Below are 57671 nucleotides of genomic sequence, written 5' to 3'. Positions count from 1 at the left end.
GCCGCACAAAAAATCCTGCACGGCGGCGTAATTGCTGCGGTGCTGGATGTCGCCGCCGGTCTGGTCTGTGTGACCAGTTCACTGATCCGCCGCGACAAACCTGATCACCCGTTACTGGAAGCCGAAATGCGTCAGCGTTTATCCAAGATGGGCACCATCGATTTACGCGTTGATTACCTGCGTCCGGGCCGTGGCGAGTATTTTATTGCCTCCGCCAGCCTGATCCGTGCCGGGAACAAAGTCTCCGTGGCGCGCGTGGATTTACACAGCGACACGGGCATTCACATCGCGACCACTACGGCGACCTATATGGTGGGCTGAGATCAGGTAAACTCGCTTCTTTCCTTACTCTTTTTTCAGGTACCCACATGGACGCACACCGTACCCGGCAAGGTGTTATTTTTGCCTTTATCGCCTATCTGATCTGGGGGATCGCGCCGGCGTATTTCAAGCTCATCAAACAGGTTCCGGCGGATGAAATTCTGACTCACCGGGTGATCTGGTCTTTCTTCTTTATGTTAGTGCTGCTCTCCGTCAGCCGCAGCTGGGGCGATGTCCGCCGGGTATTGGCACAACCGAAGAAAATCGGCATGTTACTGATTACCGCCCTGCTTGTCGGTGGGAACTGGCTGATTTTTATTTGGGCAATTAATCATAATCACATTCTGGAAGCCAGCCTCGGCTACTTTATCAATCCGCTGGTGAATGTGGTGCTTGGCATGCTGTTTTTGCGTGAACGATTCCGAAGTTTGCAATGGTTCGCCGTGGCGCTGGCTTTCGCCGGGGTGCTGGTGCAGGTGTGGGTATTTGGTTCCGTGCCGGTCATCACCATCGGGCTGTCCCTGACATTCGCCTTCTATGGCCTGCTGCGTAAAAAAATAGGCGTAGATTCGCAAACCGGGATGCTGATTGAAACCCTCTGGTTGCTGCCGGTGGCCGGGATTTATCTGTTCTTTATTGCCCACAGCCAGACCAGCAATCTGGCAGCGAATCCGTGGTCTCTGGATTTATTGCTGATGGCGGCCGGGATTATCACCACCATTCCGCTACTGTTCTTTACCGCCGCCGCTGCCCGGCTGAAGCTCTCCACGCTGGGCTTTTTCCAGTATCTCGGGCCAACGCTGATGTTCCTGCTGGCCGTGGTGTTTTACGGTGAAACCGTCAACACCTCACAACTTATCACCTTCGGCTTTATCTGGGTGGGACTGCTGTGCTTTATCGGCGATGCGCTCTACACGCAGGGGCGTTTACGACGAGGAAGAAGCGGACACAGCACTGCGTGAGATAAAGCGCGCCATCGCGGGGCCGGTTGCCAGGATGGTGATCAGACGCAGCGTCTGCATCGCCATCACAAAACCTAAATCGGCGTGGCTGCCCGCCGCAATAATCGCCACGGTGTCCAGCCCGCCCGGGCTGGTCGCCAGATAAGCCGTCAGCATATCGACGTGCAAAAGTTTGGTCAGCACCCATGCCATGCCCCCGCAAATCAGCATCAGTCCGATAATCGAGGCAATCATCTGAGGCAGCGTGCGTAAGGCCAGTTTGAAAATCGGACGCGTAAAGCGCAGCCCGACACTCCAGCCAATCAGCGTGTACGCCATCGCCAGCAGCCATTCCGGCACTTCTAAGGTCACCGTTCCGGTGGAATGCAAAACCGCGCCGACAATGGCCGGAAGCAGCAGCGCGCCGGAAGGGATACGCAGGCGCGGCCCCAGCCAGACACCGGCTACTGCCAGAAATAGCGTGGCAAAGAAACGCCAGGTGAGCGGCGGGAACCAGACCACTGCCGCCGCCAGCGATGCGCTGTCGCCCATAGCCATACGCGCAACAAATGCGGCAGCCGTGGCAACAAACAACACGCGCAGATACTGCATAAACGCCACCAGACGGACATCCGCACCGAAATCACCGGCCATCGCGACCATGGCGCTGGCACCGCCGGGTGATGAACCCCACGCGCCGGTCGGGCCGGGTAACTGGCTAAAACGTACCAGCAACCAGCCGGAAAGTCCGCTGGCAAGCAGCGTCGCCACCAGCACCATCAGCACCAGCGGCCAGTCATTGAGTAACGGTGGCAGAATCGAGGGCGACAGACTTTGCGCGATCATACAGCCCAAAATGCCCTGCGATATTTTGAAGAACAGCGGATGAATACGCACGCTGGCACCCAATAAACCCATGACGACGCCGACAATCATCGGCCCGAGCAGGAGCGCAGCGGGAACGTGGAAGGTCTGAAAAATAATGCCCAGAATCAGTGAGGAAACGACGAGGATAAACCACTGCCCCGCCGGAACCATCCTTTCCATCAGCATGGTCGGTTATAACCAGTTTTTACGTTTGAAGTACAGGTAAGGCGCCAGCCCGGCGAGGATCATCAGCGCAATCGCGCCCGGATAACCGAATGACCATTTCAGTTCCGGCATGAATTCAAAGTTCATCCCGTAACTGGAAGCCACCAGCGTTGGCGGCAGGAACACCACCGAAACCACCGAGAAAATCTTAATAATGCGGTTCTGTTCGATGTTGATAAAACCCATCGCCGCCTGCATCAGGAAGTTAACTTTCTGGAACAGGGATTCGTTGTGCGGCAACAGGGATTCGATATCGCGTAATACTTCACGTGCCTGCTCAAGCTGACCTGCGGGTAAACGAGCCTTACGCACCAGGAAATTCAGCGCGCGCTGGGTATCCATCAGACATAAACGCACTTTCCAGCCGATATCTTCCAGTTCTGCCAGCGTGGAAAGTGCAGCATCGTATTCGTCGCCCTGATGCCCTTCCATGATCACGCGGCTGAGTTTTTCCAGATCACTGTAGATATTTTCAATTTCATCCGCCAGTTGCTCTATTTTAGTTTCGAACAAATCCAGCAGCAGTTCATAGGCGTTGCCGTCAACCAGCGTCTGGTTGCGGGCACGCATACGGTAGAGACGAAATGCCGGTAATTCGCGCTCACGCAGGGTATACAGACGACCTTCGCGCACGGTAAATGCCACGGTGCTGTTGCCGGCATGATCTTCGGCATCTTCATAGTAAAAGAAGGAGTGAATGTGCAGGCCGTCTTCATCTTCAAAGAAACGTGCAGAAGCTTCGATGTCGTCCAGTTCAGGACGTGTCGCCAGGCTTTGCCCTAATTCACTTTGAACGCGCTCACGCTCCAGCTCGTCAGGTTCGACCAAATCCACCCACAATGAGGTTTTGAGATCGTCTGACTCGTCCAGCTCTAAACGGGATAAGCGGCTGTTTTCTAATTTAAAAGCACTCAGCATGTGCCCGTTCTCCCAAAAATGACAGAAAGTGGACAACGCGTTGAAGCACAGAAAATCACGGGGTGAGAATTGTCACCGGCGTAATTCAGACCAAATTCAGATCTGACTCACAGCGACAGAACGGGGGTCGCTGACAACCACTAAGGCCATCAGCAAAGAGGAGGGCCTTAGAAGTGGTACCTAATGAACAGGTTATTGAGCCAGTATCTACTGGGTGTGTCCAAGGCGAAGTTCCTCATTGATAATAGTGCGCGCATGTTACGCCGGGAATAAAAAGACTGTCAACCGCGAACAAATCTATTCTGGCAACATTTATGCATAAATTTCAGGCTGGCCTGATAACCTTACCGGCTTATCGGAGGGTGCTTTTTTGGCTACACTCAATGCCCTGATCTCCCCTCACTTTTCAGATACCCAAAATGATTAAGCAGATAAACCAAGATACGTTATGCGACCTGATCACCAAGGCGGCGCATTCACCGCGACTGCGTCAAAATCTGAATATGCATCCGGCGCCTGAAGATGACGTTCAGCGTCTGGCCATCGCCATGGAACCCGGCACTTATGTGCGCATTCACCGCCATCCACACACCTGGGAAATGCTGACCGCCCTGCGTGGTCGCTTTCTGGTACTGATTTACGATAACAGCGGCGAAGTCACCGACCGCCTGTGGCTCGGCGCAGAAACCCGTCTGCTGGAAATCCCGGCCAATACCTGGCACAGCGTGCTATCTCTCGACGAAGGCGGCGTGATTTTTGAAGTGAAACACGGTGCGTATCAGCCAGTTCAGGAACAGGATTATCTGCCAGGCACCCCGCCGGAAGGCGAAGAAGGTGTCAAAGAAACGCTGGAATGGTATGCGAAAGCCGAAGTGGGTGAAACATTTAGCCTCTGACCTTTCGGCTCCTCCCCCTGCGAAGGGGGAGGATGGGAGGGGGTTTTACAGACAAAACAGGAGATTAAGCGCGCTTAAACGTTGGTTTTTGACCTTAATACCCCACCCCAACCCTCCCCTTCGCAGGGGAGGGAGTTAAAAATCAGACGGCTTCGAGGCGGGCGTAGGCGGCAACCAGCCACTTAATCCCTTCGCCCGGGAACGCCACTTGTAACCGGCTGTGTTCGCCGCTGCCTTCCATATTGACGATAGTACCTTCGCCGAATTTAGGATGCACAACGCGCTGGCCGAGTTTGAAGCCGGTGTCGCTGACGCTGGTTGGCGTGCCGACGCTGCGGTTGCTCATCGGGCGTGACACACTGGCGCGCATCCTGACTTCTTCGACACAATCTTCCGGCAGTTCGCCGACAAAACGTGACGGGCGATGAGACACTTCTTTGCCGTATAAACGGCGGGTTTCCGCGTAGGTCAGGGTCAATTTTTGCATAGCGCGGGTGACGCCGACATACGCCAGACGGCGTTCTTCTTCCAGACGTCCGCCTTCTTCCAGCGACATCTGGCTCGGGAACATGCCCTCTTCCATGCCGACGATAAACACCTGCGGGAACTCCAGCCCTTTCGCCGAGTGTAGTGTCATTAACTGCGTCGCATCCTGATTGGCATCCGCCTGCCCTTCGCCCGCTTCCAGCGCGGCATGGGACAGAAACGCCTGCAGCGGCATCAGATCTTCGTCTTCATCCTGATAGCTGAACTGGCGTGTTGCTGTCACCAGTTCCTCTAAGTTTTCGATTCGCGCCTGCCCTTTTTCGCCTTTTTCCTGCTCATACATGATGAACAGGCCGGAATCTTTAATCACCCGGTCAGTCTGCACGTGCAGCGGCATATCTGAGGTTTCATGCGCCAGTGCGTCAACCAGTTCGGTGAAGCGTTGCAGTGAAGATGCCGCACGACCTGCCAGCACTTTTTCCTGCAACAGCGCGCAGGTGGCCTGCCACATGGTCATCTGACGATCACGTGCTGTCTGGCGCACCACATCCAGCGTGCGGTCGCCGATGCCGCGCGTCGGTGTGTTCACCACGCGCTCAAAAGCGGCATCGTCATTGCGGTTCGACATCAATCGCAGATACGCCAGCGCATCTTTGATTTCCTGACGGTCGAAGAACCGCTGACCGCCATAAATACGGTATGGCATCGCCATCTGCAATAAGGCTTCTTCCAGCACACGCGACTGGGCGTTGCTGCGGTAAAGAATGGCGCAATCTTTCAGCGCACCGCCGTTGTCCTGCCAGGTTTTGATGCGGTTAACCACAAAGCGCGATTCATCCAGTTCGTTGAACGCGCAATAGAGTGAAATCGGTTCGCCTTCGCCGTCCTCGGTCCACAGGTTTTTACCCATACGGCCATTGTTGTTTTCAATCAGTGAGTTGGCAGCTTTCAGGATGGTGCTGGTTGAACGGTAGTTCTGCTCCAGACGGATGGTTTGTGCATTCGGGAAATCTTTCAGGAAGCGCTGGATGTTTTCAACCTGCGCACCGCGCCAGCCGTAAATCGACTGGTCATCATCACCCACGATCATCACATTATTGTTGTCACCTGCCAGCAGGCGGATCCACGCGTACTGAATGCTGTTGGTGTCCTGGAATTCGTCCACCATCAGGTTGGTAAAACGTTCGCGGTAATGCTGCAAAATATGCGGCTTGTTCAGCCAGAGTTCGTGGGCGCGCAGCAACAGCTCGGCAAAATCCACCAGCCCGGCACGGTCACAAGCTTCCTGATAGGCCTGATAAATGCGTAACCAGGTCGCTTCAACGGGATTGTTGTAGGTTTCGACATGCTGCGGGCGCAGACCTTCGTCTTTTTTGCCGTTGATGTACCACATCGCCTGACGCGGGGGCCATTGTTTATCGTCGATGTTCAGGGCTTTGATCAGGCGTTTGATCAGACGTATCTGGTCATCACTGTCGAGGATCTGGAAATCCTGTGGCAAATTGGCGTCTAAATGGTGTGCACGCAGCAAACGGTGCGCGAGGCCGTGGAAGGTACCAATCCACATGCCGCCCTGACTGGTGCCGATCAGCTGGTCGATACGGTGGCGCATTTCTGCCGCCGCTTTATTGGTAAATGTGACGGCCATAATAGAATACGGCGAGCACTTTTCTACCGCCAGCAACCACGCTATGCGGTGAACCAGCACGCGGGTTTTGCCACTGCCTGCTCCGGCCAGCACCAACAGATTGCTGCGCGGCGCGGCCACGGCTTCACGTTGTTTTTCATTCAGGCTGTCGAGCAGGTCAGAAACGTCCATAGGCACCGTTTGTCAGATGAGAAAAGCACTCACGCGAAAATTATCGCCGCGAATGCATTTCCACTGTGAATTTATACAGAGTAATTTAAGAAGGGATTATAGCAATGCTGTCAGCGATGCCAACTGCGAAATCTCAATATGCGGTAACAGACGGGCATCGTTAATGTGCATCAGGTCGCCTTCGCGCAAATTAATCCAGCATGATTGCATCCCGCAACGCACCGCGCCCGCGACGTCTGTCGTCAGGTCATCGCCCACATGCAGAATGTTTTCCAGCGGGATATCCAGCTTCATCGACGTTTTTTTATACATGTCGGCGTAAGGTTTGGCACGGCCATGATCGCCCGCCCGCAACGTAAACTGGAAATATTGCGCCAGACCACAGGCGTGCGGATCGGCATTGCCGTTAGTGATAGCAACCAGCGGCCAGCGTTCGGCCAGCGCCGCCAGCGCGTCGTGATTTTCCTGCGGAACATAAATCCTGCTGCGCCACTTCGCGAAGGTTTCCATTGTGGCTTTGGTGCCCTGTTCAGCCTCACTGCGACTCAGACCCGCGCGGGTCATCGCCAGCAAAACCGCCTGACGGCGCCATTCGGTGACGTCGTGATAAATCTCCGCGTCCTGCGCCAGTAATTCTGCACGCATCAGGCGGACAGTATCCGGTGCCATATCCGTCAGCGCCGGATGGAAACCCTGCATGAATTTCAGCGTTTCGGTATCGGTACGGCGGATAACGTCGTAATTGTCATACAGCGTGTCGTCTAAATCGAAGGTGATCGCTTCAATGCGTTTCAGCGGACGATAGAACTTCATCAGGATTTTCCTCGTTTTGCGCGGGGATGCGCGGCGTCGTAAACCGTCGCCAAATGTTGAAAGTCGAGGTGGGTATAGATTTGGGTGGTGGACAGATTCGCGTGCCCCAGCAGTTCCTGTACCGCGCGTAGATCCCCGCTGGATTCCAGCACGTGCGTGGCAAAAGAATGTCGTAGTTTATGCGGATGAATATGGCTGTTAACGCCCTGTTTCACGCCCCATTCAGCAAACCGCTTTTGCACGTTACGCGCAGAAATACGGCTGCCTTTGCTCGACAAAAACATCGCGTCATCCTGCGGATTAAAATCAGCGCGGCGTTCCAGCCAGTGTTCGAGCCAGGTGACAGCCGTTCGCCCGATCGGCACTTTGCGCTCTTTGCTGCCTTTACCCAACACGCGCACTTCGCCGGAGGCCATATCGATATGTTTGCAGTCGATACCCACCAGTTCCGAAAGACGCAGCCCGCCGCCATACATCACTTCCAGCATCGCGCGGTCACGCACGGAAAGCGGATCATTGAGATCGATGTCCAGCAGTTTATTCACTTCATCGACATCAAGATTTTTTGGCAAATGCTTGGGTGAACGCGGCGTGGAAATGCCTTTGGCAGGATTGGCGCTTAATACGCCCTGACGCACCAGCCAGTCAAGAAAGCTGCGCAGCGAAGACATGCGCAGCGCCAGACTGGATGGCCCCAAACCGGCGCGTTTACTGCGCGCCAGTAACATGCGGACTTTTGGCGCATCGAGTTGCTGCCAGTTGGAAATACCGATCTCGCCGGAGATGGCGATCAGGGCTTCTAACTGGCGGCTGTAATTGGTGGTGGTAAGCGGGCTGAGCTGGCGTTCAACATGCAGGTAACGCAGAAACGCCTCGACTGCGGGATAGAGAGGCGATTCGGTGTGATTCATACGCGTTCGATCCAGCGTTCCAGCAGGCCAGGTAACATTTTTGCCAGTTGGTTGAGTAGCACCGTGCCCATTCCTGGCTGATAATGCTGGGGATCACGGCTGCTGAAAATCAGCACGCCCAGCTCACCCTGTTCGCCCATCAGCGACAGTGCGACGGAACCCACGGCTTTCGCCTGCGGCAATAACAGCAGTAATTCCGGACCGTTCAGGCCGCCGAGATAATGCGGCGTTTCACCCAGACGCTGGATGCGCATGGATTCAAACGCGCTGCGGCTCACCGCAAGATGAGTGAAATCTGATGGCGCGCCGATGCGCCAGCCTTCACTGAACAAGCGCACATTGGCGCCCGCCAGCCCCAGACTGCGTGCCCAGCGTTGCAGGCGGTTAAGCATATCCTGCAAACTGCTGGCCGCCGCAAGCGTGGCCTGAAGCTCGATCATCCGCCCGAACAACGCTTCGTTGACCGAAGCCTGCTCCATCAGCAAGGTAATTTCTTCTTCAAGCTGGGCAATCTGATGACGCTGACGTCCGAGTTGCCATTCAACCAGCGAAATACTGCCTTTCACCGGATGCGGTACGTGCATCTGCTCGACGCTGCGCGCATTGCGAATAAAGAAATCCGGGTTTTGCAGCAGATATTGCATCACGCTGTCATCGTCGAGAGCTATTACCGGTTCAATCTGGTCATCAAGATTGTTCATAGATGAATAAATCCGTCGTAAACATGAGTGGCAGGTCCGGTCATATAAAGCGGATGACCCGGCCCTTTCCAGCGAATGTCGAGGCTGCCTCCCGGCAGTTCCACCTGAACTTCTTCTGCGAGTAAACCTTGCTGAATGCCAACCGCCACAGCCGCGCAGGCACCACTTCCGCATGCCTGTGTTTCACCGGCACCGCGCTCGTACACGCGCAATTTTACGCTTTCCGGGCTGAGGATCTGCATGAAACCGACGTTCACACGCTCAGGAAAACGGTCATGACTTTCCAGCATCGGTCCGAGAACCTCGACTTCTGCTGTCAGCACATCATCCACCTGTAATACGCAATGCGGGTTTCCCATCGACACCACACCGCAAAATACTGTGCGCTCTTCTGCACGCAGAATATAGGTCTTTTCCGGTTTCGCTGCACGGAAAGGCACCTGTTGCGGCTCGAAAACCGGCTCGCCCATGTTGACCTGCACTTCTTCATCTTCGGTGACAGTCAGCACCATGCGGCCGGTCTGCGTGCTGACGCGGATATCACGTTTGTTTGTCAGACCTTTAATGCGGACAAAGCGGGCAAAACAGCGCGCACCATTACCACACTGCGCGACTTCACTGCCGTCCGCGTTAAAAATACGGTAATGAAAGTCTAATTCGGGATCGTAAGGAGGTTCCACCACCAGTAACTGGTCAAAACCTACGCCACGGTGACGGTCAGACAAACGACGGATCAACTCGGGAGAAAAATAGACATTTTGAGTGACGGCATCAACGACCATAAAATCGTTACCCAGGCCGTGCATTTTGGAGAACTGCATAACTGACTCCGTTTACCGCTGGTCAAATCCAGTCGCGATGATCCTTTAAGAAGAGGGTTCTGCCAGCATGGCACGAAACCCCCGACAATTTGCTGGTCAATCTCTGGAGTTCGTCGTGAGGCTTTCTGGTGATACCCCTTTTTCCTGCGACGAACCATCGTTCGCCGTACCCGGAACATTGCTGGTTTTTTGCGTGGCTGATTTTTCCGGCGGTGGGAAATACAACGGCCCTTTAAGTCCGCAACCGGAGAGAGAAAAGAGTATTGTCGCGGCCAGAGACCAGCGTAAAGCGTTTTTCATTTTATGAATGCCCGTAATTCATGCGACCAAGCTCTCTATAATCGCAGGTGGATCATGAAAAGCAACAGGAATCGACAAAACCCCCGGGCACATTTTCAGGGTTTAAAGCGCAGGAAAGCCGGATAATCTGCCACATGTCCGTGATACGGACACCTTTTCTAATGCAACTGGAATTGCTGCTTCAGCCGCGAAGGTTCGACGTCGCTTTCAGGCAAGGTGGCGCAGGCGGCAGAGAGGGCATTGCTGCGAAAAGGGATCACCTGAATCCGGTCATCGAGCGACACAATTTGATAGAACTGCGGCAGGTTGAAGTTAATAAAGCTTGAGCCGTAGGTAAACCGGTCATGGGAAGATGAGTAGAACCGGCTGACATCGCGCACCAGATCCTCTTTGCTGCCTTCGCAGTGGTGATAGACCTCAACACGGTTGGATTCATCAAGAATGTAGATATTAAAGCCGATGTCATCCGAACTGTCTTCGAAGAAGAACTGAATGATCCCTTCGCTGGCGTAGCCGTCAATCACAGCGGGGAGATGCGCCTGATCGGTCTGCAATTTCACCGACAAACCGTGCAGTTTGTTGTTGGAAATCGCGCCATAGAATTCGATCGCATTCTCCAGCTTTTGCACAGAAACGCTGAGACGTTCAAAGAACAGTCCCCAGGTTTGCCCGGCAACACGCACGGCTTTGAAGCGCCCGGGTTCGAGTCGTTTGCTCGACAGGCGAAGCTCAATACATTCCGACACCAGTTGCTGAATCCGCGTACGGATAAGGCCACGTAAATGCTGACTGTAGCAGAACACTTCTACCGATTCCGGCGGTGCAGCATCCTGATGCATTTTGCCCAGGATAGTTTTCAGCGCTTCAAGCACCGCCTGTTCACCGCTGAAATGCAGCGTACGCACTTCATTCCATGAGTTGCGATAGAGCAGGTCAATACTGCCGACCATGCATTGCTGATTCTGCCCGAAACTGAAAACATCCAGCTTACGGAAATCAAAATGCACCACCTGATTGCGGAAAGCTGCGGTCGGATCGTGTTCCAGATTAACGATAATCGCTAAGTGACGAATTTCGCACGGGCTGTACAACGCTTTTGGCGTCGGTGCCGCCAGGCGCAGCGGGAAGTTGTGCGAAACATCCGCCACCAGTTCGCGCAGTTTGGCGATATCACACAAGCTGCCGCTTTTAATATGCAGGCGTGTCGTGGACGTCAGTAGTCCGTTGAAATAGGCCCACGCCACCAGTTTATTCAGATAGCGGTTATATTCCAGCGGCTGGTGGCTGACGATAGATTCCATCGACGGCGACTGATTATACAGATACCAGCCGGTGCGGTTCGCACGGCCAATCGGCACATGAATAAAGGTTAAATCGCTTTCTGACAGATCAGGTGAAATCTGCGGATTCACCAGCGTGACTTTACCCGGCAGCGCTTCAAACGCGGCGTACAACTTACGGGTCAGCACGCCGATATCCTGCGGGCTGGCACTGACGCTTAAATTGTTGCGACGGGCAAAGCGGATCAGGTTGCGATAGCTTTGCATCATGGCATCGAGCAGTTCGTTATGCGCTTCGCGCACACGCTCGATTTTCCAGTTCGCCCGGTTATCCAGCATAGCCAGACGTTCTTCATCCCATCCCCATTCAGCCACAAGCTGACTGAGAATTTCACGACGCCAGCCGACCGATGCCCGTGCACGGGAGAGTTTTTCGCAGACTTTTAAATAGAAACAACGGCGGACTAAATCAAGGCGGGTGAAATCTTCAATCTGGGTGAGATAACGGGTCACGCGGTCGAGCATCATACAATAGGAATCAAGCCCGAAGCAGACGATCTCACCCTGATGCAGGCGTTGTTTAATATCCATCGCCAGCAATTGCGTTTTAGGGTATTCCCAGGAGTATGTTTCCAGCAGCAACGTTTTGAGCACCGCTTTATAAGGAGAATCGATACTTTTATACAACTGCCACAAACTCGCGCCGAAATACTCCTCCGCTGACAGCGTACTGAGGCCACCGAGATCGAGCCATTCGTTTGGCGTCAGTGCGCCCTGCGCATACAGCGAAAGCACATATTCGTCGTAATGCGCTTCTTCTTCACCCGGCACCATATTCCATAGAATACGCTTACCGGCCAGACGGACGGCGGTACGGTAGAACTCGTCGAGCAATAAGATGTGCTGTGTTGAACCACAGTCTTCACCACCCAGGCTGCCACTTTCATTGTGGCGGAAGCGGTTTTCGTCGATCAGGAAGAAGCTGACTTCTACGCCCAGCGAGGCCGCCCATTTTTCTAACAGGCTGCATTTTTGCTGTAAGCGGTTACGCTCTTCGTTATCGAGCCAGGACTGATGGCAGACCCAGATATCCAGATCAGAGCTTTGACTCTGGCCAATGGAAGAGGTGCTGCCCATGGAATACACGCCAGTGATAGGCAATTCACCTTTCACAAGAGGTTCGAGCGCGCTGCCCCATTTATCTTCAAGGTCAGTCAGGTAGGTTTGCTGGGATTCATCAGGCGTGAAAACACAGATACCATGCGGAACCTTACCTTCAAGGTATCCCGGCATCAGAGGGTGATGTTGATGTAAAAAGACAGGAAGCAGCTGGTAGACCTGTTGAAACGCAGGACCCATTGCTGCCAGTGCGCGATCTACTCGTAACTGATTGATCGCATCCAATCTTTGCTTCAATGTCTCGATGTAGAGGTACAAGACGTTTCGCCTGATTATGTGTCTGGAAAGAACCCCGTTCCAAATCCGTCATTTATCGTGATGCTTATGCTTTGAACAACCGCGATTGTGCAAATAGTTGACGAATAATTGCTGGAAACGTGATCAATTTAACACCTTGCTGTTTGACCGTAAAGAAAGTAACGCACCACAATTACTCTTCCGCTTCTCTGGATTTTACCGTCTGTTCCGAAACGGAACAAATCTCTTCAACACCCGTTAACCTTCTTTTACGAATGGCTTCTTACGCTGACAGCTTTCTATTGTCAGTGGTAGGATGGGCACAGAGACAGTTAAACGGTATCAAACATGTTAGACAAAATCATTCGAATTGCCACCCGCCAGAGCCCGCTGGCTTTGTGGCAGGCACAATATGTTCAAAGCCGGCTGATGGCCTGTCATCCCGGTTTGCAGGTGGAACTGGTTCCAATGGTGACCAAAGGCGATATCATTTTAGATACCCCGCTGGCCAAAGTGGGTGGCAAAGGTTTGTTCGTCAAAGAGCTTGAACTGGCGATGCTCGATGGCCGTGCGGATATCGCCGTGCATTCCATGAAAGACGTGCCGGTAGAGTTTCCGGAAGGCCTGGGACTGGTCACTATTTGTGAACGCGAAGACCCGCGCGATGCTTTCGTCTCCAATCAGTACGCCAGTCTGGCGGATTTGCCACAAGGCAGTATTGTCGGAACATCGAGCCTGCGCCGTCAGTGTCAGTTGCGTCAGAAACGTCCTGATCTGGTGATCCGTGATCTGCGCGGCAATGTGGGCACCCGCTTATCCAAACTCGATAACGGTGAATACGATGCCATTATTCTGGCTGTCGCTGGCCTGAAACGTCTGGGTCTGGAAAACCGCATCACTTACGCACTGACACCGGAAGAGTGTCTGCCCGCTGTAGGACAAGGTGCCGTCGGTATCGAATGCCGCCTTGACGATCAAACTACCCGCGACTTGCTGGCACCACTGGCGCACCGTGAAACCACGTTACGTGTGCAAGCTGAACGGGCAATGAATATGCGTCTTGAAGGGGGATGTCAGGTGCCAATCGGCAGCTATGCCGAGCTGGAAGGTGACGAGCTCTGGCTTCGTGCGTTGGTCGGCGCACCGGATGGCAGTCAGATGGTGTGTGGAGAACGTCGCGGTCCGGCCGCTAACGCGCACCGCATGGGTGTCGACCTGGCAGAAGAGCTGCTCGCCAACGGCGCGCGCGAAATCCTGCATGAGGTCTATCAGGGGAACGTGCCTAAATGACCATTCTGGTCACCCGCCCCTCTCCGGCAGGAGAAGCACTGGTTAGCCGGCTGCGCGCTCTGGGGCGGGTTGCCTTCCATTCCCCGCTGATTGATTTTGCACCGGGGAACCAGCTCGCATCGCTTCCGAACCTGCTATCCTCATTAAATCAGCAAGATCTGGTGTTCGTGCTCTCGCAACATGCCGTCAGTTACGCTGACCGGGCTTTGCGCCAGTCCGCCACAAACTGGCCGGACACCGTGAATTATTTTGCCATTGGTCGCACCACTGGCCTGATTTTCCACCGGGTCAGCAGCCTGCCGGTTCTCTATCCTCAGGATGGCGAAACCAGCGAGACGCTATTGAATCTTCCGGCATTGCAACGCATACAGGGTAAAAAAGCGCTGATATTGCGCGGTAATGGCGGACGGGAGCTGTTAGCCGAAACGCTGACAGAACGCGGTGTCGATGTCACTTACTGCGAATGTTATCAGCGCAGCCCGGTTTACTACGATGCCAGTGAACAGAGTGCACTCTGGCAACGGGCCGGAGTTGATACGCTGGTCGTGACCAGCGGAGAAATGCTGCAACAGTTGTACCAGTTAGTTCCTGATTACTATCGAAATTCATGGTTACTGCGCTGTAATCTGGTGGTGGTCAGTGAACGTTTGGCAGCCCTTGCACGCCAGCTTGGCTGGAGCGCAATTCGGGTTGCTGAGAATGCAGACAATGATGCGCTGATCCGCGCATTACAACTACCTGACTAAGGGATGTGCCAAAATGACGGAACAAAAAAATCCTTCCGCGCCGGATGAGAATGTTGTTGTCTCCCCAGCGGTTGAGAGCCCCCAGCCAGACGCTTCCGACCTGGACAAGACGCTGAAAACGTTGCAGAAAAAGCAACGCACCGCGCCGGTACTGGGTGCTATAGCAATTGTATTGGTGATCGCGCTTGGCGCCGGTCTCTATTATCACGGCCACCAGCAGTCGCTGGCGCAGGTTGCCTCAGATGAAGCGCTTTCTGAACAACTCGATGCGCTGCAAAAAACCCAGCAGCAGGACAAACAACAAATCGCTGATCTGCTCGCTCAGCAGCAAAAAACCCGGCAAGAGGCCGATCGTCAGCAGGCTTCGTTTGGTCGTCAGCTAAATGAGCTACAAGACAAAGTCGCCAGCATTTCCGGCAGCGATGCCAAAACCTGGTTACTGGCGCAGGCCGATTATCTGGTGAAACTCGCTGGCCGCAAATTGTGGAGCGATCAGGATGTCACCACCGCTGCCGCACTGCTGAAAAGCGCAGATGCCAGCCTGGCCGACATGAACGATCCGAGCCTGATTGACGTGCGCCGTGCGCTGAACGAAGACGTGGGCAGCCTTTCTGCCGTTGCGCAGGTCGATTTCGACGGCATCATTCTCAAGCTGAATCAGCTATCGAATCAGGTGGATAACCTGCGCCTGGCCGACAATGACACTGACGATTCCCCGATGGACAATGACAGTTCCAGCTTGTCCAGCTCTCTGACCGAATGGCGTCAGAACCTGACCAAAAGCTGGCACAACTTTATGGATGACTTCATCACCATTCGCCGCCGTGATAGCAGCACAGAACCGCTCCTGGCACCGAATCAGGATGTGTACCTGCGCGAGAATATTCGCTCGCGTCTGCTGATTGCCGCACAAGCCGTTCCGCGTCATCAGGATGAAGTCTACAAACAGTCGCTGGAAAGCGTCTCAACCTGGGTTCGCGCCTACTTTGATACGTCCGATCCTTCGACCAAAGCGTTTCTTGAAGAACTGGACAATCTCAGCCAGCAATCTGTTTCGATGGACGTGCCGGAGGAGCTGAAAAGCCAGCCGATGCTGGAAAAACTGATGCAGACCCGCGTGCGTAACCTGCTTCAGCAGCCCGCCGCCGCCACGCAGGGGGAATAACACATGTTACGAGTTTTCGTGTTGTTCCTGATTGTGTTTGCCGGGATTATTGTCGGCCCGATTCTGGCCGGCCATCAGGGCTATGTCCTGATCCAAACCGACAATTACAATATTGAAACCAGCGTCACCGGTTTAGTCATCATGCTGATCGTGCTGATTGTGGTGCTGTTCTTGATTGAATGGATCCTGCGCCGCGTTTTGCGTACCGGTGCCCGTACCCGCGGCTGGTTTGCCGGGCGCAAAAGCTCTAAAGCGCGTAAGCAAACTCACGCAGCTATGCTCAAGCTGGCGGAAGGCGATCATCGTCAGATGGAGAAATTGCTGGCGCGCAATGCTGATCACGCCGAACAGCCGGTGGTGAACTATTTACTGGCAGCGGAAGCGGCGCAGCAGCGCGGCGACGATATCCGCACCAATCAGTATCTGGAGCGGGCGGCAGAAATCGCGGATATCGACCAGATGCCGGTCGATATCACCCGCGTACGTATCCAGCTGGCCAGAGGTGAAGTTCACGCAGCACGCCACGGCGTTGACCGTTTGCTGGGTCAGTCGCCACGTCATCCGGAAGTTTTACGTCTGGCAGAGCAGGCTTATCTTCTGACCGGCGCTTACGGTTCACTGCTGGAGATTTTACCGTCGATGGCGAAAGCCGATATTCATACCGACGATGAAATTCGTGTGCTTCAGGAGCAGGCTTATATCGGCATGATGAATCAGCTGATGGCTGAAGAAGGCAGCGAAGGCCTGAAGCGCTGGTGGAAAGATCAGAGCCGTAAAACCCGTCATGAAGTGGCCCTGCAGGTCGCAATGGCAACGCATCTGATTGAATGCAACGATCAGGATCTGGCACAGGAAGTGATCCTCGACGGGCTGAAACGCCAGTACGACGATCGGTTGGTCGCGCTGATGCCGAAGCTGCGTTCGGGTAATCCTGAGCAACTGGAAAAAACACTGCGTCAGTTGATCAAACAGAATGGCACAACGCCGCTGCTGAGCAGCACGCTAGGTCAGTTGCTGATGAAACACGGTGAATGGCAACAGGCGAGCGAAGCCTTCCGTGAGGCGCTGAAACAGCGTCCTGACGCGTATGATTACGCCTGGCTGGCTGATGCGCTGGACAAGCTGCATAAACCGGCAGAAGCAGCGGAGATGCGCCGTGAAGGGCTGATGCTAACCCTGAATAATTCGCAGCAACAGTAATAACCTTGCTGTCTGTAAAAGGCTCCTTCGGGAGCCTTTTTTATGTCGGTCGTAAATTTCAGACAAAAAAAACACTTGTCTGGAAGACAAGTGTCTAAAAACAATCAGGTCTAGGACAACAGATTTAGTGCCTCACTCAACGTTTTGCCTTCTGGATGATAGCGCTTGCGCGTTATCGGTCAGGATGACAATAGGCACTGTAAATTGGCTCTGCATCATTCCCAGGTTTATGAAGCCGGAGCAAACATAATAGGTGGAATGAGCATCTACGGCGAGAATATTGCAGGACGCGTGCCAATATGGCAAGAGTCCGTTTAAAATTTTTTATTTAACTGATAATTAACAGCTTTATTTTCACTAACCCTCAGCAGTCAATTTTTGGAAAGCCAGAGACTTCCCGTTAAACCGCCATTCTGTCGCCAGTGAGCGACGTGTGAATGTCAGCTTATGTGAAGCTTTATTTATCAACAAGATAAGTGTCTCCTGCAAGAGACAGGCATACAGCGGAATGTCGCAGATAAACAACAGGGTGAGTTGAGAAACTCCAGACGAAAAAAAACCTGCTTTAAAAAAGCAGGTTTCTTCGAAAGTGGTCGGCGAGAGAGGATTCGAACCTCCGACCCACTGGTCCCAAACCAGTTGCGCTACCAAGCTGCGCTACTCGCCGATGTCGTGCATCTTACTACTTTCTGACGCTAACTGCATCATTTAAATGTATTTTGTGTGTGGTGCGAAGGGAGGGACTCGAACCCTCACATCCGAAGGACACTAACACCTGAAGCTAGCGCGTCTACCAATTCCGCCACCATCGCATGTCACAATCACAAAATCATTTTTAGAGTGGGGTGGCTAATGGGACTCGAACCCACGACAACTGGAATCACAATCCAGGGCTCTACCAACTGAGCTATAGCCACCATATCTCTAACTAACGTGAATTGTCTGACTTCAACATTCCACCGCAACTCTAGCGCATACTAAATGGTGCGCCCGACAGGATTCGAACCTGAGACCTCTGCCTCCGGAGGGCAGCGCTCTATCCAGCTGAGCTACGGGCGCTTAGCGCCGTTGCGGGTGGGGATACTACGGTTTTAACGCTTGGCTGTCTAGTGCTTTTTATCAGAAATATTGCGTTTGATTACGCTTTATCCAATACGCAGTAAAAGTAAGCATCTTGCCTTCCCCACCCGTGACTTACGACGTTATTTTGCTTTTTCTGCCGTCAGCGCAGCGCGCTTATGCATGCCGAGACCGAAGTATATCAGCGAGACTGCCGCGATAAAAATACCGCCGACCAGTAAAGAAACCCGCGTATCCGGATTAATCGCCATACCGACCAGCACACATGCCAGGAAAATCAGCGTCAGGTAGTTGGTATAAGGGAAGAGAACCGATTTAAACGGATGGTTTTTCAGTTTCTCTTTATGTGCATCACGGAAACGTAACTGGCTGATCAGCACCACAAACCACGGCACCATGCCCGGCAGTACGCTGGCACTGTAGACATACACGAACACTTTCTCAGGATTCGGGATGATGTAGTTCAGGCACGAACCGACCAGCAGACACAAAATGGTGATGGCAATACCGTAAACCGGCACACCACTTTTCGAGACATTGCTCAGAAACGCAGGCAACTGCCGATTCTTCGACAGTGCATAAAGCATACGTCCGCAGCTGTACATACCGCTGTTACAGCCGGACAACGCCGCCGTCAGCACCACAAAGTTGATAATGCCAGCCGCCGAAGCAATGCCAATCTTCGCGAATGTCAGGACAAACGGGCTGCCGTGTGTGCCCATTTCGTTCCATGGGAAAATGGTGATGATGACGAAAATCGCACCGACGTAGAAAATCAGGATACGCCACAGGATATTGTTGATAGCGCGTTTGAGCGTAACCTGCGGATTCTTCGCTTCACCGGCGGTAATCCCCACCAGTTCCACGCCCTGATAGGACGCCACAACGATACACAGCGCAAACAGGAAACCTTTCCAGCCGCCTGCGAAGAAACCACCGTGCGCGGTCAGATTGGCAAAACCGACAGCTTCGCCGTGATTGCCAAAGCCGAAGAAGATTACCGCCAGCCCCACCACGATCATCACAATGATGGTAGTGATTTTGATCAGCGCAAACCAGAACTCCATTTCGCCATACAGTTTAACGGCGGCAAGGTTCGCGGCGGCTACAATCGCCACAGCCATCAGCGCGGGGATCCACTGTGGTAAATCCGGGAACCAGTATTGGGCGTATACTCCGATAGCGGTGATTTCAGAAATCCCCACTGCTATCCACATAAACCAGTAACTCCATGCGGTCAGGTAGCCGTAATATGGCCCAAGATATTTATGGGCGTAGACGGCGAACGAACCGGCAACGGGCTCCAGGTGCAGCATCTCGCCCATCGAGCGCATGATAAAGAAGACGAACACACCCGCCAGAATATAGGCCAGCAATACTGACGGCCCGGCCCATTTCAGGGTACTGGCCGCGCCCATAAATAATCCAACCCCGATGGTGCCGCCGAGCGCTATCAGCTCAATATGTCTCGCTTCAAGCCCCCGGTGTAGCCCACCCTTTTCCTCTTGATTCGCCATAGTTCCTCAGTTTCTCTTTAATTGTGTTTGCCTTCCGGAATGACCGAAATGTTATTTTTATTTGTGATGATGCCCATATAGGGCGGAAAAACGGCGCTATGGTTCCGCATTTCAGCATGAGTTGCAAATCACAATTGAGAAAGATCCGCACGGGTAGACATGTCAGGGTGAAAACGACAGTAAACGATGGAGTGAAATGAGAGGTAAAACGCCGCGCTGAAGATCAGCCACGGCGCAAGTATTACAGACGACCGGTGTAGTAATAACGGATAAATTTAAGCAGTTTGAGCTGACGACGTAAACGGCTCGGCTGTAAAATCAACCGGTAGAGCCATTCCAGCCCCAGATTTTGCCAGATTTTAGGCGCACGTTTAACATGTCCGGTAAAGACGTCATAGGTTCCGCCGATGCCCATATAAAGCGCATCAGGATGCACAAGGCGGCAATCGCGCATCAGGATTTCCTGTTTTGGTGAACCCATTGCCACGGTCACGATAGCCGCGCCGCTGCTTTTCACCCTTTCGAACAATGCCTCGCGCTGTTCCGGCACAAAATAACCATTCTGGCTACCGACAATATTGACGTTCCACTTGGCGCGCAGCTTTTCTTCTGTCTGCGCCAGTACTTCCGGCTTACCGCCTATCAGAAAGACCGGTGTTCCTTCACGGCCTGCTCGCTCCATCAGCCCTTCCCAGAGGTCAGCACCCGCGATACGCGAGACGTGTGACTGCGGGTATTTACGCCGTATAGCCCGCACAATGCTGATCCCGTCAGGGTACTTAAATTCCGCGTGCTCGATCAGCGTACGCATTTCAGGATTGCTTTCGACCGTCAGCACTTTCTCTGCATTTATCGCCACCAGCGAACCGTTTTTCACCTGATGACCGGCAAAAAGATAATCGAGAAAATGCGCCATATTGCGAAAGCCCCAAAGGCGGATCCCACGGATGTCGTATTGCGGGATTTTATTCTCCAAATTCATCCATCTTCCTTACTGCCAAAGGCTCCATGAGGTTTTTCCTGACCGGCATTTTGGCACGTATCAGCCCGGCAGCGTCAAACATCCAGTACAACAGTTTTGCGACAATCAGGCAGGCGCCGAATACGACACAGAAAAACACCACCCGCGAGAAAAAGGAATCCACGCCTTCGCGGGCAAGTACGATCATATTGAACACAGCACCAAAGCAAAAACTTTGCAAAATGGCGGCCTTATAAATGTTGGTGCCGGCTTTGCCTTTTTCATAAAGCCAGTCGAACCATTTAATGATCATGCCCACAGCCACTGCGCCAAGCGGGATAAACCAAACGCCGCCCATCACAACCAGTGAGCCAATTAGCGTCGGCGAAATGGCCAGACCGGAATGGTTGTCGAGCACATCCCAGGTGAAATAGTTGGCCGTGTTGAGCACTACGCCCGGACGGTCATGCCACAGCCAGCCGGGGATAAAGACGTAGAAATCACGGACAATAGGCGCCAGCCCCTGAAAACTAATTTTGTCGTAATTTTGCAGCAACAGCCCCAGATTTTCCCATGGCGAGAACGTATCACGCGTCAGATAAAGGAACGTGTAAATCGCCTCAGGGCCGCTGACATTCAATCCGTAGCGTTTAAGTGCCAGCCAGAACATACCAACGATACCCAGTACGCCTGCCGCCGCCAGCATCCACAAACTAATCCAGCCGCGTACAATGCCGATAAACAAAAACAGTGCGAACGCGATGATAATATTCGCGCGCGTCCCGCCGACGATGATGTACGTCAGCAGGCCAAATGCGACGGTACTCACCAGGAAAAACAGCCAGCGCTGCGGATTGGGTTTGAGGAAGAACACCACCAGCATCGCCGGCAGGAAGAAATAGAAGAAGCGTTTAAGCGCAACTCCGGACACATCACTGGAAAAAATCTGGCTGTACGACTTGAGCTTAAACAGCAAAAAGCCGTTATGCGCAAAGAAAATAGAAACCGTCACCACCGCAATCAGCGCCAGCAACATCCAGGTGAGATGGGTTTCGACACGGTTCATCGTAAACAGCGGGCGGGACGGGCCTTCATGTTTCGCCCTGAGCCGCGTTTTATAGCTGACATAATAAATACCGTAAAAACAGGTTGCGGCCAGCATCGCCTGTAACAGGTTTTCAACCGGTACGACGTTGACATCGAACTGGAAAACCAGCAGACAGGTCAGCGGAAAACCAAAATAAAATGTCAGCAGATACAACAGCGAAAACAGGACGTTGAAGTTAAAACGTACGCGGCGGAATTCTTTATAAGTCAGCGTCAGAATGAACAACAGCGAGAACGCATAAACGACAGACAGGCCGCCAAGCTGTGCCATTGTCATGATGTTTCTCCTGCCGCCAGCAGTAATGCCTGTTGCCAGCCCGCGATGTAATTCGGGTTGAAGAAGGCGATATTCTCCCGATCCGTGTTCAGCAACTGACGGCGCGCTTCGGCCACGGTTCTGGCATCCAGCGCATCACCATAAAACAGTACCGGCAGATTTTGCTCCGCCAAATCCTGCCAGAACGGGTTCTGACGGCTGACCACAAACGGCACGCCGAACTGAATCAGCAAACACTGCGTCCCGATACCCTGCTGGCGGTCGAAAATAAAATACCCCAGCGAGCAACGGCGCAGCACATCAAGATAATCAGCAAAAGGCATCGAGCCAGTCATCACTTCAATGTTTTCGGGCGCAAACAGTTTCAACGCTTCACTGTGCACCTGGTCGATGTACGCATGATTATTGGCCGGATACCCCATCGGGATAATCACCCGGATATCCGCACCAAACTGCTGATGCAACGAACGCAGCGCTTCAATATGTCGGTTAGTGCGGTCACCGGAATTGCCGACCAGCACCGTCATCGGCCCTGTCGGTTCAGGCTGACCGGCTGGAAGCGTCAGTGACGGATCCATGCGCGTCGGAAAATACAGTAATGAGGACGGTACACGCGGATGTCGCTGATGGAAATAAATCAGATCGCCGCGGGTAGCGAAAACATGGCCGATACGTCCCTGTGCCAGACGACGCATCAGATAGAACAGACGGAATTTCAGACCACCTGCCGATTCATAAAGATCGGCACCCCAGATGTGCCAGCTGGCCTGTTGCGACTTAATTTTGCCGGTCAGCAGCGCCAGCCAGAGCGTCGGGTTGAACTGACCATGGAAGAAGAAGTGATGTGTGCGATCCTGGGCGCGGGAAATAACCGCATCGGCCAGCGATTTTTTGTCCGGGTAAACACGAATATCCAGACGAGTGAATTCAGCAAATGCTGATGCATCCGCTGCCGCCACCATAAAATGATAAATCAGCTTTTCAGGCGCACATTCGGCCAGAACATCATTAAAAAAGCGCAGCACGGTGACATTATGGTGGGGAATGTCAGATCCCAAAACGTGAATCAGCGTTGTCATGCTCGTCTACGATAAATAACAAATACGGTACAGCACAGGGCGAAATAAACGACATACGTCGCCATATACGCTTGCGCGGCGCCAAGGGAACCCCGTATCGGGATCAACCAATGTGAAAAACCCGTCAGTAACGCAAACTGGCTGATTTCAGTCAGCACGTAAAAGCGCAGAGACGCTCTCGCAATCACCAGATAGCCAAAAACATACGAGCCGACTTTCAGTACGTCACCGACTAACTGCCAGGCAAACAAATCGCGCATTGCGATAAATTGTGTTGAAAACAGCAACCAGATGGCGAAGTCGCGCAGCAGCCAGACAGTAAAACTGACGGCCGCCACGGCGGGCAGAACAAATTTTAGCGACTTAACGATTTCACGCGAGACATCGCGTTTGTCAGTCATGCGCGATAACGTCGGCAATAAATACACGCTGAAAGAAGCGGTGATAAACTGCAAATAGGCATCAGAAATACTGCTGACGCCCTGCCAGATCCCCACATCCTTCCAGCTGTAATGCTCCGCCAGCAGATTTCGCATCATCACATACGCCACGGGCAACGTAACAGACGTGATCAGCGCCATCAGGGTAAATTTCCCCAAATGGCTGGCGATAAAGCGATCCCAGCCCGGTTTTAAGTAGGCCAGCGGAAAGGATTTTCGTCGCCACACCATGCCACCCGCAGGGAGTATTACCAGTGCAGGCACCAGCGCCAGCCCGGCCAGCGCGCCTTCATAGCCACCCAGTTTGAAACACAACAGATAGGCCAGTAAACCAATCAGACTGCCGCCAATCACGGCCAGCGCATTACCCATCGCATCACGATAACCTTTCAGGATGGCCTGAAAGTAGTTGGCGTAAGCAATGCCCATCTGGATAAAGGCCACGGCCCGGACAACGGCCTGATAGCGATCGTGCCCGAACAACCCGACACTGATGGGCCCGGCGGCCAGCAAAAAGATGGTGGCCAGCAGCGTCGAGAAACCCAAAATCAGCGAAGACGACGTGCCGAGTACGGCTTTAAGCCGCTCAGGATCCTGATGATATTCGGCAACGTATTTGGTTATACCATTGAAAATACCTGCACCGGACAGAACGCCAAGTACGGTTACGAGCTGGCGGAAATTGCCTGCCTGCCCCACGCCTTCAGGGCCGAAGGTTACGGCCAGCAATTTCACCACCAGCAACCCGGCACCAATTTTAATCAGCGTAGAACCGGCGGTCCAGACTGATGCTTTTGCCAGCGACATATCAGGCGAAATATTGCAGCATGGCCGCAATCACGACGCGCTGCGTGTCATCGGTCATGTTGTAAAACAACGGTAAACGCACCAGCCGCTCACTCTCTTTTGTCGTGAAACGATCGACACCCGCGAAACGACCAAAATTTTCGCCCGCCGGACAAGCATGCAGCGGGATGTAATGGAATACGGTGAGAATATCGGCCGCTTTCATGTGACGAATAAAGGCATCGCGGTCGTCGATATCGTTCAGGCGCACATAGAACATATGGGCGTTTTGCACACAATCTTGTGGAACCGAAGGCAACTGAATGCGGCCTGCATCGGCCAGATCCTGCAACACCTCATAATACTGATTCCAGATTGCCAGACGGCGCTGATTAATCTTTTCAGCCGCATCCAGATTTCCCCACAGATACGCAGCCTGCAAATCGGACATCAGATAGCTGGAACCAATGTCGCGCCAGGTGTATTTATCCACCTGACCGCGGAAGAACTGGCTGCGGTTGGTGCCTTTTTCACGAATGATTTCAGCACGATCAATCAGGGCCGGATCATTAATCAGCGTGGCACCGCCTTCGCCGCCCGCCGTGTAATTCTTGGTTTCATGGAAACTGAAGCAACCGATATGGCCGATCGTGCCCAGCGCTTTGCCTTTGTAGGTCGACATCACGCCCTGCGCCGCATCTTCCACCACAAACAGATGATGTTTTTCGGCGAGCGCCATAATGGTGTCCATTTCACAGGCCACGCCCGCGTAATGCACCGGGACAATCACTTTCGTTTTCTCCGTGATAGCCGCTTCAATCAGGGTTTCGTCGATATTCATGGTATCCGGGCGGACATCCACAAACACGATCTTCGCACCGCGCAAAACGAACGCATTGGCCGTCGAAACAAACGTGAAGCTCGGCATAATCACTTCGTCGCCGGGCTGAATATCCAGCAGCAACGCGGCCATTTCCAGCGAGGCCGTACAGGACGGCGTGAGCAAAACTTTCGGACAGTTGAAACGCTGTTCAAACCATTTCTGGCAGCGCAGGGTAAACCCGCCGTCACCGCACAGTTTGCCGCTGTTCATTGCCTCGCGCATGAAATCAATTTCAGTACCCGCAATCGGTGGCGCATTAAAAGGGATCATCGTTTCACCTGTACAACCAGTACGCCGTGCGGATAACTTTGCCACCGCTGGCGAGATAAAGATTTAAGGCCGCGATATTGCCGGTTTGCGTGGCCACATACATTCGCGACACGCCCTGTTCAGCACACCATTTTTTCGCAGCCGCCATTAACTTTTTGCCCGCTCCCTGCCCCTGATATTCAGGTCTGACAGCCAGCAGGCCAATTCTTGCTTCGTCTTGCGAAATACGACGCAAGGTGACAAAACCCAGCGCATTGCCCTGCTCGTCATCGGCCCAAAGACAAAGATGGTCGAACGTACCCAGCACCGCCTTTTCCGACCACATCGCATAGAAACGGGCGCTGTCATCAGGCTGATACCAGGGCGCGCGAAAACGGCTGAGATGAAAAGCCTGACGGGCAATCGCGGTCACATCCGCAATATTGTCCGGTACCGCCAGACGCCCGGCCATCAGCGCATTATCTTGCGTCGTCACCGCGACACAAATGTCCGTTTCACCTTCTGCCAGCCGGAAACCCAGCGCAGAAAGTGCGTCCAGCGTGTGCGTTTGTGACGCATCCACTTTCGACTGCACCAGCGCATATTGTTCCAGCCTCTGCGGCGTGATTTCACCGGCAGAGGCCTCTGGCGTCAGACGCGCACTGTTGAGCTGGAAGAAATCACTCTCCCATTCGAGCGGGGCGATATTGCCGTGCAAAGGCAGGTTTATCGCCATACGCCTTTGGTATCCACAATCCATGACTGCCGGACCTGATCAGCAGGGATCGCTTTGAACGGCTTGTGATCGACTAACATCACCAGCAGATCGGCTTCTTCCAGCGCGCGATCAAGGGGATGTAACGTCACTTTGTCCGCCAGAGAAGCAGGAAGCTGATGCACATTAGGCTCAACCGCCCAGGTTTCTCCGGCGTGCCAGTCGGCAATCAGGTGCGTCACTTCCACTGCCGGGCTTTCACGGAGATCGTCAATATTCGGTTTAAACGCCAGACCAAAGCAGGCGATTTTGATGTCGGCTGCACGTTTGCCCGTGGTAGTCAGGCAATCTGCCAGTGCCGCTTTCACGCGCTCCACCACCCAGTGCGGTTTGCTGTCGTTCACTTCACGCGCCGTGCGGATAATTCTTGCCAGCTCAGGGTTTTGCGCAACAATGAACCACGGATCAACCGCAATACAATGCCCGCCCACACCCGGCCCCGGCTGCAAAATATTTACCCGCGGATGGCGGTTCGCCAGGCTGATCAGTTCCCAGACGTTAATGCCCTGCGCATCGCAAATCAGCGACAATTCGTTAGCAAAGGCAATGTTTACGTCACGGAAACTGTTTTCCGTCAGCTTGCACATTTCGGCAGTGCGGGAGTGGGTAATAACACATTCGCCTTCGAGAAAAATGTTATACAAATCGCTGGCACGCCGTGAACAAACTGATGTCATGCCACCAATCACGCGGTCATTTTTAATCAGTTCAACCATCACCTGCCCTGGCAACACGCGCTCCGGGCAATAGGCAATATTGATATCGGATTGCTCACCGGCCTGCTGAGGGAAGCTCAGGTCAGGGCGGACTTCTGCCAGCCAGGCGGCCATTTGCTCTGTCGCACCCACTGGTGACGTGGACTCCAGAATGATCAGATCGCCTTTTTTCAGAACCGGCGCCAAAGAACGTGCCGCAGATTCGACGAATTTCATATCCGGTAAATGATCGCCCTTAAATGGCGTCGGGACAGCGATCAGGAAAGCATCCGCAGGTTCAGGCTGAGTCACTGCCCGCAAAAATCCCGCATCAACCGCCTGTCTGACCAGAAGGTCGAGATCGGGTTCAACAATGTGGATCGCACCGCGGTTAATCGTCTCCACGGCATGCTGATTGATATCAACACCCACCACCTTTTTCTGGCGTGAGGCAAAAGCGGCGGCGGTTGGCAGACCGATGTAGCCCAGTCCGATAACAGAGATAGTGTTAAAACTCATTGTGATACCCAATGATTTTTCAATGCGTCAAGAATGTGGCGGCAGGCATGCCCGTCGCCGTAAGGATTGTGCGCCCGGCTCATGCTGTTGTATTCGTTTTCATCGTTCAGCAGACGGTTCACTTCCTCGACTATTTTAGCGGGATTTGTACCCACCAGCCGGACTGTTCCGGCATCAACCGCTTCCGGACGTTCTGTGGTTTCACGCATCACCAGCACGGGCTTGCCCAGTGAAGGCGCTTCTTCCTGCACACCACCGGAATCGGTCAGGATCAGATAGGCTTTATCCATCAGGTAAACGAATGGCAGGTAGTCCTGAGGGTCGATCAGCACGATATTGTCGATGCTTTGCAGAATGCGGTTCACCGGCTCGCTGACATTGGGGTTGAGATGCACCGGATAAACAATTTGTACGTCAGGGTGCTTGCACGCAATTTCCGCCAGGGCAGAGCAAATCCGCTCGAAGCCTTCGCCAAAACTTTCACGGCGGTGGCCCGTCACTAAAATCAGCTTTTTGTTCACATCAAGAAATGGATAGTTATCAGCCAGTTGCTGTGCCAGCGAGGCATCGCTATTAAAGCGGTCGCGAACCCAGAGCAGTGCATCAATCACCGTATTTCCAGTGACAAAAATATTCTCTCCGGCAATATTTTCCCGCTGCAAATTGGCACTGGCATTCTCGGTGGGCGCAAAGTGCCATTTCGCCAGATGGCCTGTTAACAGGCGATTACCTTCTTCCGGCCACGGAGAAGACAGATCTCCGGTACGCAGGCCTGCTTCAACGTGCCCGACGGGGATCTGGTGATAAAACGCCGCAAGGCTGGCGGATAACGTCGTGGTGGTATCACCATGAACCAGCACAATGTCAGGCCTGAACTCATCCAGAACAGGCTTAAGCCCGGTCAGGATCCGGCTGGTAATTTCTGTCAGACCCTGCCCTGGTTTCATGATGTTGAGATCATAATCCGGAGTAATTTCAAAGAGGCGCAATACTTGATCGAGCATTTCACGGTGTTGAGCCGTCACACAAACTTTAGATTCAAAAGCCGCATCCTGCGACAAAGCAAGCACCAGCGGGGCCATTTTGATGGCCTCCGGACGAGTGCCGAAAATCGTCAACACTTTCACAATGTGTTTCTCTTATTTTTACGGCGAGTCAGGGCAACACCAGCCCCGATTAAACCACCGACAATGCCCCACATAATCATCAGTAATGCCCGGCGCGGGCTGTCACGTTTTACAGGTTCTTCAGGCGTTCTCAAATAACGATAAGTCTGGAATTTTGCCGTAAGCGTTGGCCCGACGTTGAGGGTCGACAGCATCGCACGGTTCTGATCGTAGTCCAGATCATACCCCGGACCGGATGCTTGCAGTAATTCAAGACGGGCCTTGAGCATGGGCACACCCAGCAGGAACATATCGGAATCCGGTAATTCTTCAGCGGGCGTGTCAGTCACACTTTTATGAATGTTTTGCTGCTGAGCAATCTTCAGTGCCTGCTCAGTATTATGCGTGGTGCGCTTGAAAATAGTCTGAGCAACTTCTTTCTGACGTTTGACCTGCGCTTTCATTGACTGCGTTCGTGCCGCCCACGCACCTTCCAGTTCATCATACAGATGCTGTGCAGCACGCTGGCTGGCAAAATCGACATACTGGCGCAAAAGCTTATTAGCATCAGCCGCGTTTTCCGCAGTGAGTTTCACAATATCGTTCGGCACTTTCGGTACATCACGGGCAGTAAACTGAATGTCATTGATCATTTCATCCAGCAGAACGGCATCAGCACGCGCATCATTTTCCTGACGTTGCTTGTAATAAGGGCTATGCAGCCAGAAATCCCGGCGGGTGTCATAAGCCGCGAGTTGCATGACAAACTCGTTGTAGGCTTCATCAGAAATGGGTGGCCTGCTGGCGTCTGACTGCGGCGCGTTATGCACATCCAAATTACGCAGAAACTGTGCCTGCGAGAAATAGGACGAAAGATTATTGACCGTAGGTCGATCCGTGATCGCCGTGGAACTCCACTCCTGTTTCATCAGGTAAGACGAGCCCAGGGCGATTAAGGCAAAGAGTATCGCCAGACCTGCAATCCAGAATTTTCCGTTCCATAAAGTGCAGCACAACCCACGGATATCAAGCTCGTTCTCAATGGCGTGTTCGTTCTGGTTTCTCATCATTTCTGGTTTATCCACAGCCAGTATGCCCTTGCTTAAAAGAGTGATTATTGATTAGAGGAACGGCGCAAACGTCTTTTAACCCGTTTAATAAACCGCGCCACGCGCCAGGCGTGCTTGATGCAAATGCCGTACACCAGGAAGGCAACGAAGAATAAAGCCAGCATTATCCATTCGGGAACAAAACTCAGATGTTCGCCCACCACGCCAATCCCCGCCAGAATGGCGGCAGCGACGGTAATTAAGACGAAAGCCTGGCGAGAAGTAAAACCTGCACGCATGATCAAATGATGAATGTGCTGACGATCCGCTGAGAACGGGCTCATTCCTTTGCGAAGGCGTCGGTACATGATGGCAACCATGTCCATCAGGGGAATAGCGATAAGCCAAAGTGCCGTCACCGGATTCATCGGATGAGATTCACCTTGCGTACTTTGCAGGAGGATCCAGATGACAGTAAACCCTATCAGCGTGCTGCCAGCGTCACCCATAAAGACTTTGTAACGGGGCCCTAAAACACCCAGATTGAGTAAAATATAGGGGATGATCGCGGCAATCATCGCGAAGCACCAAAACGCGAGTTCCATGTGTCCGCTGTCGTACATGATAATGCCTAACGAGCCAAAGCTGACACAAGACAAGCCACCCAGTAAGCCATCAATACCGTCGACCATGTTGAAGGCATTAATAGCAGCCCAAACGGCAAACAGGGTGACAAGATAGCCAAACGGGCCTAATACCATTTCCCAGGGACCAATCAGATGTCCGAGGCTGCGAAGGGTGAGGTTAGCAAAACTCATCATCGCAACAGCGACCACAGCCTGAACCATCGCCCGGGTTTTGACACTGATATCGAAACGGTCATCCAGACCACCGACTAATACCAGTAGTCCGGCGCAGGCAAGGTAAAGATAGCCATGGGGGATGGTATAACTGGTGATCAGAAAGGCAAAGCAAACGCCAGCAAATACAGAGATCCCACCCACCAGTGGGATCAGTCCCTGGTGACGCTTACGAAAATTTGGCTTATCAACAAGTCCGATTTTATTCGCTACCTTCCGGGCAACGAATAAAAAGAGGAATGAAAATACGAAAACAACAGCTAGCTCAGTACTCATATTGAGTAAATTCACAGTTAAGAATTCTCTTCTGCAAAAATAAGGTGTGTGGAGTCGAAAGCATCATAAACCTCACAGCCTTAAATCATATCCTATGGTGGCAGTTATGGTTTTGTCTCGGGCAAGACCTTATCTGCTGCCATTTCTTGGGCAATCAACCGACAAAGTAAAGAAAGGGCACGTGGAAAACCATCAGCTATTATCCGAATAGTCTGACAATCTTCCCAAAGTAGCATTATGGTAGCCACCAAAAGCAAAAAACGCCACGACTGTGCGTGGCGTTGATCTGACGTTACACCAAATTACGAACGTTTCATCATGTCGAAGAAGTCGTCATTTGTCTTAGTCATTGCAAGCTTGTTGATGAGGAATTCCATCGCATCAATCTCACCCATCGGATGAATGATTTTACGCAGGATCCACATTTTTTGCAGTTCTTCAGAAGTGGTCAACAGCTCTTCTTTACGGGTACCAGAGCGGTTGTAGTCGATGGCAGGGAATACACGTTTTTCAGCGATTTTACGCGCCAGATGTAATTCCATGTTACCGGTACCTTTAAATTCTTCATAGATAACTTCATCCATTTTAGAACCGGTATCGACCAGCGCAGTAGCGATGATGGTCAGGCTGCCGCCCTCTTCCACGTTACGCGCAGCACCGAAGAAACGTTTTGGACGGTGCAAGGCGTTGGCGTCCACACCACCGGTCAGTACCTTGCCTGAAGCCGGTACCACGGTATTGTAAGCACGTGCCAGGCGGGTAATGGAGTCCAGCAGAATGATCACATCTTTCTTATGCTCAACCAGACGCTTCGCCTTCTCGATCACCATTTCGGCGACCTGAACGTGTCGGGATGCCGGTTCGTCAAAGGTGGAAGCGATAACTTCGCCTTTCACCAGACGCTGCATCTCGGTCACTTCTTCCGGACGTTCGTCAATCAGCAGAACCATCAGTACGCAATCAGGGTGGTTATACGCAATGCTGGTCGCGATGTTTTGCAGCAGCATGGTTTTACCGGCTTTCGGCGGCGCAACAATCAGACCACGTTGGCCACGGCCAATTGGAGACGCTAAGTCCAGTACGCGAGCGGTCAAATCTTCTGTTGAACCGTTACCCCGTTCCATACGCAGACGTGAATTTGCATGCAGAGGGGTTAAGTTTTCAAACAGGATTTTGCTGCGGGCGTTTTCTGGTTTGTCGTAGTTAACTTCGTTAACTTTCAACAGGGCAAAATAACGTTCACCTTCTTTAGGTGGGCGGATTTTACCGGAAATGGTGTCGCCAGTACGAAGGTTGAAGCGGCGGATTTGGCTTGGAGATACGTAGATGTCGTCGGGGCCTGCGAGGTAGGAACTGTCTCCGGAGCGGAGGAAACCAAATCCATCCTGCAATATCTCCAGTACGCCATCACCGAAGATGTCTTCTCCGCTTTTCGCATGCTGCTTCAATATTGAAAAGATAATGTCTTGCTTGCGCATGCGGGCCTGGTTTTCCAGTCCCATATTTTCGCCGAGTGCAATCAGGTCAGAGACCGGCGTATTCTTTAATTCGGTAAGATTCATAATGGTGGGTTCTTAAACTCGGGGTATGTCTCGAACATCTGTCGTGAATGGGTATGGCAGGGTCATCCATGCCTGTTTATTGTATGACACTTAAATAACAGCCCGGAAATCCAGCCGCAGGTAGTCGCTCGCGGGCGATTCTTGAGGGATAGTGCTGATATTGAAGGTGTCTTAAAGCCGATTTTGTCAAAACCGTTAGATGGTCAAGCACAGTGCCAGTTCAATTTAATTATTATTCAAAGAAACTTTATAGGCAGATGTTTTTGACACAACAGAGTAAAACGTAAGAATCAAACTACAGGTAAGCTCTATTTGCAGTAAGCGTAAACTTAGCACGCTTCTTGACAGGCGTCTAGCGGACAATGTGAAAAACACGACAGCCCGCTAAACACCTGGCTTGGGTCATCCCGACCGATTACAGATTAGCTGTTAAGAACTCTTTCAGCTGACCTTTCGACAGTGCGCCAACTTTAGTTGCTGCGACTTCGCCGCCTTTAAATAACAGCAGGGTAGGAATACCACGGATGCCGTATTTAGGTGCAGTACCTGGGTTTTCGTCGATATTCAGTTTCGCGATGGTCAGCTTGCCTTCGAACTCAGTGGCAATTTCATCCAGAATTGGAGCGATCATCTTACATGGTCCGCACCACTCTGCCCAAAAATCGACCAGCACCAGCCCTTCGGCTTTCAATACGTCGTTGTCGAAACTGTCATCGGTCAGGTGAATAATTTTATCGCTCATGTTTACTCCAAAGGATTATCTTTACCTTGTTGATGTAGCATTAACCAACATCAGGTTGACTTTATTTCACCGGATACGCTTTCGTAAAGCAATAGTTAGCTGATATTCTACCACACTATGAGCAAAACACACTTGACCGAACAGAAGTTTTCCGACTTCGCCCTGCACCCGCTGGCAGTAGAAGCCCTTGAAAAGAAAGGGTTCCATTACTGTACTCCTATTCAGGCATTGGCATTGCCAATCACGCTCGCTGGGCGTGATGTTGCAGGTCAGGCGCAAACCGGTACCGGCAAGACGCTGGCTTTTTTAGCGTCTACTTTCCATTATCTGCTTTCTCACCCTGCTGCGGAAGGTCGTCAGACTAACCAGCCGCGTGCCTTGATCATGGCACCTACGCGTGAACTCGCGGTGCAGATTCACTCCGACGCCGAAGCATTATCTGAATCTACCGGGCTGAAATTAGGTCTGGCGTATGGCGGCGACGGTTACGACAAACAGCTTAAAGTGCTGGAAAGCGGCGTGGACATCCTGATCGGAACCACCGGCCGTTTAATCGATTACACTAAACAGAACCACATCGACCTGGGCGCGATCCAGGTGGTGGTACTGGATGAAGCAGACCGTATGTTCGATCTGGGCTTCATCAAAGATATCCGCTGGTTGTTCCGCCGGATGCCTCCTGCTAATCAACGCCTGAACATGCTGTTCTCAGCAACGCTTTCCTATCGTGTGAAAGAACTGGCGTTCGAAAACATGAATAATGCCGAGTCGATTGAGATCGAACCGGAACAAAAAACGGGCCACCGTATTCAGGAAGAGCTGTTCTATCCTTCAAATGAAGAAAAAATGCGCCTGTTACAGACGCTGATTGAAGAGGAATGGCCGGATCGTTGCATTATTTTTGCAAACACCAAACACCGTTGTGAAGATGTCTGGGGCCATCTGGCTGCCGACGGACACCGCGTCGGTTTGCTGACCGGTGACGTCCCGCAGAAAAAACGCCTTCGCGTTCTGGAAGACTTCACTAAAGGCACGCTGGATATTCTGGTTGCGACCGACGTTGCTGCCCGTGGTTTGCACATTCCTGCCGTGACACACGTCTTTAACTATGACTTGCCTGACGACTGTGAAGACTACGTGCATCGCATTGGCCGTACCGGCCGTGCGGGTCTGAGTGGTCATTCCATCAGCCTGGCGTGTGAAGAATATGCCCTGAATCTGCCAGCGATAGAAACCTATACCGGCCACAGCATTCCGGTGAGTAAATACAACAGCGATGCGCTGTTAACTGATTTGCCTCCTGCAAAACGTCTTGCCCGCTCGCGCACCGGTAACGGCCCGCGCCGCAACAGTAATTCGTCTTCACGTCGCAGCAGTGCACCACGTAGCAACCGTAAACGTCCGGGCTGATAACCTATGTTAAGTTCCACCTCACTGTATGCAGCGATTGATCTGGGCTCTAACAGCTTTCACATGCTGGTTGTTCGTGAGGTGGCAGGCAGTATCCAGACCCTCGCCAGAATTAAGCGCAAAGTGCGTCTGGCAGCCGGTCTGGATAAACAAAACCTGCTTTCTCAGGAAGCGATGCAGCGTGGCTGGCAATGCCTGAAACTATTTTCTGAAAGATTGCAGGATATCCCGCGCGACCAAATTCGTGTGGTTGCCACCGCAACGCTGCGTCTTGCCAGCAATGCCGATGAGTTTCTGGGTAAAGCTCAGGCAATTCTCGGTTGCCCGATTCAGGTCATTACCGGTGAAGAAGAAGCACGTCTGATTTATCACGGCGTTGCTCACACCACGGGCGGGCCAGATAAACGTCTGGTGGTCGATATTGGTGGTGGCAGCACCGAACTGGTGACCGGCATTGGGGCTCAGGCCACCACGCTTTATAGCCTTTCGATGGGCTGCGTCACCTGGCTGGAGCAGTATTTTGCAGATCGAAATCTGGCAAAAGAAAACTTTGATCAGGCTGAACAGGCTGCGACCGACATGATCCTTCCTGTGGCACCTGAGCTGATTGCCAATGGCTGGCAGATTTGTGTCGGCGCTTCAGGTACCGTGCAAGCCTTGCAGGAAATCATGGTCGCTCAGGGCATGGATGAACGCATCACACTGCCTAAACTTCAGCAGCTCAAACAGCGCGCCATTCAGTGCGGCAAGCTGGAAGAACTGGAGATTGAAGGTCTGACCCTTGAACGTGCGCTGGTTTTCCCGAGCGGACTGTCTATTCTGATCGCCATTTTCAAAACGCTGAACATCGAGATGATGACACTGGCGGGTGGTGCACTGCGTGAAGGTCTGGTTTACGGCATGCTGCATTTGCCGATCGAGCAGGATATCCGTCAGCGTACGCTGCGTAATCTGCAACGCCGTTATCTGCTGGATAACGAGCAGGCCGAGCGTGTGGCGCAACTGGCCGAGAACTTTTCGCTGCAGGTGGCTCAGGAATGGAAGCTGGATGCCCGTGCCCGTGAACTGCTCAACAGTGCCTGCCTGATCCACGAAATTGGGCTGAGTGTCGATTTCAAGAAAGCACCGCATCACGCAGCCTATCTGATCCGTCATCTGGATTTACCGGGTTTCACGCCAGCACAGAAAAAACTGCTGGCGACGTTACTGCAAAACCAGAACAACATGCTCGATTTACCGTTGCTCAATGAGCAAAACGCCGTGCCGCCGCGTCAGGCACAACGTCTTTGTCGTATTCTGCGCCTGGCGATCATATTTGCCAGCCGTCGTCGCGACGACACACTGCCGGCTGTGCGTTTACGTGCTAATGATGATGAACTGAGTGTGATTGTGCCGCAGGGCTGGCTGGAACAGCATCCTTTGCGCGCTGAAGAATTAGAGCAGGAAAGCCACTGGCAAAGTTATGTCCACTGGCCGCTGTTTGTCGAAGAACAGTGATGAGCAGTTGTAAAACGTTAGAAAAGCAGAGACCTGATTCATCAGCCTCTGCTTTTTTAATGGCTCATGCTTAATGGCTAATTGCCGCCTTTCGCTTTCGCCAGTTGCTCGCGAATTTTCTCCAGATGGCTTTGCCCTTTCACCATGCGTTCCTGCGCACTTACCACTTTGCGTTCGCTTTCCCAGGCCAGGTCATCCTGCGGTAACTCCAGCAGGAAGCGGCTCGGTTCCGGACGGATCAGCTCGCCGTACTGACGGCGTTCGCGACAGAGTGTAAACGTCAGCTCTTTTTGTGCCCGGGTAATCCCCACATAAGCCAGACGCCGTTCTTCATCCACGTTGTCTTCATCGATACTGCTCTGATGCGGCAGCAAACCTTCTTCCATACCGACCAGATACACATACGGGAACTCCAGCCCTTTCGAAGCATGCAGCGTCATCAGCTGAACCTGGTCCAGCTCTTCGTCGTTCTCACCGCGTTCCATCATGTCACGCAGCGTGAAGCGGGTGACCACCTGCGTGAGCGTCATTGGCTCATCCAGATCGGTACCCTCAAGCATTTCCGTCATCCAGCTGAACAGCTGATTAACGTTTTTCATGCGCATTTCAGCCGCTTTCGGGCTTGGCGAGGTTTCAAACAGCCAGCTTTCATAGTCAACGCCGTGGATCAAATCCCGGACAGCCGCAACCGGCTCACGTTCGGCCAGCTCAGAGATATTGCCCATCCAGTGCGTGAAACGTTGCAGGGATTCCAGCCCGCGTCCGGTCAGAGACTGGCTCAGCCCCATATCAAAACTGGCTTTGAACAGCCCTTTGTTGCGCTGATTGGCCCACTCCCCCAGTTTCTGCAGGGTGGCCGCGCCGATTTCACGACGTGGCGTGTTAACGATGCGCAGGAATGCGCTGTCGTCGTCCGGATTGGTCAGCACACGCAAATAGGCCAGCAGATCTTTAATCTCCGGTCGGGAGAAGAAGGACGTGCCGCCGGAAATCCGGTACGGGATGCGGTTTTGCATCAGCATTTTTTCAAACAAACGCGACTGGTGGTTACCACGGTACAAAATCGCGTAATCGCCATAAGCGGTTTTGTTGATGAAATGATGAGCAATTAGCTCACCGACCACCCGCTCGGATTCATGATCTTCATTATTCGCCGTCACGACCTTCAGCGTTTCGCCATAAGCCAGTTCAGAGAACAAGCGCTTCTCGAACACATGCGGATTATTGGCAATCAGAATGTTGGCGGCTTTCAGAATGCGCTGGGTGGAACGGTAATTTTGCTCAAGTTTGATGACCTGTAACTGCGGGAAGTCTTCTTTCAGCAGCACCAGGTTTTGCGGTCGAGCACCGCGCCAGGAGTAAATCGACTGGTCATCGTCACCAACAACGGTGAAACGTGCGCGGTTGCCAACCAGCAATTTCACCATCATGTACTGGCTGGTGTTAGTGTCCTGATATTCATCGACCAGCAGATAACGCAACTTGTTCTGCCAGCGTTCACGCACTTCTTCATTACTTTGCAGCAGTAACGTAGGCAACAGGATCAGGTCATCGAAGTCGAGAATATTACACGCGCGCATATGATCGTGATAAAGGCTGTAGCAGTGCGCAAAGATTTGATCACGTTCAGATCGCGCCAGCCCGGCGGCATGCGAAGGATCAACCAGATCGTTTTTCCAGTTGGAGATCGTGGAAACCAGCTGCTGCAATAATGTTTTATCGTTCTCCAGCCATTTTTCGCTCAGCTCTTTCAGCAGCGCCAGCTGGTCCTGATCATCAAATAAAGAGAAGTTAGATTTCATCCCCAGGGCAGCAAATTCGCGTTTGATGATTTCCAGCCCGAGCGTGTGGAACGTTGCAATAAGCAAGCCCCGCGCTTCTTTGCGACCGAGGGTTTGTGCAACACGCTCTTTCATTTCACGCGCGGCTTTATTGGTAAAGGTGACAGCCGCAATGTGACGTGCCTGATAGCCACATTCACGGATCAGGTGTGCGATTTTATTGGTAATTACACGGGTTTTACCGGAGCCAGCCCCCGCCAGAACCAGGCAGGGTCCGGTGACGAATTCGACGGCGTGTTGTTGGCTGGGGTTTAATCGCATGGCGTATTTTTGCTCACCTGATAGACAAGGACGGCGATTGTAGCAGAAACATCGCCTGAGATTGACAGGCTTTAAGGCGCAATTTGTGATGTATGGAATGCAGGCCGGATTCCCCCCGCAGTGTTTCAGATGTTACATTACGCCTCTGGAAACACTCTCGCAAAAAGGTCTTATCATGGCAAAAACTGCCGCAGCAATGCATATCCTGGTAAAGGAAGAAGCACAGGCACTTGATCTTCTGGAACAACTGAAGAACGGTGGCGATTTTGAGAAACTGGCTAAAAAACATTCCACCTGTCCGTCAGGCAAGAAAGGCGGCCATTTAGGTGAATTCAAGCAAGGCGCAATGGTGCCAGCTTTCGATAAAGTGGTTTTCTCTGCGCCGCTGATCGAGCCACAGGGCCCGCTGCACACTCAGTTCGGTTACCACATCATTAAGATTTTGTACCGCAACTAAGTTCTGCCTCAGACAGAACCAAAAGAAAGGGCACCGCATTTTCATGCAGTGCCCTTTTTATTTCTATTTCATACCTGAGGGTTAATGAATTAACTCGCTACAGCAATGCGTTTCATGTCGGTCATATAGCCACGCAGGGTGCGGCCGATGGACTCAATCGGGTGATTGCGAATCGCTTCGTTAACATCGCGCAGCTGCGCGTTATCAACCTGAGTTTCGGCAACTGATTTGCCCAAATCGCCTGCCTGCAGAGTGGTCATGAACTCTTTCAGCAACGGTACGGCAGCGTTAGCGAACAGGTAGTTACCGTATTCAGCCGTATCGGAGATTACCACGTTCATTTCGTACAGACGCTTACGTGCAACGGTGTTGGCGATCAGCGGCAGTTCGTGCAGTGATTCGTAGTAAGCAGATTCTTCGATGATGCCGGAAGCTACCATGGTTTCGAAAGCCAGCTCAACACCTGCTTTCACCATCGCAATCATCACAACACCGTGGTCGAAGTATTCCTGCTCGGAGATTTTACCTTCGAACTGTGGCGCGTTTTCGAATGCGGTTGCGCCCGTCTCTTCACGCCACGTCAGCAGTTTCTTATCGTCGTTCGCCCAGTCAGCCATCATGCCGCTGGAGAATTCGCCAGAGATGATGTCGTCCATATGTTTCTGGAACAGCGGCGCCATGATCTCTTTCAGTTGTTCGGACAGCGCATAAGCACGCAACTTCGCCGGGTTAGACAGACGGTCCATCATCAGCGTGATGCCGCCTTGTTTCAGCGCTTCGGTGATGGTTTCCCAGCCGAACTGCAGCAGTTTTTCTGCGTAAGCTTCATCAACGCCGTCAGCAACCAGTTTGTCGAAGCACAGCAGAGAACCCGCCTGCAACATGCCGCACAGGATAGTCTGCTCGCCCATCAGGTCAGATTTCACTTCGGCAACGAAGGAAGATTGCAGAACACCTGCACGATGACCGCCGGTTGCAGCTGCCCAGGCTTTAGCGATCGCCATGCCTTCGCCTTTCGGGTCGTTTTCCGGGTGAACGGCGATCAGTGTTGGTACACCGAAACCACGTTTGTATTCTTCACGCACTTCGGTACCCGGGCATTTCGGCGCAACCATCACCACGGTGATGTCTTTACGGATTTGCTCGCCCACTTCAACGATGTTGAAGCCGTGGGAATAGCCCAGTGTTGCACCGTCTTTCATCAGAGGCTGAACCGCTTTCACTACCGCGCTGTGCTGTTTGTCTGGTGTCAGGTTAATAACCAGATCTGCCTGCGGGATCAGTTCTTCGTAAGTACCGACTTTAAAGCCGTTTTCGGTCGCTTTACGCCATGAAGCACGCTTCTCAGCAATCGCTTCTGCACGCAGGGTGTAGGACACATCCAGACCGGAATCACGCATGTTCAGCCCCTGGTTCAGGCCCTGTGCGCCACAGCCTACAATCACCACTTTTTTACCTTTGAGGTAGCTGGCTTCGTCCGCGAATTCATCGCGACCCATAAAGCGGCATTTGCCCAGTTGTGCCAGCTGCTGACGCAGGTTCAGTGTGTTGAAATAGTTAGCCATGTCTTGCTCCGTTCTATCGAGGTAAGTGCTGTTATTTTTTGTTTCACCGGTGAGCCGGTGAACGCCGTGAATTCACTATATGTCATGTGACACATTGCTTAAATTGATATATTACGAAGATGACGTTGCAAATTATGCAATATACTTAGCCTGTCATCTGTGAAACCAAAGAGCCGGATATTCTTTATGGACTTACGTGATCTGAAACTGTTTTTACATCTGGCGGAAAGCCGCCATTTTGGCCGTTCGTCGAAGGCGATGCATGTCAGCCCGTCCACGTTGTCACGCCAGATCCAGCGGCTGGAAGAAGAACTCGGCCAGCCGTTATTTCAGCGTGATAACCGCACCGTGCAACTGACCAGTGCCGGTGAACAACTCAAAAACTTTGCCCAGCAAACGCTTCTGCATTACCAGCAACTGCGCAGCGGGCTGGATCAGCATGGCCCGACGCTGAGCGGCGAACTGCACCTGTTCTGCTCGGTGACGGCCGCCTACAGCCATTTGCCGCCAATCCTTGACCGCTTCCGTGCGCAGCATCCGCTGGTCGAAATCAAACTCACCACCGGCGACGCTGCGGATGCGGTTGAAAAAGTCCAGTCCACCGAAGCGGATCTGGCGATTGCCGGACGTCCGGAAAGTTTGCCGGGCAGCGTCGATTTCACGCAGATCGGCGAAATCCCGATGATCCTGATTTCTCCTTCCCTGCCCTGCGCCGTCCGCACCCAGGTCAGTGAGCCGCATCCGGACTGGTCACAAATTCCCTTCATCCTGCCGGAACATGGCCCGGCGCGAAAACGCATTGACGTCTGGTTCAAACGCAACCGCCTGAGCAATCCGCTGATTTATGCCACGGTATCCGGCCACGAAGCCATTGTATCGATGGTCGCGCTCGGCTGCGGCATCGCGCTGATCCCGTCCGTAGTGGTCGATAACAGCCCGGAACCGGTGCGCAACCGTATTTCCATTCTGGATAACATCACGCTCGGCGCGCCGCTGGAACTGGGCGTCTGCGTGCAAAGAAAACGCCTTAGCGAGCCACTGATCGACGCGTTCTGGCAGTTGCTCTGAACGTTTACAGAATAAAAAAGGGGCACTTTTCAGATGCCCCGTTTAGTTTTAGCCCGCCAGGAAGAAGCGGAACGCCGGATTATCACTTTCGTTGTGACAGTCATAACCCAGCGCCGACAGGTTCTGCTCGAACTCCGGCTCTTCCTCGTTCAGCTCAAACGCGGCCAGCACACGACCGAAATCGGTACCGTGACTGCGGTAATGGAACAGCGAAATATTCCAGTGCGTGCCCAGCGTATGCAGGAATTTCAGCAAAGCCCCCGGAGATTCCGGGAATTCAAAGCTGTAAAGCCGCTCGCGCAGAGGTTTGGTCGGACGCCCGCCCACCATGTAACGCACATGAAGTTTCGCCATTTCATCGTCGGACAGATCCACAACCTGATAACCGTCGTGATTCAGTTCGTCGATAATTTCCTGACGCTCAGCGTGACCGCGCGTCAGACGCACGCCCACAAAAATGCAGGCGTTGTCGGCATCGGCATAACGGTAGTTGAACTCTGTCACCGAACGGCCACCCAGCAACTGGCAAAACTTCAGGAAACTGCCTTTGCGCTCAGGAATGGTCACCGCCAGCAGCGCTTCGCGTTGCTCGCCCAGCTCACAGCGTTCCGACACATAACGCAGACCGTGGAAATTCACGTTCGCGCCGGAAAGCACATGCGCCAGTCGTTCGCCCTGAATATTGTGCTGCTGCACGTATTTCTTCAGTCCTGCCAGCGCCAGCGCACCGGAAGGTTCAGCAATCGCACGCACGTCTTCGAACAAGTCTTTCACCGCGGCACAAATTGAATCGCTGTCGACGGTGATGACGTCATCAAGATATTCGCGACACAGGCGGAACGTTTCGTTGCCGATACGTTTCACCGCCACGCCTTCTGCGAACAAACCCACACGCGCCAGGTCGACCGGTTCACCGGCGTCCATTGCCGCGCGCAGACAGGCAGAATCTTCGGCTTCAACACCGATGACCTGAATCTGCGGCATCAGTTGTTTAATCAGCACGGCGACACCAGCGGCCAGACCGCCACCGCCGACAGGCACGAATACGCGGTCGAGATGCGCATCCTGTTGCAGCAACTCCATGGCCAGCGTGCCCTGCCCGGCAATCACCGCCGGATGATCAAATGGCGGCACAAAAGTCATGCCCTGTTCCTGCGACAGCGTGATCGCTTTGGCTTTCGCCTCATCGAAATTCGCGCCATGCAGCAACACTTCACCGCCAAAGTTACGCACGGCATCCACTTTGATATCCGCTGTGGCAACCGGCATCACAATCAGAGATTTGATGCCTTTTTTGGTCGCCGACAATGCAACGCCCTGCGCGTGATTTCCCGCGGACGCAGTGATAACACCACGCGCAGCCTGTTCTTCCGTCAGGCTGGCGATCATCGAATAGGCACCGCGCAGTTTAAAACTGTGGACGGCCTGACGATCCTCCCTCTTCACCAGAATGGTGTTACCCAACCGGGAAGAAATCTTTTCCATGACCTGCAAAGGCGTAACCTGTGCGACTTCATAAACCGGCGCACGCAGCACGGCACGCAGGTATTCTGCGCCGCACGGCTGGTCGGGTAGAGGTTGTGATACCGCCATGACTGTCAGCCTCCCAGCTTAGACTTGTCGCGCACTGCGCCTTTATCGGCACTGGTCGCCAGCAATGCGTAAGCACGCAGCGCAAGTGAAACCACACGTTCGCGGTTTTTCGGCGTCCAGGCTTTGTCGCCACGTGCCAGTTCAGCTTCGTGACGCGCCGCCAGTTCTGCCGCAGGCACATCCAGCACCATGCTACGGTTCGGAATGTCGATATCGATGATGTCGCCATCTTCCACCAACGCAATCAGGCCGCCGCTGCCCGCTTCCGGAGAAACGTGGCCGATAGACAGACCGGATGTGCCGCCGGAGAAACGACCATCGGTAATCAGCGCGCACTCTTTGCCGAGACCCATGGATTTCAGGTAAGTGGTCGGATACAGCATTTCCTGCATGCCCGGCCCGCCTTTCGGCCCTTCGTAACGAATCACAACAACGTCGCCGGAAACCACTTTGCCGCCAAGAATCGCTTCAACTGCGCTGTCCTGGCTTTCGTACACTTTTGCCGGACCACGGAAAGTCAGGTTGGATTTATCCACACCCGCCGTTTTAACGATACTGCCCGCTTCGGCGATGTTGCCGTAAAGCACGGCCAGACCACCGTCTTTGCTGAACGCATGCTCAAGCGAACGGATACAGCCATCGGCGCGGTCGTCATCCAATGTGTCCCAGCGGCAGTCTTGCGAGAACGCCTGCGTGGTGCGGATACCGGCCGGGCCCGCGCGGAACATTTTTTTCACGGCTTCGTCTTTGGTCAGCATGATGTCGTACTGATCCAGCGTCTGGTTCAGGGTCAGGCCGAGAATGTTTTTCACGTCGCGGTTCAGGAGATTGGCGCGATCCAGTTCACCCAGAATCGCCAGCACGCCACCGGCACGGTGAACGTCTTCCATGTGGTATTTCTGAGTGCTTGGCGCGACTTTACACAGGTGCGGGACTTTGCGTGACAAACGGTCGATGTCGGTCATGTCGAAGTCGATTTCGCCTTCCTGCGCGGCAGCCAGCAGGTGAAGAACGGTGTTAGTCGAGCCGCCCATCGCGATATCCAGGATCATGGCATTTTCGAATGCCGCTTTGCTGGCGATGTTGCGCGGCAATGCGCTTTCATCGTCTTTTTCGTAATAACGTTTGGTCAGCTCAACGATGCGGCGACCGGCGTTAAGGAACAAATCGCGGCGATCGGCGTGCGTTGCCAGCAATGAACCGTTACCCGGCTGAGACAGACCCAGCGCTTCGGTCAGACAGTTCATGGAGTTCGCCGTGAACATACCGGAACAGGAGCCGCAGGTCGGACAGGCAGAACGTTCGATTTGTTCGCTGTCGGCATCGCTGACGTTCGGGTTTGCGCCCTGAATCATCGCATCGACCAGGTCGAGTTTGATGATTTTGTCAGACAGTTTGGTTTTACCGGCTTCCATCGGACCACCGGAAACGAAGATCACCGGAATATTCAGGCGCAGTGACGCCATCAGCATTCCCGGGGTGATTTTGTCGCAGTTGGAAATACACACCATGGCATCAGCGCAGTGCGCGTTAACCATGTATTCCACCGAGTCAGCAATCAGTTCGCGTGAAGGCAATGAATACAGCATGCCGCCATGCCCCATGGCAATCCCGTCATCCACAGCGATAGTGTTGAATTCTTTCGCCACGCCGCCAGACGCTTCGATTTGCTCGGCAACCAGCTTACCCAGATCGCGCAGATGCACGTGGCCCGGCACGAACTGGGTGAATGAGTTGACGACGGCAATAATGGGCTTACCAAAATCGTTATCCGTCATGCCGGTAGCGCGCCATAATGCGCGGGCGCCAGCCATGTTGCGGCCGTGTGTCGTGGTGTGGGAACGGTACTTAGGCATGCTCTGTTCACTCCAAATCATTTCTGTTTAGCAGGCAGCGAAATCGCTACCTGCTGAATTTCTTATTTACCCTGAATCATTCGGGTTGCACCAGGCAGCGAACGCGGAGGCGGCCTGAAGGATGACGGGTAAAATTATTGTGGGTTGATAGGATCCAGCCAACCCCATTTATCTTCGGTTTTGCCGGTGAACAGGCCGAAGAATGCATCCTGAATTTGTTTGGTCACCGGACCACGTTTACCGATACCGACCTGAATGCCGTCAACGCTGCGCACCGGGGTGATTTCTGCAGCGGTACCGGACATGAAGACTTCGTCTGCCAGATACAGGGATTCACGGGACAGAACTTGCTCACGCACTTCAAGACCCAGGTCTTTTGCCAGTTTAATAATAGCGTCACGGGTGATACCTGGCAGGGCAGAAGAGGTAAATGGCGGTGTGAACAGAATGCCTTCTTTCACTTCAAACAGGTTTTCGCCAGCGCCTTCAGACACATAGCCGTGAATGTCCAGCGCGATACCTTCCTGATAACCGTGACGACGTGCTTCGCTGCCGACCAGCAGGGAGGACAGGTAGTTACCACCGGCTTTCGCAGCGGTTGGAATGGTGTTTGCAGCAACGCGGTTCCATGAAGACACCATCGCGTCGATACCCTGCTCCAGCGCTTCTTCACCCAGATACGCGCCCCACGGGAAGGCGGCGATGATCACATCAGTTTTGTAGCCGTCCGGCGGATTAACGCCCATACCCACATCGCCGACAAACACCAGCGGACGGATATACGCGCTGACCAGATTGTTTTTGCGCAGGGTTTCGCGGCAAGCTTCCATCAGCTCATCGACGCTCTGGGAAACAGGCATACGGTAAATTTTTGCGGAATCGCGCAGACGCTGCATATGTTCACGGTGACGGAATACGACCGGGCCTTTATGGGAGTCGTAGCAACGCACGCCTTCGAAAACGGAAGTGCCGTAATGCAGTGCGTGTGACATGACATGGACTTTAGCTTCTGCCCACGGAACCATCTCGCCGTTGAACCAAATGTAATCAGCTTTCTTCGTCATTCTCTCGTTCCTTTACTCACGCATTCGCGCGTATTTGTTGTGATGTATGTTGCTGGATCTCGACACAAGCGACATCCATAAGTTTGCGTAACTGTGAAGACAGTAAATCTACGGGCCGCTGACTGGCAACGGTCAATTCGATATTTATGTTTTCCGCATTGACCATCGGCGTCATGTTCATTGCGCACACCTGAAAACCACGGTGACGGACGACGCGTAATACGCGCTCTAACATTTCGGGGCGGAAGCGGGCCTGAATTGAGACGTTATGTTGCATCATGACATTTTCTCCAGCATGGTTTCGTTGCCTGCGCCCGGTGGAACCAGCGGCCAGACATTCTCATTTTCGTCGATGGAAACCTGGAGCAAATACGGACCTTCACTGTTGAAGAAAGCGTCCAGAGCGGCATCGACTTGATCTTTACGGTGGATACGCTGGCCGGGGATGTTGAATGCGCTGGCCAGCGTGACAAAATCGGGGTTATCGGAGAGGTTGGTTTCACTGAAGCGTCCGTCGAAGAACAATTCCTGCCACTGTCGAACCATCCCTAATCGCTGGTTATCCAGCAACAGGATTTTGACGGGCAACTGTTTTCGCTTGATGGTGCCCAGCTCCTGAACATTCATCATGAATGAACCGTCACCGGAAACGCAGATCACCATATCGTCGGGGCGGGCAACCTGTGCGCCGACGGCGGCAGGAACGCCGAAACCCATCGTGCCCAGACCGCTGGAGGTGATGAAGTTTTCCGGGCGAGTGAACTGCATATGTTGCGCGGTCCACATCTGATGCTGGCCGACGTCGGTGGTCACCACGGTATTGGCCGATTTACGGTCAGAGATTTGTTTCAGTAACAACGGCGCATAAATCGCTTCACCCGGATGATCGTAGCGCCATTCGCCCTGCGCTTTCAGCGTCATCACTTCATCACGCCAGGCGTTGATGTTCAGGGGTTGTTGCAGCGCCGGTAACAGCGCATTCAGAGCACCCTGCAACGCCACATGCGCCCGGCGCAATTTGTTCAGCTCGGCCGGGTCGATATCCATGTGGATAACCGCGGCGTCTGGCGCAAAAGTATTCAGCTTGCCGGTCACGCGGTCGTCGAAACGCGCACCGACGGCAATCAGCAAATCGCAGGACTGAACAGCCAGATTCGCCGCTTTGGTACCGTGCATGCCCAGCATACCCAGATAACATGGGTCGCTGGCATCCGGCGCCCCCAGACCTTTCAACGTTGCTACCGCAGGAATGCCTGTCGCAGTAATGAATTCGCGTAATGCCGGAACGGCCTGCGCGATACCGACACCGCCACCGACGTAAACCATCGGTTTTTGCGCGGCAGCGATCATGGCGCGGGCTTGTTGTAATTCAGCCGCAGGGTGCGGAAAAGTTTCTTCAACCGCCACCAGATGCGGCGGTAATTCACCCACGGCCAGCTGGATATCTTTCGGAATGTCGATCAGAACCGGGCCCGGACGACCGGAGCTGGCGATGGCAAAGGCTTCCGCCATGATTTCCGGCAGCGCTTCCAGAGATTCAACCAGGAAACTGTGTTTGGTGCAGGCCAGGGACAACCCTAAAACGTCGATTTCCTGGAAGGCATCGGTGCCGATGAAGGCAGAACCAACCTGCCCGGTGATGGCCACCAGCGGAACGGAGTCTAACAGCGCGTCGGCCAGACCGGTGATCAGGTTGGTCGCGCCAGGACCGGAAGTGGCGATACAGACGCCAACTTTTCCGGTAGAACGGGCATAGCCGATGGCGGCCATTGCAGCACCCTGCTCATGCCGGCACAACAGGTGTTCCACGCCGCCGTCATACAATGCATCGTATACCGGCATGATTGCCCCGCCAGGATAACCAAATACTGTATTTACACCCTGCGCACGCAACGCTTGTACTACCCATTGTGCTCCGTTCATCTTTATTCTCCTGCCTTTTTGCGACAAGTGCAGAATATTATGCTGTTGCTCATTTTCCGACCCCGCTTCTCTGTTCTCTGAAATTCCTGACCCAAAAAAAAACCCCGGACCTTTCGGTGCGGGGTTTCTTTTCAGGTTCAGGCTTGTTTAATAAGCCTTTCTTCGTCCAAGTGCAGCCCCGCACGGTGGGATAATAATCACCACCACGCTAATCACGACTAGGCTAACTACGAGGAGAAGGGCTTTCATTTTTAGGTTTCTAAAATTCATATTGCGAACGATTGCCTACAGAGTTATCACAGTAAGATGATTAATGACAACATTTTTCTTGCGTTATTATTTGCAGTCCGTTGCAGAAACCATGAAAAATCATCTGAAAAATCAAAACTTAGCGTGATGATTTGCCGTTTGATTATTTATTGCTCCAGCAATCGCTTTTCCCCGGGTATCCCGGCCAAATGCCACCAGAACAGAAATCAGGATGGCGACGGTACCGGCCACAATTGCCATCGCCAGTCCGTAGTTGTGTCCGTGGCTTTCGGCAATGTAAGCCTGAAGCGTCGCATTAACCGAAGCAATCAGATTACCGAGCTGGTAAACAAACCCCGGTAGGACCGCGCGCGTGTTAGCAGGCACCAGTTCGGTCAGATAAGTCGGCACGACGCCCCATGCGCCCTGCACCATAAACTGCATCAGGAACGCGCCCAGCCCCAGCATCCATGAACCGCCGGAGAAGGCCCATAATGGAATGACCGGCAGTGAAAGCAACGCGGCGATAATAATCGCTTTCTTACGACCAATTTTCTCAGACAGCGAACCAAAGAAGATCCCACCGATAATTGACGCAATGTTGTAGCTTATGGCGATTAAACTGACGGTATGTGCGTCAAAACCGTGCTGAACTTTCAGGAACGTCGGATAGAGATCTTGCGTACCGTGGCTGAAGAAATTAAAACCCGCCATCAGCACAACCAGATAAATACATAGCTTCCAGTTTTTCTTCAGCACCGGCATCAGTGCCGTGCTTTCGTTGCGTTCCCGCGCCGCCAGCCAGACCGGCGATTCCTGTACTTTGAACCAGATGAAAGGCAGCAGGAAAACCGGCACAGCACCAATCACAAACATGCCGCGCCAGCCGACCACATTAAACAGCAAACCATATACCACCGCCGCCAGCAGATAACCAAACGGATAACCCGCCTGAAAAATCCCCGACATCACGCCACGGGAACGGTCAGGTATGGTTTCCATCGCCAGAGAAGAAGCTACGCCCCAGACACCGCCCATCGCAATGCCGTAAATCACGCGAAGGATCAGGAAAACGGTCAGGGAAGGTGCCGCCGCAGTACACAGCTCGAAGAAAGAAAATAGCGCGATATTGACCATCAGCACCGGCTTGCGCCCGTACTTTTCCGCCGCACGCCCGAACAGCAACGCCCCAATCGGTCGCACGGCCAGCGTCAGCAGTATTGCCAGCGTGACCTGTTTGATATCTACCTGAAATGCCGATGCGATATCGCTGAGCAGGAAGACCAAAATGAAGAAATCGAAAGCGTCGAGAGTCCAGCTCAGAAAGCTGGCGATGGCAACGTTACGCTGCCGAGAAGTCCAACCAAACATGGGTGAGTCCCTATTTCGGAATAGCTGCAGGTAGTGCACTCACCGGGGCATTGCGGAAAATCCCTGGTCAGGCAGAGAGATGTTAATCAGTGTTCTGTATTTGTTTATTTATTGTTAAATACAGCAAGATTAAACACCCCTGCCGGTATTTGCGGCAACTTAATTAGTCCGCTAATTTGTTTCCAGAAACCTTAAACTGTTAAGGAGTATTGCTGTCGTTGCGAAGCAGTTCGCATCCCTTCATGTTAAGTCGGTGACTTGCAGATTATTTTCCCATCGCATTACGCATTGCAGCAAACTTCTTCCCGAAAGCGTTTCCAGCTCAGGCATGCTGCCGTCAGCAGAGCTCATAGCAAAGGAAAAAGCATGTCATTAGCCGTGGTATATACCCGCGCATCGCTGGGGGTTCAGGCACCCGGTGTCTCGATCGAGGTCCATATCAGCAACGGATTACCGGCCCTGACACTGGTCGGTTTACCGGAAACCACCGTCAAGGAAGCCAGAGATCGGGTTCGCAGCGCCATCATCAACTGCGGGTTTACCTTTCCGGCCAAACGCATCACCGTCAATCTTGCACCCGCTGATTTACCCAAAGAAGGCGGCCGGTATGATTTGTCCATCGCGCTGGCGATTCTGGTGGCCTCAGAGCAGCTTCAGGGCGATAAGCTTGAGGAGTACGAGTTTCTGGGTGAGCTGGGCCTTTCCGGTGCGCTGCGCAGCGTAAATGGCGCGATTCCGGCGGCACTTGAGGCGCAAAAAGAAGGCCGGGTGTTGATCCTGCCGCAAAGTAATCAGACGGAAATGACGCTTCTTGATCCCGGTGTAGCGCAGGTGGCCGGGCACTTATTGCAGGTCTGCGCATTCCTTCAGGGCGAGGACAATTTGCCACCGATTGAATTTCCGGCGACGGCGCCTCCGCCCGAGTATCAACCTGACATTGCCGATATCATCGGACAGGAGCAATCAAAGCGCGCGCTCGAAGTGGCGGCAGCGGGAGGGCATAATTTATTGTTGATTGGGCCTCCCGGCACCGGAAAAACCATGCTGGCTAGCCGGTTGCCCGGTTTACTGCCGCCCATGAGTAACGAGGAAAAGCTGGAAACGGCCGCCATTGCCAGCCTGGTGTATAACCCCGAAGATGACGGCGAGTTTTCACGCATCCGCCCCTTTCGTGCACCGCATCACAGCACATCCATGAGCGCGCTGGTGGGAGGCGGCTCGTTACCCAGACCGGGAGAAATATCACTGGCACATAACGGCGTATTGTTTCTTGACGAACTGCCAGAATTTCAGCGCCAGGTTCTTGATGCTCTGCGCCAGCCAATGGAATCCGGCGAAATCACCATTTCCCGTGCACGGGCGAAAGTCCGCTATCCGGCAAGAGCGCAACTGATTGCAGCGATGAATCCCAGCCCGACCGGACACTATCAGGGCATTCATAACCGCACACCGCCACAGCAGGTTTTACGCTACCTGAGCCGGCTTTCCGGGCCATTTCTCGACAGATTCGATCTGTCGATTGAAGTCCCGCTCCTGCCGCCCGGCATTTTGAGCCAGCAAAACCATACGCCTGTGCTCAGGGAAAATAGTGTACAAGTACGGGAACGGGTACTGACCGCCAGAGAAATTCAGTTAAAACGCGCGGGAAAAGTCAACGCGCATCTGAGCAGTAGCGAAGTGGAGACGTACTGTGTGTTAACCAAAGCAGATGCTGAATTTCTGGAAGAAGTCCTGCACAAACTGGGATTATCGGTCAGAGCCTGGCATCGCATTCTGAAAGTCGCGAGAACATTGGCTGATTTGGGTGGCGAGGAATCGATTGAACGAAGACATATTGCTGAAGCACTGAGCTATCGCAGCATGGATAGGCTATTGTTAACTCTACATAAGAGCCTGGCATAAAAAAACGGGGCATCGCCCCGTTTCATTAGTCATCGCTTTCCGTGTAGTCTTCTACAGCGTCAGCCTGCGGTTTACCGCCAGACAACGTGTGGAATTTCTTCGGACGACGAGTGCGGACAATGTATTTGTTCCACACTTTTTCTGCATCCGTTACCGGTTCGCGCGTACCACGGCAAACCTCCAGGAACAGTTTTTCTTCGTCGGTAACGGGCTCACGTTTTCCCAGATCCAGCTCGTTAAAAGCAAAGCCGTAACGTTCTAGCATTTGCGCTTCTTTAATGGTGAAATCGCCATGCCGGGAGAACCCGCGAGGGTAATGTTTATTATCAAAAAAACGACTTGTCGTGGTGAAGCTTTCCGCCATCTGACACGCTCCTAATTCTCTCATGGTCGTGCTGTTATGGCGCGGAGTATTAGTTAGGCTTGACATTGTGTAAAACAAAACATTTAAATCTTAACGACAAAAAATATTGGAGATAGTTTTGGACACGGAATTACTGAAAACCTTTTTGGAGGTCAGTAGAACTCGCCACTTTGGTCGGGCGGCGGAATCCCTTTACCTGACTCAATCCGCTGTCAGCTTTCGTATCCGGCAACTGGAAACCCAACTTGGCGCCAATTTATTCACACGGCATCGCAATAACATCCGCTTAACGCCCGCAGGAGAACGTCTGCTGCCTTATGCAGAGAATCTTATGTCAACGTGGCAAATGGCGAAAAAAGAGGTTGTACGCTCGTTACAGCACACAGAATTGTCGATTGGTGCGACGGCGTCGCTCTGGGAAGCCTATCTGACCCCGTGGCTGCAGTCTCTTTACACCCAGCGTGGCACGCTTAGGCTTGAGGCGCGCATTGCACTGCGTCAGTCGCTGGTCAAACAATTGCATGAAAGACAACTGGATTTGCTGATCACCACCGAGCCACCAAAGATGGACGAGCTCTCAAGTCAGTTACTAGGTAATTTCTCGTTACGACTATTCTCATCGCAGAAAACGGTCAGAAGCGAACAATCACCGTATGTGAAGCTGGAATGGGGCGCTGATTTTCCTCAGCAGGAAAAACTGCAAAACAGCGATCAGGAACCGGTGTTAACCACAACCTCTGCACATCTGACGCGTCAGTTGCTGGAAAATACCGGCGGTTGTGCGTTCCTGCCTGCGCACTGGGCCAAAGAATATCCGCAACTGGCCGCACATGAAGATGTTCCGCCGGTGATCCGCCCGCTTTACGCCGTCTGGCTGCAAACCAGCGACCAGCAAGTGTTGATCCGTCAGTTACTCAAAACACCGCTGATCACTAATTTCTGATACCGTCCTGTTTCAGGACGGTTCTGGTCGCGGATGGCGCGCTCTTCTGGCTGTCCAGAAGCTGCCCATCCCTTTTTGCAATCCGATGAAGATAAACAACAAAACGCCCATCACGATTTTGGTCCACCACGAACTAAGCGTACCATCGAAAGTGATGTAGGTTTGGATCAGCCCCTGAATAAGCACACCAAACAAGCTGCCTAAAACCGTGCCTACGCCGCCACTCAGTAACGTCCCGCCAATCACAACAGAGGCGATAGCATCCAGTTCTACACCACTCGCCGCGAGTGCATAACCCGCAGAAGTGTAGAGCGAGAAAATGATGCCCGATAAGACCGCCAGCGTACTGGACAGCATGTAGATATAAATCGTGGTACGCCTTACCGGCACCCCCATCAGCGCAGCCGACACATTGCTGCCGCCAACGGCATAGACGTTGTTACCGAATCGCGTACGGTGAGCCAGAATAATCCCGCCAAGCACCACCAGCAGCATAACCAGAGCCAGCAATGTGAAACGACCACCACCGGGCATTTTCCAGGCATAATTGGCGAGGAATTCATAAACCGGATGGTTAATCGGCAACGATTCTTCCGAAACAATAAAACTCATACCGCGCACAAAAAACATGCCCGCCAGCGTGATGATGAAAGCAGGCAGTTTCAACGTATCAATGATCCATCCCATCAGCGCACCAAACGTGGTGCCCATCAACAGCACGATGACAAAGGCATAGCCAGGCGCGATGCCATAAGCACCGATGAGTTTCGCCAGCAAAACACCGGTGAAAGCGATAACAGAACCCACTGACAGATCGATGCCGCCGGATAAGATGACAAATGTCATCCCGACGGCCACGATGCCGAGAAACGCGTTATCCGTCAGCAAATCAAAAAACACGCGTGTGGATGCAAAACCGGGGAACTGAGTGAAGCAATAGGCGTATCCGGCCAGGAAAACCACGATCGTAATCAGCAGGGGCAGATTTCTTTTGAGCATTATCCTTTCCTCCGGAACAGATTACTGAAAGAGACGCGGGGAGACTGAACTACCAGTACAGCGAGCACCACCAGAGCTTTCAGCACCAGGTTGAATTCCGGTTTGAAGCCGGAGAGCAGAATGCCGGTATTCATTCCCTGAATGATCAGTGCACCGACAACCGAAAGAAGCAGGTTAAAACGTCCACCCAGTAACGAGCCGCCGCCGATGACGACGGCAAGAATGGCATCAAGTTCCAGCCATAGTCCGGCATTATTGGCGTCCGCTCCGCGAATATCAGCCGTTATGATAACGCCCGCAACGGCCGCGCAAATCCCACAAATGACGTAAGTGGAGATCAGCACTAAACGGGCATTTACGCCGGCGTTATAAGCAGAACGGATATTGATGCCGACTGATTCGATGAACAGGCCAAGCGCTGTTTTCCGCGTCAGCGCCCAGACAAGAACCAGCATGGCGACGGCAATGATCACCGGCATTGGCAGATAGAACAAAGAACCACTGCCAAACTGCGATAGACCATTGTGTTCAAACGTGACGATTTGCCCTTCCGTAATCAGCTGTGCGATGCCACGTCCGGCGACCATCAGCATCAGCGTGGCAACAATCGGCTGAATTTGCAGAACAGCGACCAAAAAGCCATTCCACAAACCGCATATTGCCCCCACCCCGACCGAGGCCAGCAGCACGATCATCAGCGGATATCCTTGCACCGTCATGGTCGCGGCTGTTGCACCGGCAATCGCCATGACCGCACCGACGGAAAGGTCGATGCCGCCGGTCGCAATAACCAGCGTCATCCCGAGAGCCAGCAAAGCGACAGGGGCACCACGGTTGAAAATATCCACCAGGCTGCCAAACAAGCGGCCATCCTGAATATGGATAGAGAAAAAGCCCGGGGCGACCAGGCTGTCTATGATTAATATTGCGACGAAAGCACCGATTTGCGTGGTGCCTTTTGGAAATACCCATCTTACTTTGCGCGGTTTTCCCGTCATTGGCAGGCTCCTGTTATTCATCACTATCTCCCCTCATTGCGCCGCAATGGCTTTCATAATGGCTGGCACGGAGATATCAGCCTGCTCAATTTCGGCAATATGACGACGGTCTCGTAAGACAACAATACGATCGGCATAACCCGCCAGTTCTTCCAGCTCAGAGGAAATGACCAGTAACGCCAGGCCTTCGTCACAAAGTTTTTCAATCAGACGGATGATTTCTGCATGGGCACCGACGTCAATCCCACGGGTAGGTTCATCGAGAATGAGGAAACGAGGATTGGTTGCAAGCCAGCGGGACAGCAACACTTTTTGCTGGTTACCACCGGAAAGATACTGAATTTCCTGCTCAGTGCCGGGTGTACGGATGCCAAGGAGTTTGATAAATTTTTCGGCGATCTGATGCTGCTCTTTCATGGGTAAAGGACGCAACCAGCCGCGCTGCGCCTGTAAGGCAAGGATGATATTTTCACGCACTGTAGCCGCGCCGATAATGCCATCGGTTTTACGATCTTCCGGGCAGTAACCAAATCCCAGTTTAGCCGCTTTTCTGGGCGTGCTGATGGCGACTTCTTTGCCATCGACACGTGCATTGCCGCTGTCATGCCCTTTAATGCCAAAAATCAGCTGAGCGGTTTCCGTCCGTCCTGATCCCAGTAAACCCGCCAGTCCGACGATTTCACCCCGACGTACTTTCAGGTCAAAATGTTCGACCACACCTCGACGCCCATAGCCTTTGAAATCCACTAATGGCTCGCCCGTTACATTTCTATGTTCGGTGCGTTTGAGCAGGTTTTCATCAAAACTGTGTCCCAGCATCATCGGCACGAGATCGATACGCGGTAAATCCACCGTTCGTTCAGACCCCACACGCTTACCGTTTCGCAAAACGGTAATCCGGTCGCTGATCCGATAAACCTGATCGAGGAAATGGGTGACGAAAATCATCCCCACCCCTTTATTACGCAGTTGAACCAGAATATCGAGCAACATACTGACTTCTTTGGCATCAAGGCTGGCGGTGGGTTCATCAAGAATTAAAACCTGTGCAGACAGGTCAACAGCGCGGGCAATTGCCACGATTTGCTGAATCGCAATGGAGTAGGTTGAGAGTGGCTGGCTGACATCCAGATGCAGCCCATAGCCTTCCAGAAGGGCGTCGGCCTGTTGTTCCATCTTGCGCTGATTGACCAGACCGAAACGGGTTGGCTCGCGCCCGATGAACAAGTTGGCAGCAACAGAGATATTTGGCAGGAGATTTACTTCCTGATATACCGTACCAATCCCCAGCGACTGGGCATCAGCAGTACTGATTGGCTCGATCGGTTTTCCGTTAAGAAAGACCTGGCCAGCAGAACGTTTATAGACACCGGTGAGGGCCTTAATCATTGTGGACTTACCGGCGCCGTTCTCACCCAAAAGGGCAACAATTTCACCGCGTTCGAGGGTAAAGTCGACATTTTCCAGCGCTTTTACGCCGGGGAATTCAACTGATAAACCGCGTACTTCAAGCAGCGTTTCTGAACCAGGATTATCCGTCACGTCACTACTCCTGCTGCATTCGCTATAAGCGAAAAGGGAATAATTGTTACCGGCTTGCCCGTGAGACAAGCCGGTAAACCGGCTTAATAACCCATGTTTTTCTTCATGTCATACTCTTTCTGAGCCATGTCCGGCAGGATCAACGCGGATTGAGTCTGAATGAATTTCTTCGGTTGCGTACCATCCTTTTTCATCGCAATCAGCGCATCAAATGCCGGGCCAGCCATGTTTGGTGTCAGCTCAACAGAAGCATTCGCTTCACCCGCCAGCATAGCTTTGTAGATATCAGGAACACCGTCGATAGAGACGATTTTGATCTGCGAACCCGGTTTCAGGCCAGCTTCTTTGATAGCCTGAATTGCACCGATCGCCATATCGTCGTTATGGGCGTAAACAGCACAAATGTTCTTACCGTTTTGCTCAGCCTTGATGAAGCTTTCCATGACTTCTTTGCCTTTACTGCGGGTGAAATCGCCGGACTGTGAGCGGATAATTTTGACGTTTGGTGCAGCTTTCAACGCATCTGCAAAGCCTTGTTTACGATTTAACGCCACACTGGCACCGACCGTACCCTGCAATTCGACAACATTACATGGTTTGCCAGCAGCGTCCTTCACCAGCCAGTCACCCGCCACTTTGCCCTCATACACGCTGTCAGAAGCGACTGCAGCAGTGTAAAGAGACGGATCACTGACCTCGATCGTACGGTCTAACAGGAACACAGGGATCTTAGCTTCTTTAGCTTCGGTCAGAACCGGAGCCCAGCCAGTAGCAACAACAGGAGCGATGAAAATGGCATCAACACCCTGTGCGATGAATGAACGTATTGCTTTGATTTGGTTCTCTTGTTTTTGCTGAGCATCAGATATTTTCAGTGTAATACCACGTTTTTCCGCTTCTGATTTAGAGACTTTGGTTTCCGCAGAACGCCACCCAGACTCAGAGCCGATCTGCGAAAAACCAACAACCAGCGGAGCCGCCTGAACTGCGCCACAAAATGCTGTTGCTACTGCTGCTGCCACAAATAAGCGTTTGTACATGTTTCTTTCCTCGCGTGTAGTCTGAGCTACTTTTTGTTATGACTCGTAGGGTACGTCCAGGACGTTTACCCGACATACGCATTCAGCCGCTACGACAGTTTTGTCGGAAAAAGGATAAAAGAATGCTGTCAGGGTCTGATAGTCGTCATAAGACGATGATTAGGTTTAGTACATAGGGAAAATGGGAGCATGAGCGAGGTCACATACGGGGAGAACAATCAATTCGTGCATGTATTCAGCCAAAACATGACAAAAAACAACTGGCAAAAGCGAAGATTTTGAGCCCATTGGTGCAAATAATCCCCAGAATAGTGGGGCTAAGGGGAAGAGGTTAAAAAATAGAGAGGAGTTTCAGGAAATTGAGACGAAAAAAAACCCCTCGCTTTCGCGAAGGGTTTAAATATGGCAGGGGCGGAGAGACTCGAACTCGCGACACCCGGTTTTGGAGACCGGTGCTCTACCAACTGAGCTACGCCCCTAAATTACGCTTACTATTATGCCTGCTAATTTAGCAGGCATAATTTTTAATAATTGGCGGAACGGACGGGGCTCGAACCCGCGACCCCCTGCGTGACAGGCAGGTATTCTAACCAACTGAACTACCGCTCCACCGGTTCTTTCACACGTATCAGCAATCGTCTGATACCTG

The 57671-nt window shown here is 52.9% G+C and carries 49 protein-coding genes and 6 tRNA genes (1 of these 55 running past the window's edge); 13 read left to right on the top strand and 42 right to left on the bottom strand.

Going from position 1 to position 57671, the window contains the following annotated elements:
• Both GW591_RS22870 and rarD read left to right on the top strand, forming a co-directional pair.
• A protein-coding gene (locus GW591_RS22870) for a thioesterase family protein (protein WP_013577509.1) crosses the window boundary here: on the top strand, nt 1-321 show its 3' portion. Its footprint begins 162 nt before the window's first position; the window shows 321 of its 483 coding nt (coding positions 163-483); its start codon lies off the left edge, out of view; it ends in the stop codon at nt 319-321.
• Nucleotides 322-368: 47 nt separating this feature from the next.
• A complete protein-coding gene (gene rarD / locus GW591_RS22865; protein ID WP_166861400.1) occupies nt 369-1283 on the top strand; it encodes an EamA family transporter RarD in 915 nt (304 codons plus the stop codon).
• Here rarD and GW591_RS22860 read toward each other — a convergent pair.
• The gene (locus GW591_RS22860; RefSeq protein ID WP_013577511.1) at nt 1248-2315 is read right to left on the bottom strand and encodes an AbrB family transcriptional regulator; all 1068 of its coding nucleotides are present in this window, start codon (nt 2313-2315) and stop codon (nt 1248-1250) included. The two genes, rarD and GW591_RS22860, sit on opposite strands and share 36 nt — an antisense overlap.
• A gap of 6 nt (nt 2316-2321) precedes the next feature.
• On the bottom strand, nt 2322-3272 hold the full coding sequence (gene corA / locus GW591_RS22855; protein WP_013577512.1) for a magnesium/cobalt transporter CorA: 951 nt from the start codon (nt 3270-3272) through the stop codon (nt 2322-2324).
• Between the two features lie 419 nt (nt 3273-3691).
• On the opposite strand from corA, the gene GW591_RS22850 reads away from it, so the two are divergent.
• Nucleotides 3692-4168: a WbuC family cupin fold metalloprotein gene (locus GW591_RS22850; protein WP_013577513.1), complete on the top strand. Its 477-nt coding sequence runs from the start codon at nt 3692-3694 to the stop codon at nt 4166-4168.
• A gap of 142 nt (nt 4169-4310) precedes the next feature.
• Here the strand turns inward: GW591_RS22850 and uvrD are convergent, their stop codons facing one another.
• The 7 genes from uvrD to GW591_RS22815 all read right to left on the bottom strand — a co-directional run bounded on the left by uvrD (nt 4311) and on the right by GW591_RS22815 (nt 12736).
• Nucleotides 4311-6473 carry a DNA helicase II gene (gene uvrD / locus GW591_RS22845; RefSeq protein WP_166861398.1) on the bottom strand — a complete coding sequence of 721 codons (2163 nt, stop codon included), beginning with the start codon at nt 6471-6473 and terminating at the stop codon, nt 4311-4313.
• Nucleotides 6474-6569: 96 nt separating this feature from the next.
• Nucleotides 6570-7286, bottom strand: a complete 717-nt coding sequence (gene yigB, locus GW591_RS22840) for a 5-amino-6-(5-phospho-D-ribitylamino)uracil phosphatase YigB (protein WP_037035464.1) — start codon at nt 7284-7286, stop codon at nt 6570-6572.
• Nucleotides 7286-8197, bottom strand: a complete 912-nt coding sequence (gene xerC, locus GW591_RS22835) for a tyrosine recombinase XerC (protein WP_119262182.1) — start codon at nt 8195-8197, stop codon at nt 7286-7288. The genes yigB and xerC overlap by 1 nt, the downstream gene beginning before the upstream one ends.
• Entirely contained in the window at nt 8194-8898 is a 705-nt protein-coding gene (locus GW591_RS22830; protein ID WP_013577517.1) for a DUF484 domain-containing protein, read from the bottom strand. The genes xerC and GW591_RS22830 overlap by 4 nt, the downstream gene beginning before the upstream one ends.
• Complete coding sequence (gene dapF / locus GW591_RS22825; RefSeq protein WP_013577518.1) at nt 8895-9719, bottom strand: diaminopimelate epimerase; 825 nt, start codon at nt 9717-9719, stop codon at nt 8895-8897. Before dapF ends, GW591_RS22830 begins: the two co-directional genes overlap by 4 nt.
• A 96-nt stretch (nt 9720-9815) precedes the next feature.
• Nucleotides 9816-10019, bottom strand: coding sequence for an LPS translocon maturation chaperone LptM (lptM, locus tag GW591_RS22820; RefSeq protein ID WP_013577519.1), 204 nt, complete (start codon nt 10017-10019; stop codon nt 9816-9818).
• A 158-nt stretch (nt 10020-10177) separates the two neighbouring features.
• A complete protein-coding gene (locus GW591_RS22815; RefSeq protein WP_013577520.1) occupies nt 10178-12736 on the bottom strand; it encodes a class I adenylate cyclase in 2559 nt (852 codons plus the stop codon).
• Between the two features lie 327 nt (nt 12737-13063).
• Between GW591_RS22815 and hemC the strand changes: the two genes are divergently transcribed.
• Genes hemC through hemY form a run of 4 tightly spaced genes read left to right on the top strand, consistent with a single transcriptional unit; the run spans nt 13064 to nt 17116 of the window.
• On the top strand, nt 13064-14005 hold the full coding sequence (gene hemC, locus GW591_RS22810) for a hydroxymethylbilane synthase (protein ID WP_119262183.1): 942 nt from the start codon (nt 13064-13066) through the stop codon (nt 14003-14005).
• Complete coding sequence (gene hemD, locus GW591_RS22805; RefSeq protein ID WP_037035461.1) at nt 14002-14751, top strand: uroporphyrinogen-III synthase; 750 nt, start codon at nt 14002-14004, stop codon at nt 14749-14751. The genes hemC and hemD overlap by 4 nt, the downstream gene beginning before the upstream one ends.
• Before the next feature lie 13 nt (nt 14752-14764).
• Complete coding sequence (hemX, locus tag GW591_RS22800) at nt 14765-15916, top strand: uroporphyrinogen-III C-methyltransferase (RefSeq protein WP_166861396.1); 1152 nt, start codon at nt 14765-14767, stop codon at nt 15914-15916.
• Between the two features lie 3 nt (nt 15917-15919).
• Nucleotides 15920-17116, top strand: coding sequence for a protoheme IX biogenesis protein HemY (hemY, locus tag GW591_RS22795; protein ID WP_013577524.1), 1197 nt, complete (start codon nt 15920-15922; stop codon nt 17114-17116).
• Nucleotides 17117-17706: 590 nt separating this feature from the next.
• Here hemY and GW591_RS22790 read toward each other — a convergent pair.
• The 17 genes from GW591_RS22790 to trxA form a co-directional block, all read right to left on the bottom strand.
• Nucleotides 17707-17783, bottom strand: a tRNA-Pro gene (locus GW591_RS22790).
• Nucleotides 17784-17842: 59 nt separating this feature from the next.
• A tRNA-Leu gene (locus tag GW591_RS22785) sits at nt 17843-17928 on the bottom strand.
• Nucleotides 17929-17957: 29 nt separating this feature from the next.
• Nucleotides 17958-18033 (bottom strand) — tRNA-His (locus tag GW591_RS22780).
• Between the two features lie 65 nt (nt 18034-18098).
• Nucleotides 18099-18175: transfer RNA gene (locus GW591_RS22775), tRNA-Arg, on the bottom strand.
• A 143-nt stretch (nt 18176-18318) separates the two neighbouring features.
• Complete coding sequence (thrP, locus tag GW591_RS22770; protein ID WP_013577525.1) at nt 18319-19713, bottom strand: bifunctional threonine/serine APC transporter ThrP; 1395 nt, start codon at nt 19711-19713, stop codon at nt 18319-18321.
• Nucleotides 19714-19954: 241 nt separating this feature from the next.
• Nucleotides 19955-20695: a lipopolysaccharide N-acetylmannosaminouronosyltransferase gene (wecG, locus tag GW591_RS22765; RefSeq protein ID WP_013577526.1), complete on the bottom strand. Its 741-nt coding sequence runs from the start codon at nt 20693-20695 to the stop codon at nt 19955-19957.
• The gene (gene wzyE, locus GW591_RS22760) at nt 20679-22058 is read right to left on the bottom strand and encodes an ECA oligosaccharide polymerase (protein ID WP_166861394.1); all 1380 of its coding nucleotides are present in this window, start codon (nt 22056-22058) and stop codon (nt 20679-20681) included. Before wzyE ends, wecG begins: the two co-directional genes overlap by 17 nt.
• Nucleotides 22055-23137 carry a TDP-N-acetylfucosamine:lipid II N-acetylfucosaminyltransferase gene (locus GW591_RS22755; protein ID WP_112198179.1) on the bottom strand — a complete coding sequence of 361 codons (1083 nt, stop codon included), beginning with the start codon at nt 23135-23137 and terminating at the stop codon, nt 22055-22057. The genes wzyE and GW591_RS22755 overlap by 4 nt, the downstream gene beginning before the upstream one ends.
• Nucleotides 23134-24384, bottom strand: a complete 1251-nt coding sequence (wzxE, locus tag GW591_RS22750) for a lipid III flippase WzxE (RefSeq protein WP_013577529.1) — start codon at nt 24382-24384, stop codon at nt 23134-23136. Before wzxE ends, GW591_RS22755 begins: the two co-directional genes overlap by 4 nt.
• A gap of 1 nt (nt 24385) precedes the next feature.
• Nucleotides 24386-25516, bottom strand: a complete 1131-nt coding sequence (gene rffA, locus GW591_RS22745) for a dTDP-4-amino-4,6-dideoxygalactose transaminase (protein ID WP_013577530.1) — start codon at nt 25514-25516, stop codon at nt 24386-24388.
• Between the two features lie 4 nt (nt 25517-25520).
• Nucleotides 25521-26255, bottom strand: coding sequence for a dTDP-4-amino-4,6-dideoxy-D-galactose acyltransferase (rffC, locus tag GW591_RS22740; RefSeq protein ID WP_153376631.1), 735 nt, complete (start codon nt 26253-26255; stop codon nt 25521-25523).
• Nucleotides 26222-27484 (bottom strand): UDP-N-acetyl-D-mannosamine dehydrogenase, encoded by a 1263-nt coding sequence (gene wecC, locus GW591_RS22735; RefSeq protein WP_112152381.1) that lies wholly within the window; start codon nt 27482-27484, stop codon nt 26222-26224. The genes rffC and wecC overlap by 34 nt, the downstream gene beginning before the upstream one ends.
• On the bottom strand, nt 27481-28611 hold the full coding sequence (gene wecB / locus GW591_RS22730) for a non-hydrolyzing UDP-N-acetylglucosamine 2-epimerase (RefSeq protein WP_037035449.1): 1131 nt from the start codon (nt 28609-28611) through the stop codon (nt 27481-27483). The genes wecC and wecB overlap by 4 nt, the downstream gene beginning before the upstream one ends.
• On the bottom strand, nt 28608-29660 hold the full coding sequence (wzzE, locus tag GW591_RS22725; protein WP_166861392.1) for an ECA polysaccharide chain length modulation protein: 1053 nt from the start codon (nt 29658-29660) through the stop codon (nt 28608-28610). Before wzzE ends, wecB begins: the two co-directional genes overlap by 4 nt.
• A 44-nt stretch (nt 29661-29704) precedes the next feature.
• On the bottom strand, nt 29705-30790 hold the full coding sequence (gene wecA / locus GW591_RS22720; protein ID WP_015690588.1) for a UDP-N-acetylglucosamine--undecaprenyl-phosphate N-acetylglucosaminephosphotransferase: 1086 nt from the start codon (nt 30788-30790) through the stop codon (nt 29705-29707).
• A 287-nt stretch (nt 30791-31077) separates the two neighbouring features.
• Entirely contained in the window at nt 31078-32337 is a 1260-nt protein-coding gene (rho, locus tag GW591_RS22715; RefSeq protein WP_013577536.1) for a transcription termination factor Rho, read from the bottom strand.
• A 415-nt stretch (nt 32338-32752) separates the two neighbouring features.
• Complete coding sequence (trxA, locus tag GW591_RS22710; protein WP_013577537.1) at nt 32753-33079, bottom strand: thioredoxin TrxA; 327 nt, start codon at nt 33077-33079, stop codon at nt 32753-32755.
• Between the two features lie 117 nt (nt 33080-33196).
• On the opposite strand from trxA, the gene rhlB reads away from it, so the two are divergent.
• A complete protein-coding gene (rhlB, locus tag GW591_RS22705) occupies nt 33197-34489 on the top strand; it encodes an ATP-dependent RNA helicase RhlB (protein ID WP_013577538.1) in 1293 nt (430 codons plus the stop codon).
• Between the two features lie 6 nt (nt 34490-34495).
• Nucleotides 34496-35986: a guanosine-5'-triphosphate,3'-diphosphate diphosphatase gene (gene gppA / locus GW591_RS22700; RefSeq protein ID WP_013577539.1), complete on the top strand. Its 1491-nt coding sequence runs from the start codon at nt 34496-34498 to the stop codon at nt 35984-35986.
• Nucleotides 35987-36063: 77 nt separating this feature from the next.
• Here the strand turns inward: gppA and rep are convergent, their stop codons facing one another.
• Entirely contained in the window at nt 36064-38088 is a 2025-nt protein-coding gene (rep, locus tag GW591_RS22695) for a DNA helicase Rep (RefSeq protein ID WP_013577540.1), read from the bottom strand.
• Between the two features lie 175 nt (nt 38089-38263).
• Between rep and ppiC the strand changes: the two genes are divergently transcribed.
• Complete coding sequence (gene ppiC / locus GW591_RS22690) at nt 38264-38545, top strand: peptidylprolyl isomerase PpiC (RefSeq protein ID WP_015690589.1); 282 nt, start codon at nt 38264-38266, stop codon at nt 38543-38545.
• Between the two features lie 89 nt (nt 38546-38634).
• On the opposite strand, the gene ilvC is transcribed toward ppiC, so the two are convergent.
• Nucleotides 38635-40110, bottom strand: a complete 1476-nt coding sequence (ilvC, locus tag GW591_RS22685) for a ketol-acid reductoisomerase (RefSeq protein ID WP_013577542.1) — start codon at nt 40108-40110, stop codon at nt 38635-38637.
• A gap of 186 nt (nt 40111-40296) precedes the next feature.
• On the opposite strand from ilvC, the gene ilvY reads away from it, so the two are divergent.
• Entirely contained in the window at nt 40297-41178 is an 882-nt protein-coding gene (gene ilvY, locus GW591_RS22680) for an HTH-type transcriptional activator IlvY (RefSeq protein ID WP_013577543.1), read from the top strand.
• A gap of 48 nt (nt 41179-41226) precedes the next feature.
• On the opposite strand, the gene ilvA is transcribed toward ilvY, so the two are convergent.
• From ilvA to GW591_RS22645, 7 genes are all read right to left on the bottom strand, one after another.
• Entirely contained in the window at nt 41227-42771 is a 1545-nt protein-coding gene (ilvA, locus tag GW591_RS22675; protein WP_013577544.1) for a threonine ammonia-lyase, biosynthetic, read from the bottom strand.
• Between the two features lie 5 nt (nt 42772-42776).
• Nucleotides 42777-44627, bottom strand: a complete 1851-nt coding sequence (gene ilvD, locus GW591_RS22670; RefSeq protein ID WP_013577545.1) for a dihydroxy-acid dehydratase — start codon at nt 44625-44627, stop codon at nt 42777-42779.
• 134 nt (nt 44628-44761) lie between these two features.
• Entirely contained in the window at nt 44762-45691 is a 930-nt protein-coding gene (locus GW591_RS22665) for a branched-chain amino acid transaminase (RefSeq protein ID WP_013577546.1), read from the bottom strand.
• 16 nt (nt 45692-45707) lie between these two features.
• Nucleotides 45708-45971 (bottom strand): acetolactate synthase 2 small subunit, encoded by a 264-nt coding sequence (gene ilvM / locus GW591_RS22660; RefSeq protein WP_013577547.1) that lies wholly within the window; start codon nt 45969-45971, stop codon nt 45708-45710.
• The gene (gene ilvG / locus GW591_RS22655; protein ID WP_112198183.1) at nt 45968-47614 is read right to left on the bottom strand and encodes an acetolactate synthase 2 catalytic subunit; all 1647 of its coding nucleotides are present in this window, start codon (nt 47612-47614) and stop codon (nt 45968-45970) included. Before ilvG ends, ilvM begins: the two co-directional genes overlap by 4 nt.
• 147 nt (nt 47615-47761) lie before the next feature.
• On the bottom strand, nt 47762-47863 hold the full coding sequence (gene ilvL / locus GW591_RS22650) for an ilv operon leader peptide (RefSeq protein WP_015699153.1): 102 nt from the start codon (nt 47861-47863) through the stop codon (nt 47762-47764).
• A gap of 132 nt (nt 47864-47995) precedes the next feature.
• The gene (locus tag GW591_RS22645; RefSeq protein ID WP_013577549.1) at nt 47996-49234 is read right to left on the bottom strand and encodes an MFS transporter; all 1239 of its coding nucleotides are present in this window, start codon (nt 49232-49234) and stop codon (nt 47996-47998) included.
• A 366-nt stretch (nt 49235-49600) separates the two neighbouring features.
• Here GW591_RS22645 and GW591_RS22640 point away from each other — a divergent pair, with 366 nt between their 5' ends.
• Nucleotides 49601-51136, top strand: coding sequence for a YifB family Mg chelatase-like AAA ATPase (locus tag GW591_RS22640; RefSeq protein ID WP_121020201.1), 1536 nt, complete (start codon nt 49601-49603; stop codon nt 51134-51136).
• A 25-nt stretch (nt 51137-51161) separates the two neighbouring features.
• On the opposite strand, the gene GW591_RS22635 is transcribed toward GW591_RS22640, so the two are convergent.
• Nucleotides 51162-51500 (bottom strand): DUF413 domain-containing protein, encoded by a 339-nt coding sequence (locus tag GW591_RS22635; protein WP_013577551.1) that lies wholly within the window; start codon nt 51498-51500, stop codon nt 51162-51164.
• A gap of 118 nt (nt 51501-51618) precedes the next feature.
• Here GW591_RS22635 and hdfR point away from each other — a divergent pair, with 118 nt between their 5' ends.
• The gene (hdfR, locus tag GW591_RS22630) at nt 51619-52443 is read left to right on the top strand and encodes an HTH-type transcriptional regulator HdfR (protein WP_013577552.1); all 825 of its coding nucleotides are present in this window, start codon (nt 51619-51621) and stop codon (nt 52441-52443) included.
• Nucleotides 52444-52455: 12 nt separating this feature from the next.
• Here hdfR and yjfF read toward each other — a convergent pair whose 3' ends face one another.
• From yjfF to GW591_RS22600, 6 genes are all read right to left on the bottom strand, one after another.
• Entirely contained in the window at nt 52456-53442 is a 987-nt protein-coding gene (gene yjfF, locus GW591_RS22625) for a galactofuranose ABC transporter, permease protein YjfF (RefSeq protein ID WP_013577553.1), read from the bottom strand.
• Nucleotides 53442-54461, bottom strand: a complete 1020-nt coding sequence (gene ytfT / locus GW591_RS22620; RefSeq protein WP_015690591.1) for a galactofuranose ABC transporter, ATP-binding protein YtfT — start codon at nt 54459-54461, stop codon at nt 53442-53444. The genes yjfF and ytfT overlap by 1 nt, the downstream gene beginning before the upstream one ends.
• 12 nt (nt 54462-54473) lie before the next feature.
• Nucleotides 54474-55955 carry a galactofuranose ABC transporter, ATP-binding protein YtfR gene (ytfR, locus tag GW591_RS22615; protein ID WP_183065415.1) on the bottom strand — a complete coding sequence of 494 codons (1482 nt, stop codon included), beginning with the start codon at nt 55953-55955 and terminating at the stop codon, nt 54474-54476.
• A 110-nt stretch (nt 55956-56065) separates the two neighbouring features.
• Nucleotides 56066-57022 carry a galactofuranose ABC transporter, galactofuranose-binding protein YtfQ gene (gene ytfQ, locus GW591_RS22610; RefSeq protein ID WP_013577556.1) on the bottom strand — a complete coding sequence of 319 codons (957 nt, stop codon included), beginning with the start codon at nt 57020-57022 and terminating at the stop codon, nt 56066-56068.
• Between the two features lie 403 nt (nt 57023-57425).
• Nucleotides 57426-57501: transfer RNA gene (locus GW591_RS22605), tRNA-Trp, on the bottom strand.
• A gap of 53 nt (nt 57502-57554) precedes the next feature.
• Nucleotides 57555-57631: transfer RNA gene (locus GW591_RS22600), tRNA-Asp, on the bottom strand.
• Nucleotides 57632-57671: the final 40 nt, after the last annotated feature.

The sequence above is a fragment of the Rahnella aceris genome (assembly GCF_011684115.1).
Taxonomy (GTDB): Bacteria; Pseudomonadota; Gammaproteobacteria; order Enterobacterales; family Enterobacteriaceae; genus Rahnella; species Rahnella aceris.
Note: the sequence above shows the minus strand (reverse complement) of the source record. Positions and strands in the feature narration are given on the sequence as shown.

Excerpts from the sequence above, each read along its gene's own strand:
- ilvC (WP_013577542.1), bottom strand. The coding sequence starts at position 40,110 with ATGGCTAACTATTTCAACACACTGAACCTGCGTCAGCAGCTGGCACAA.
- rep (WP_013577540.1), bottom strand. The coding sequence starts at position 38,088 with ATGCGATTAAACCCCAGCCAACAACACGCCGTCGAATTCGTCACCGGA.
- wzyE (WP_166861394.1), bottom strand. The coding sequence starts at position 22,058 with ATGACAATGGCACAGCTTGGCGGCCTGTCTGTCGTTTATGCGTTCTCG.
- thrP (WP_013577525.1), bottom strand. The coding sequence starts at position 19,713 with ATGGCGAATCAAGAGGAAAAGGGTGGGCTACACCGGGGGCTTGAAGCG.
- rffC (WP_153376631.1), bottom strand. The coding sequence starts at position 26,255 with ATGGATTGTGGATACCAAAGGCGTATGGCGATAAACCTGCCTTTGCAC.
- GW591_RS22755 (WP_112198179.1), bottom strand. The coding sequence starts at position 23,137 with ATGACAACGCTGATTCACGTTTTGGGATCTGACATTCCCCACCATAAT.
- ilvA (WP_013577544.1), bottom strand. The coding sequence starts at position 42,771 with ATGGCGGTATCACAACCTCTACCCGACCAGCCGTGCGGCGCAGAATAC.
- wzzE (WP_166861392.1), bottom strand. The coding sequence starts at position 29,660 with ATGATGAGAAACCAGAACGAACACGCCATTGAGAACGAGCTTGATATC.
- corA (WP_013577512.1), bottom strand. The coding sequence starts at position 3,272 with ATGCTGAGTGCTTTTAAATTAGAAAACAGCCGCTTATCCCGTTTAGAG.
- gppA (WP_013577539.1), top strand. The coding sequence starts at position 34,496 with ATGTTAAGTTCCACCTCACTGTATGCAGCGATTGATCTGGGCTCTAAC.
- rhlB (WP_013577538.1), top strand. The coding sequence starts at position 33,197 with ATGAGCAAAACACACTTGACCGAACAGAAGTTTTCCGACTTCGCCCTG.
- GW591_RS22645 (WP_013577549.1), bottom strand. The coding sequence starts at position 49,234 with ATGTTTGGTTGGACTTCTCGGCAGCGTAACGTTGCCATCGCCAGCTTT.
- ilvL (WP_015699153.1), bottom strand. The coding sequence starts at position 47,863 with ATGAAAGCCCTTCTCCTCGTAGTTAGCCTAGTCGTGATTAGCGTGGTG.
- uvrD (WP_166861398.1), bottom strand. The coding sequence starts at position 6,473 with ATGGACGTTTCTGACCTGCTCGACAGCCTGAATGAAAAACAACGTGAA.
- GW591_RS22640 (WP_121020201.1), top strand. The coding sequence starts at position 49,601 with ATGTCATTAGCCGTGGTATATACCCGCGCATCGCTGGGGGTTCAGGCA.
- GW591_RS22635 (WP_013577551.1), bottom strand. The coding sequence starts at position 51,500 with ATGGCGGAAAGCTTCACCACGACAAGTCGTTTTTTTGATAATAAACAT.
- ilvD (WP_013577545.1), bottom strand. The coding sequence starts at position 44,627 with ATGCCTAAGTACCGTTCCCACACCACGACACACGGCCGCAACATGGCT.
- wzxE (WP_013577529.1), bottom strand. The coding sequence starts at position 24,384 with ATGTCGCTGGCAAAAGCATCAGTCTGGACCGCCGGTTCTACGCTGATT.
- ilvY (WP_013577543.1), top strand. The coding sequence starts at position 40,297 with ATGGACTTACGTGATCTGAAACTGTTTTTACATCTGGCGGAAAGCCGC.
- hemX (WP_166861396.1), top strand. The coding sequence starts at position 14,765 with ATGACGGAACAAAAAAATCCTTCCGCGCCGGATGAGAATGTTGTTGTC.
- GW591_RS22665 (WP_013577546.1), bottom strand. The coding sequence starts at position 45,691 with ATGACGAAGAAAGCTGATTACATTTGGTTCAACGGCGAGATGGTTCCG.
- hemC (WP_119262183.1), top strand. The coding sequence starts at position 13,064 with ATGTTAGACAAAATCATTCGAATTGCCACCCGCCAGAGCCCGCTGGCT.
- ytfT (WP_015690591.1), bottom strand. The coding sequence starts at position 54,461 with ATGAATAACAGGAGCCTGCCAATGACGGGAAAACCGCGCAAAGTAAGA.
- dapF (WP_013577518.1), bottom strand. The coding sequence starts at position 9,719 with ATGCAGTTCTCCAAAATGCACGGCCTGGGTAACGATTTTATGGTCGTT.
- xerC (WP_119262182.1), bottom strand. The coding sequence starts at position 8,197 with ATGAATCACACCGAATCGCCTCTCTATCCCGCAGTCGAGGCGTTTCTG.
- ppiC (WP_015690589.1), top strand. The coding sequence starts at position 38,264 with ATGGCAAAAACTGCCGCAGCAATGCATATCCTGGTAAAGGAAGAAGCA.
- ilvG (WP_112198183.1), bottom strand. The coding sequence starts at position 47,614 with ATGAACGGAGCACAATGGGTAGTACAAGCGTTGCGTGCGCAGGGTGTA.
- rffA (WP_013577530.1), bottom strand. The coding sequence starts at position 25,516 with ATGATCCCTTTTAATGCGCCACCGATTGCGGGTACTGAAATTGATTTC.
- rarD (WP_166861400.1), top strand. The coding sequence starts at position 369 with ATGGACGCACACCGTACCCGGCAAGGTGTTATTTTTGCCTTTATCGCC.
- ytfQ (WP_013577556.1), bottom strand. The coding sequence starts at position 57,022 with ATGTACAAACGCTTATTTGTGGCAGCAGCAGTAGCAACAGCATTTTGT.
- rho (WP_013577536.1), bottom strand. The coding sequence starts at position 32,337 with ATGAATCTTACCGAATTAAAGAATACGCCGGTCTCTGACCTGATTGCA.
- wecG (WP_013577526.1), bottom strand. The coding sequence starts at position 20,695 with ATGAATTTGGAGAATAAAATCCCGCAATACGACATCCGTGGGATCCGC.
- GW591_RS22860 (WP_013577511.1), bottom strand. The coding sequence starts at position 2,315 with ATGCTGATGGAAAGGATGGTTCCGGCGGGGCAGTGGTTTATCCTCGTC.
- trxA (WP_013577537.1), bottom strand. The coding sequence starts at position 33,079 with ATGAGCGATAAAATTATTCACCTGACCGATGACAGTTTCGACAACGAC.
- hemY (WP_013577524.1), top strand. The coding sequence starts at position 15,920 with ATGTTACGAGTTTTCGTGTTGTTCCTGATTGTGTTTGCCGGGATTATT.
- yigB (WP_037035464.1), bottom strand. The coding sequence starts at position 7,286 with ATGAAGTTCTATCGTCCGCTGAAACGCATTGAAGCGATCACCTTCGAT.
- GW591_RS22850 (WP_013577513.1), top strand. The coding sequence starts at position 3,692 with ATGATTAAGCAGATAAACCAAGATACGTTATGCGACCTGATCACCAAG.
- ilvM (WP_013577547.1), bottom strand. The coding sequence starts at position 45,971 with ATGATGCAACATAACGTCTCAATTCAGGCCCGCTTCCGCCCCGAAATG.
- hemD (WP_037035461.1), top strand. The coding sequence starts at position 14,002 with ATGACCATTCTGGTCACCCGCCCCTCTCCGGCAGGAGAAGCACTGGTT.
- lptM (WP_013577519.1), bottom strand. The coding sequence starts at position 10,019 with ATGAAAAACGCTTTACGCTGGTCTCTGGCCGCGACAATACTCTTTTCT.
- yjfF (WP_013577553.1), bottom strand. The coding sequence starts at position 53,442 with ATGCTCAAAAGAAATCTGCCCCTGCTGATTACGATCGTGGTTTTCCTG.
- GW591_RS22830 (WP_013577517.1), bottom strand. The coding sequence starts at position 8,898 with ATGAACAATCTTGATGACCAGATTGAACCGGTAATAGCTCTCGACGAT.
- wecC (WP_112152381.1), bottom strand. The coding sequence starts at position 27,484 with ATGAGTTTTAACACTATCTCTGTTATCGGACTGGGCTACATCGGTCTG.